Origin of the sequence: Butyricimonas synergistica DSM 23225, from assembly GCF_000379665.1 — a bacterium.
In the GTDB taxonomy this organism is placed as follows: Bacteria; Bacteroidota; Bacteroidia; order Bacteroidales; family Marinifilaceae; genus Butyricimonas; species Butyricimonas synergistica.
The window spans coordinates 1-57,671 of record NZ_KB903359.1; the positions used below are offsets into that span (position 1 = coordinate 1).

Sequence of the window (57,671 nt, forward strand, 5' to 3'; positions counted from 1 at the left end):
AATAAACGATCGTTTATTTATACAAAAATTTCACCAGCATAAAAAAACACTATTTCATTAATCTTGAGCATATTATAGAAGGACGCCTCCTTCCCGGATGGGAAGGAGGCGCCTGTATCAATCACTTACCGGATAGATACACTTTGAATTGGAAGCACGCCTATTGTCGTGAAACACCGCAAAAATATAAATGTAAATATTAGCGATAACCATCGCCTTGAAATCGTATTCCCGAACCGACTTGCCGTCCTCCCCGGCAACAGCCTTGCACAGGGTGCGTGCGTTGAGCTGCACAAACCGGTTCCCGGCGAATTTCCCGCGGGCACGCTCTACTAACCCGACAAGAATGGCGTCGAGCACGACCGGCGCCATATGCCCGCATCCCCCGAAACCTTTAATACGCACATCGCATGCCTCCCGATCCTCGTCATTCCTGAACGTGGGTTTCGCCCCCCCTTCTTGGAACTGATAATTTTTCCGGAAAGACTCATGTGATACTTTTTGTCCCCGATACTCCTACGTATCTCGAACAGGAAATCTGACTTAACTTCTGCCATAACTCATTTTTTAGTTAATAATAATTCTATTCCTCCGTGTTAGCTTCGGATGCAAACAATCAAAAAAGGCTTCCATAGGAACATTGCGAATGACGGCCCCTTTATTATATAAAAAAAGCAAAAATTCCCCCCTCAACCCCACAAAATCGTTCCCGTTTTATACTTCATTTACAATTGACCGTTTTTTTGAATTTTAATCGATTTTTTTCAGATATCGGCTTTCCCCTTGCCACACGCGGGATACAGCACTACTACGCTTTGCGTTAACCTGCTCTTGAATTGCCCGTGAATTGGTCTTAACCCGGCAGGGCTGTTTAACGACACGACAACGATACCTGACGCCTTTTTGACAATAACCGCAACGCTTTCACCTCCCCCCGGACTATCGCCGTCAAAACCGTGAAAAACGGGGGCATAAACGACAGAATTACTTGTCTTTTTGTTTTTTTACCCTGCCAAGAGGGGAATTTTTCACAAAAAAATCTATTATACAATAAAAGAGCATTCTATGATACGAACAGATTTGGACTTGATAAACGTGAAAAACGGGTAAGAATAGGAGGAGCCGAAAACATTCAAAAAAGTAATATCCTAAAAAAGTAATTAAAAAAGGGCTCCTCCTACCAATTTTTCCAGAATCATCTCCTGTCGCAAGTTATGAATATCGCCCGCGTAATAATCCACCAGACCCGTACAGTACAATTTTCGGGCACCGGCGAGCGCTTCTTTCCCGTAATACCCCGCAAACGAGAGCAGGTTGACTTGAATGCGGCATCCCAACACCTTCAGGCGTTCGCAATGCTTCACCAGGTCGGCTGCATAAAAAGCGTAGCGTTCCGGGTGAGCCATCACGGGCACGTATCCTCGACCAAGCAACCCGAAGATGATCTCATCCGCGTGGATCGAGGGAGCCACGAAACTATGCTCGACAAGTACTTCCCGCCCGGGAGAAGCGATAATCTCGTCCTGCAACAACAATCCCAACATGAACTCGCCCATGCGGTACTCTGCCCCCGCATCCACGGCGAGGCTTATCCCCTCTTGCGCCAATCGTGCCTTCAGCAACATCAGCATACTCTCTATATCCCGACGCCCGTTCATCAACGCCGGATAAGCCACGTGGGGCGTGCAGGTCAGATGCTGCAATCCCAACGCCACCAGCCGCCGGATGACCTGCACGGATTCGTCCATCGACCGCACCCCGTCGTCCAGCCTGGGCAAAAGGTGGGAATGAATATCCCGCCGGTAATCGAATATAAATTTCTCGTGGCGCTTAAAAAATAACATACCTTATTTATTATCATGTTCCCGGTAATACCCGTAACCGTATCCATAACTGTAATAACCATAGCCTCCACCGCATTCGGCACGCACGCCGTTCAGCAATATTCCCATCACGGGCAAACGTCCTTCCCCGTTTATCGCCGCAACAATCCTCAACGCATCCTTCCTCAACACGTTCGCCCGTACCACATACACGCAAGCATCCGACAACTTGCCCAAGGCGAATCCCTCGGCAAGAATCCCTACCGGGGGCGTGTCCAAGATGATACACGAATAACGTTGCTTCATCGCTTCCAGCAACTCGCTCACGCAGGAATCAGCGAGCAATTGCACCGGATTGGGTGGCACCACACCACCGAACAGGACGTCCAAATGGTCATCCACCGGACAAATCAACCCCGCCACATCGTCCACAAGCCCTGCCAGGTAAGCGGACAAACCTTTATCGCGATTCTGCCCGACGAAATTATGCAGGCTAGGATTCCGCAGATCGCAACCAATCAACAAAACCTTCTTCCCTGTCTTAGCGTACGCATTCGCCAAATGCGTGGCGATTAATGATTTCCCCTCGCCAGGAATAGTCGACGTAACCATAATCACGGGACAAGCTTGTTGCTTCAACATATAATTCAACTTTTCACGTATCAGGTGCATGGATTCCGACTGCACGAAATCTTCCCGTGTAATCAACTTCTCTCCAACCACTTCGGGGAACGTCCCGAGCTGGGGAACCCCAATTCCCCTCTCGATATCCTCAACATTCCTCACTTTATTATCCAGCATATCTCTAGCCAACACGCCCCCGACCGGTAACATGATACCCAACACCATCCCTACTAGCAACAGCATGGCTTTACGAGGCGACACGGGAGCATCCCCGGTATCCGGATCCTCGATGATTTTCGCTGTCGGCACGTACACCAGCTTCGCAATCTCCGCTTCCTCCCGCTTCTGCATCAGGAAAAGAAAAAGGTTCTCCTTCAATTCTTGTTGGCGGGCGATAGCACGGTATTGCTTTTCCTGGGCGGGCACGGACGTCAAACGTTTATCCACGGAAATATTCTCCAGTTCCATCGTATTTATTTTGATCTCCAACCTTTTTTCCACGTTGGCAACAGCCTCGCGGATACTCATTCTCATCTCCCGCAACTGCGCATCCAAGCCCGTCACGATAGGATTGTCCTCCCGGGCACTCAGCAAAAGTTTATTTCTCCGCAACACCATCTCGTTATAGCGGGATATACCGCCGTTCACTCCCTCGTCAGAAATACCCAAATTCTCCGGCAGCAAGCCGAAACTCGCATCCTCCCACTTTTCCAATAACACCCGGATACTACGTACCACGTCAAATTCGGTCTGCAATTTCAATAATTCCGTACCCGCCAATTTCTTACGTTCCATCACGAACTCGGCATCGGCAACGATGTTCGTCAACTTGTTCGTCCGCTTGAAACGCTCGGCATCATCCTCTATCGTACCCAACTCCCGGTTAATCACTTCCAGGCGGGCATTGATAAACTCCACGGTCTTGGCGGAAACCACCTGCTTGTCTGCCACCCCATTCTCGTTATAACGATCAACCAACGCACGAATCAAGTCGTTTCCCCGCCTCGGCACGGCATCCTTTACCGCCAAGCGAAGCGCATTCGTGTTTTTATCGAGAGGAGCCACTTCCAGTTTCTTGTAAAAATCCTTCGTTGCCGAGGCGTAAGAATATAAATACACACGAACCACGCCTGACGGACACTCCCCGTTCCTCTCCACCGAAATCGCATACCCATCCACCGGGATTCGTTCCGAAAAGCACCCCGCGTGAATGATCTCCCCGGACGGGGCTGTCACGACCGCCGTATCGCCCGAGAACGCCACCGTGAAGCAAGTATCCCTTATTGCCCCGGGGTTGTCTACAAGCACCTTAATAGGAGAGTCCTTGTACAATTCCGTAAACCTCAACATCCCCTCCTCGAAATAGCGGACGTTCAATTCCAGATCACTCACGGTTTCCCGCATCAGGTTTTTGGATTGCAACTCAACCAGTTCGTTTTCCACGTACTTGTCCCCCTGAAAGAACCCCATCTCTTTCATCATCACGCTTGTACCTAATTCCCCTTTCTTCGAATCACTAATCATGACCTTGCTCGAGACATTGTAAATAGGCTCCCGTGTTACACAATAAAACAACATCGCACCCACGCACAAGGGAATGGACACGAGAAACCACCTCCATCGTGCCATAATCTTGTAAAACAACACCCTCAAATCAATCGTTTCTTCCTGCTCGGACACAGGAATCTCATTACCATTCACGTTCATACACGCTTGTTTCATTAAAATTAAAAAATGCAACCAACCCGGAGAACCGCCGCAACCTACCTCAGAATCAGAGCTAACACCGCCACGAATGTCGACACGCTGGATAGCACGTAAGGCAAAAAAGTTCCCGCATTCCCTCCCACAATGCGTCCCCTGCTGGGCTCCACGTACACCACGTCATTCTGCTGAAGGTAAAAAAACGGGGAATAAACCAGATTGCCGGAGGTTAAATCCAAACGGGCAAAAGTCTTCTCTTTCCCGTTCTCGCGCATGACCAGCACGTTCCGCCTTTTGGCATTAATCTGTAAATCCCCCGCCATGCCCAGCGCATCGAATATGGACACTCGCTCACTGGTCACCTTGTAACTGCCCGGATTCCGGACTTCTCCCAAGACAGTCACCTTGAAATTCTGAAATTGTATCGTCACGATTGGATTTTTCAAGTACACCGCAAGTTTCTCCTTTAGCATTTCCGACAACTCAACTCGAGAGATCCCGTCCACACGCAACTTTCCCAACACGGGGAAATCGATGTACCCTTCTTTATCCACGAGATAGCCCGGAGGGGATTGCTGTCCCGTCGAGGCAACCTCTCTTCCCAAACCAATCATCGGAGTATTGAAAGGCAAAGCCGCCTCCGGGTCGTCACATGAAACCACGATAGATAGTAAGTCATCAATATGGATAACCGTTTTATACTCGAACTCCGATTCTAGCCGTCCATTCTCCTTCACGTCCTGCAAGTAAACAATATCTTTACTAGAAGCACACGAGAAAAAAACGATCCCACACGCTATCGACACAATCCACTTGTTTACAGACATATAACTCCTTCTTTTATGTAACATTACGCTATCATTAAACCAACGTTTTTTGATTGTTAAATAAATGAGGATTTACACGGCAAGAAAAGATCGGAATATTATTTATAATTAAATGATTATTATAGAATTAACCACTTACCAGGAATAGCTTGTTGTGGTCGATTTTACGATATTTATAATTGTTCATTTATTGAGCTACAAATATATATATTTTTCAATACAGTTTGAATTATATTCCATATTTTATATATACACATTTTACATCCAAGAGAAGGAAATACGATACAGAAAAGCCATGAAAGCCTTTGCACGAAAAGACAAAACAACAAAACAGGTTTTTGTTTCTAAAAAATCGAATGTATTTCTTTAACAATATTTACGACAGTATACCCGTTTCCCGAACAGAAGGCATAAAAATAACCGCTTTCACCCGGCTATCAACTTCACCCCGAATGAAAACGGCTCTTGTAATACTTTTCCCCCGCAACGACTTTTCAGGCATCAAATCCCGGTCTTTTGAAAGAACGGGCATTCGGGAAGAAAGCGTCAATATCTTCTTCCAATTGTTCCAACACCACGATTGCTCGGGATGCCTCTAGCCCGAAGCCGGGTACATGATCTCGTATCACTGCCCATGCCACACGAGAAATCTCAACAGCAAGCAACATCACCTTTGCCGACCCGTTGTAATCCTCCTCCTCCTGCGTGGCATTCAACTTGTCCGCATAAAGAAAGTACCCGCAAAGGGCACGCTTCATCTTGGAGCGAATCAAATCCATGTACCAGTTCACTTCCAACAAGGCATCCTCCACCTCCCGTGTCCGGGGCGACTTCCCCTGTGGTATTTCAACAGAATCGAACCACTGGTAAATATCTTCCTGGCATTTGTCCGCCAGTGCGTGATAAATACGTTCACATTTCATCATATCCTCGCTCTCGACTTGTCTTGCCACTTCCTCGTCCTGATCCTCCAAATCCTCGTAGTCTTCTCCCCAGAAGCCCTTGTCCACTTTTTCCGCCGAATAAATCTCCTCGATCCCCATTCCCCGCTCGTCTGCCAATTCGCGCAACACATCAAAAGTCGAGTCAAATATATTCTTCAGACGGGCTAACGCCGACTCGTCATCGTCAGGCATATCCTCCCCCAGATTCACCCTCGTTCTTTCCTTCAATTTCTTCCCCATCATGTAACTCATACAGCGAATCTGGAGTTTACACCGTTCACACCATCTGTCGCAATAATTGTAGATACCCGGCACAAAGCCGTTATCTACAATTTTCTTTTCTTTCTTCTTAGACACGTTCTTTTCTCTTATCCGATTAATTTTTTATACCGTATACGCTTCGGGGTCACGTTCCCCAACCGCTTCCGTTTGTTTTCCTCGTACTCGGAGTAACTTCCCTCGAAATAAACCACCTTGGAATCACCCTCGAATGCTAGAATATGCGTGGCGATACGATCCAGGAACCAACGATCATGCGATACGACCACGGCACACCCAGCAAAGTTCTCCAAACCTTCTTCCAGAGCCCGCAATGTGTTCACGTCAATATCATTCGTCGGCTCGTCGAGCAGCAACACATTGGCATCCTCCTTCAAAGCCATGGCAAGATGCAAGCGATTCCTCTCCCCGCCGGACAATATCCCGCACTTCTTCTCCTGGTCGGTTCCGGAAAAATTAAACTTGGAAACGTAAGCACGGGCATTCACCTCCCGTCCGCCAAGATTAATCATATCGCTTCCCCCGGATATCACCTGATAAACCGTCTTTTCCGGATCGATAGCCTTATGCTGTTGATCCACGTAAGCAATTTTCACCGTGGGACCGACCTCGAAAGTACCCTTATCCGGAGTTTCGGAACCCATAATCAAACGGAACAAAGTAGTCTTCCCCGCCCCGTTCGATCCGATCACCCCGACAATACCCGCCGGTGGCAACTGGAATTCCAAGTCATCAAACAACACCTTGTCGCCGTAAGCCTTCGCCACGTGCCCCGCCTCGATCACCTTGTTACCCAAGCGCGGACCATTCGGTATATATATTTCAAGTTTTTCCTCTTTCTCCTTCACATCCTCGTCCATCATCCTATCGTACGCCTTCAAACGGGCTTTACTCTTAGCCTGACGGGCTTTCGGCGCCATCCGCACCCATTCCAGCTCCCGCTCCAACGTCTTTCTTCGCTTGCTCGCCTGCTTCTCCTCCTGTTCCAGACGATTGGCTTTCTGCTCCAACCAGGACGAATAGTTGCCTTCCCATGGAATACCCTCTCCCCGATCGAGTTCCAAAATCCATCCTGCCACGTTATCAAGGAAATAACGGTCGTGCGTGACACAGATCACCGTACCCTCGTACTGGTGCAAATGCTGTTCCAACCACTCCACCGACTCCGCATCCAAGTGGTTCGTCGGCTCGTCGAGCAACAGGATATCCGGTTCCTGCAACAACAAACGGCACAAAGCCACCCGCCGCCGTTCACCTCCCGACAAGTTTTTCACCGGGGCATCTGGCTCCGGACAACGCAAGGCATCCATCGCCCGTTCCAACTTCTGGTCAATCTCCCAACCTCCATAATGCTCAATCAACTCGGTCAACTCTCCCTGCCGGGTCATCAACTTGTCCATCTCGTCGTCACTCATCGGCTCGGCAAATTTCATGTTCACCTCCTCGTATTCCTTCAACAAATCCATCACTTGTTGAACACCCTCTTGCACGACTTCCTTGACGGTCTTCGTGTCATCAAGCTGGGGTTCCTGAGGCAAATAACCGATGGAATGCTCCTTCGACCAAATCACTTTACCCTCGTAATTCGGGTCCAACCCAGCGATAATCTTCAACAAGGTGGACTTACCCGAACCGTTCAAACCGATTACCCCAATCTTCGCCCCGTAAAAAAAGGACAAATAAATATCCTTAATAATCTTTCTTTGTGGCGGTATCGTCTTACTCACGCCCATCATGGAAAAAATAATTTTTTTCTCGTCTGCCATACCAATAATTTACGCTATATTATGTTTCACATCTATCACACAACTAATTATTCTTAAAATGGATACAAAGATACATCATATCTTCAAATTTAAAAATACGCTTGAATTGTTATACGAAACCAAAATAAAAATCGTTACAATATCACCCCGATTTTTTTATTTTCTTGCAAAACAGTAACAGCTCGAAGCTCAAACAACTGTCTATTAAAAACATAAAAAAAAAAAAAAATCCAAATCAACTTCCCGAATTCAAAAACATTCCGCATCACAATTTATAATACATATAATTAACAATAATTTAGATAAAATCAACACGACATTCAAAAAATAGGCTACACAGCCATATTGCGGCCAACAAAAAAGGAGGTGTGTCAGAACACACCTCCCTATCACACTTATTCACACAGATTAATCAAACAGATAATTCAATTTCAACACCAATAAACGATAATGTTCACGAATCTTATCGTTCCCGGCATTCGACCTTGCTTTGGCCATTTGGTACACCTTGCGCAAATACTTCATCACCACCGGACGCTTTGCCGTTTTATCTATTCTAGGCGACATCACGATCTCCGCCAAAATCTGCTCTCCCTCGTAATCAAGACTTCGTTCGCATCCATGCTTATGGCAACTGCAAGTAGACTCACGCGACAACGCTTGCAACATATTCCCTTTCCCGCTGGCGAACTCCCCTTTCTCCACGAAATTTGCCAATCCCTCCACGAAAGAATTCTGGTAAGCCATATCCATCATTTTCAAGTTACCCGTCTTCTTCACGAACATCTCGTCAAAAATCATCGCCATATACTCGTCCAGCGTGAACACGTTCTTCCCTTCCACCTCGCTGATCAGCAAGCGTCCCACGGTTTCCCGCTCCAGCAAACTGGCGAACATCTGTGTCGCGGCACGGTAATGCAATGCCGTGGGACCGACTATCGCAGTCACCTTCTCGTTCACCAGCCAATCCTCCACGCCATTCAAATTGCTCAACACGAACTTCAGCGCGGCTTTCTGCTTCTCCCGCGGCACGAACTCGTACAACTTCACCGGATCGCCCAGGTATTTCGGGTTCAGATACATCCCCCCCACGCTCACCATCGCGTGACTCATGAACCGCATGAACTGCTCCACGATCTCCTTGTACATCGACTCCACCGCCGCGTACCCCTCGTCGTCCACCGCCAGCCAATCCGTGAAATTCGCCATCACGTACTTCAGATTCTCCATCCCGTACGTGTTCGCCTTCACCACGTCATCTCCCAGATCCTCCGCCTGCGAACGCGGGTCAAAACGGAAACGGAACACCTGTTTCCCGTAAAAACACATCTTATCCCCGACCTTCTCTCTCACCCATCCCCGCAAAGTTTCCTTCTCGTCATCCGGGCTCTTCACGTCCGGCAACACCTGGTACCCGTACTTGATGGCAAACATATCATACACCCCCACCAGCGGCGGCGTCAATTTCACCCCCTTTTCCACGTCGCCCGGTTGCGCCACGTAATTAAACCGGGCGTAATCCATGATCGACGGCGTAGTCCCGTACACCCGCGTAAACTCCGGATCCCGCAATTTCTCCACGGGATAAGCGGCAGACGCCCCGAAATTATGCATCAACCCCAGCGTGTGCCCGATCTCGTGAGCCGCCACGTAACGCATCGCCTCACCCATCTTCTCCTCCGTCATCACCGGGCGGCGCACCTCGGCGTCCACCGCCCCTGTCTGAATCAACATCCACTTGTTCAACAGGCTGGTCACCCCCGACCACGAAATCACATCCGCACACAAGATCTCCCCCGACCGCGGGTCTATCCACGACGGTCCCATCGAATTCTCCTTGGCCGAAGTCACGAAACGGTAACAATTGTAATGAATATCATCCGGGTCGAAATTCGGGTCATCCGTCGGGTAATCCTTCACGACAATCGCATTCTTGAACCCGATCGCCTCGAAAGCGATATTCCAGTCGGCAATCCCCAGCTTCACGTACTTCCTCCACTTCTCCGGGATTGCCGGATCCACGTACCACACGATCGGCTTCACCGGCTCCACCAATTCTCCCGCCAAATACCTCTGCATATCCTTCGGTTGCAAATTCCAGCGATGAATAATACTATAATACTGCAACTGGTCGTAACGCTCGTCAAACACCTTTCGCATTTCCCAGAAATACCCCACCCGCTCGTCAGCATAACGGGGCATCATCGGCTTCTCGGGCAAAATAATGATATTCCGCGCCTCTATCGTCGTCAACGGTCCCTCGGCATCCGTCGTGTAAGTCATCATGCTCTTCACGATAACATTATCCTCGAAAGCCTTGCACTCCTCGATTCTCGAACGGTCACTCTGGAAATTTCCACCGAACGGGACGATCATCCGTGCCTCGGCAGGCAAATTCGGAAATGGCGAAAACTCCGCTATCGACGACAAGAACAACGGCGTAGCATCAATCACGCAACTCGTGGAATCCTCCGGCTGCACCTCTATCTTGAACGCCTTCCAGATCGGCGGGTTACTATGCCGCTTGTACGCCTCGTACATCTCCGACCCCTCCTTGCACTCGTAATCCAGATGCGGAAAATGCATGTACACCTTATTCTCGTCACACGAAAACGTAATCAACACCGGGTCCCGATTTATCGTCCCTGGGTCTATCTGCCACGTCCGGCTCGTGGAGGACACTCTCGAACTGATCAAAAACTCCCGGCTCATCAACGCCTTCGGGATCTCCAGGTAAACCTTGTCCTTCTTCTTGATCACGTTAAACATCCCCCGCTTCACCTCCGCATCCTTGACAAACTTCTCGTAAGCACTCTCCGCCTTCACCCTCGTCGTGTCCGACGCCTCCACCGCCTGCTGCTTCTTTTTCTTTCTCTTCCCGAACAACTCCGTGGCAGAAACATCCGTGCACAACACGCCAGTACATAATAACAATACAATACCTAATCCTTTCATAAATACCTATCTTATATTTACTTATACCCAATATTACGATAATCTATTCCCAAATACTCCTTCAATGACTGATCCAACACATCATGAGCTTTTTTAAATTTCTCATGCTGAACTGCCCTCGCCACGGTTTCTGCATCCGTAGAAAACAAAAAATTTATAAACTGCGACAAATATGATTCTTTAGATGAAGCAAACTGGTAACCAACTTTATGCATTCCCCATTTGCCATCTACTTGAGTATACAATTCATAAATACTACCCCTCGGGTAACCTAATTCCCAAAAATTATCCTCACTCCACTCTTCATTGGTACGATAACTGAAATTTGCACGAAATTCGTCATCCGTCGAATAAAGATAAAACTCTTCAAGCACTACCCAACCCGACTTCTTCGTCAAATACTCGCTTAAAAAATTAGCATTCCAAATTGTTGACAATTCCACCTTTTTCTCTTCGGACAAACTCATTTTATTCTCGCTCACGGAAAAAGCCACATAATAATCCGATATATATATATCCCTTGGCTCTCCTTCCGGTTTCGAGGCATCCAGAGAACCAGTGTACACGATTGAATCAGCCAATAATATTTCAAGAGGGAAATATTTCTTACGGAATTCATCCGTGTAACCATTCAAAAACATCTCTTCAAAAAATTGAATTCTCCTTAACAACCCCTCTTGAGTTTGAACTGGTTTCGTAATCCTCAAAGCGTATTTTATGTCAAAATTATACAAGTAATCCGAACTATCCGGATCCGTGATCAACAACTTTCCGCAATCGAAATAATACCGTGAAACATATTTCCACACGGGATCGCTCGAGGTTGTATCATAGACGCGTTTATAATGTTGATCTCCAACATTAATATCATCCTCTTTAAAACAACCGGTCAACAATACGCCCCAAAACGCTACAAACAATAAAGCATATTTTCTTCTCATAACAAATTCCACGTTAATCATTTTACAATAGATTCCACTCGCTCATTCCGTTCTATCGTTGCGTTTTGACGCACAACATCCAACGGAAGAGGTAAAACATAATTGGGGCTCTCTGCTTCCAAAACATAAGTAACAGAACTATTCCTATCATTATAATCTTGATAAACATGTTCGATAGATAATCCCCAACGCCGGATATCAAACCAACGTATATCCTCGAAACAGAACTCCTTACGTTTTTCATTTCTAAAAATTTCCCATGCCTCATCATCATTATTTGCCGTCAACTTCGGATCTTCCTCATACATAATCCGCTCCCGGTAGACCTTGCTCAAATCTGCCATTGCCAAATCCCGTTTTCCTGTGCTCAAGTAAGCCTCTGCACGGTTAAAATAAACTTCTTCCAAACGATAATTCATCCCATAACATTTTGAATAACCGAACCCTTCGAAATCATACTTATATATTTTCTTTCCATCGTAATTCCAACAAGTATAAGATTTTCCCCTAACGTCATTCGAATTCTCTTTGACTAATGCCATCAACTCCTGGGAAACAGTATATCTGCCATACCCCCAATCCACGCTGAATGTCGGTAAAACATCGCGATTCCACCAAGTAAACAACAAACTTCCGGCATCCCGTGCCACCATCGGGTGTTCTCCCGTCCAACTATCTTGATTCATAGACATCCACGTCAGAGGTACCACTATACTTTGGGTTTCCCGCAAAAGATCGCCGCAAACCGTGATCACATCGTTATAACGTCTTTGTTCCAAATAAATTCTCGATAAAAACAAACGCACAACATCTAAATTAGGACGGAATGCCGTGTTTTTCCTCTCTCCTTTTCCCAAATTCTCCAACGCACTCTTCAAATCAATTTCCATTAACTCGTAATTCCGTGCCAATGTTTCCCGGGCATAAGTCTTATCTTTAATACCGGTTTCCATATTTACCGGCACACCCATGGCTGTTGCGGCTTGTTCCTCGCTTCTCCAAGGCTCCCCGTACATGTTCACCAGATACCAATATGACATCGCCCGTATTGCCTGCACTTCTCCAAGAATACGATATTTCACCCCTTCTCGATCATCTTCAAAAGCCATAACGTCATGTTCGATAACATTACACATCAATATTTTATGGTACAGAAATTCCCAAGCAGGGTCTATTTTTTCCGCCCCATCCGGGGTATACTGCGGTTCTTTCGCCCAAGTGAACCAATTCGAATACTCCCACCTGTAATCCCCTTTCTCTCCCTCGACCAAACTACCGATATCATCACTCATCCACAAAATATTATAACAAGACGATCCTGCGGAAGCATGTATCAACTCGCCATATATCAATTCGCTATACTCATCTAATTTAGACGGTATCACCTTATCTTTGTCCTTGTAATCCAAAAAATCATCACAAGCGACCAACAACGTTGTCAACAAGGGCAATATATACTTATTCATTTTCATACTCTACCCGTTTAAAAAGTTACATTTAACATCAAAGAATAATTCTGTTGCGGAGGCAACGCACCGGAACCTAAAGTCACCTGCTCAGGATCTCGTCCTTTCAAGGCTTTTGATTTAATCACAAAAGGATTCGTTACTCCAAGGCTAAAAGAAGCTCCTGCGATATGCAATTTTTTAGCAATCTCTCTTGATAAAGAATAATTCAAAGAGATATTCGTACACCGCACGAAATTCCCGGAAACCACCCGCAAATCACTATCATTATACATTTGCCAATAATTAGCGGCAACCTCATTATTATTTCTTATTATACTAGCAAGCTCCGGATTCATACTGGCTATAGTAACCGACTGATCCGACAACACGGGAATATTCGTATTGTCCCCGGGTGCCTGCCAACGTCCCACAAACTCGGAAGACATGTTTTGAGCGGGATAAGGTAACCTGAAAAAATCCGAATCGTACAAATCATTCAAACGAATCTTGTTTCCGAAAGACAAGGCAAACCTCGTATTCAACGACAAATTCTTGTAACTAAACGACATAGACAAACCTCCAGAAAGATCTGGCTCACGCTTGCCACTATACTTTAACACGGATCTCAACGCTTGTTCGCGAGTCGTGATCACATTCCCATCCTCATCATAATCGCTCAAACCTTTAAACCTCGGGAAACCGTTTTCATCCAAACCATCAAACTGATAAGAATAAAAAGAATTCAACGCATAACCATTCTTGACCACCGTTCCATTCAAATAATCCGAATAAGTTACAGTACGATCTGCCGCATTAGACACTTCATTATACACTTTCGAAGTGTTAAACGTCAAACGCCATTCAAAATTTTTTGTCTTAATAGGAGTTGTTACCAAAGAAAGATCCCATCCCTTATTCGTTAAATCACCACCATTTATCGTCACAATCTTCCCTCCATTCGTTGATTCCACCTCTACACTCATCAATTGATCTTTACTCTTCTTGTAATAAAAATCAAAACTTCCGGAAAGCTTACCCTTGAAAAAATCAAAATCAACACCAAGATTAAAACTATTCGTCTTCTCCCATTCCAAATCCGGATTCGGTAACTGCAACAACGAGGCAGAATACTCTTCCGAATTACTATACAACTTCCCTAAAGAAATAATCATATTGGGATTATGCGCATCCGTCACGTTAGCTTGAATCCCGTAAGAAGCCCGAATATCCATGTTCGACAACACGTTAAGCGCAGCGTCCATCCAAGGCTCTTCCGTCAAATTCCAACGTCCCGAGAATGACCATATCGGCAAGAAACGGGCACTCTCGCCCAATTTATTGGAACCATCCCCTCTAAGATTAGCCGAAATCACATATTTAGCTCTAAAACTATAAGAAACCAACCCGTAATAAGATATTGTATTCGATGTATTGTCAGAAATAACAGGTTTCATCGTTTGCATCGCCAAAGATGCTGCTGGCCAATCGGTCAAATTCTCCAAGGCTACAAAATTCTTGCCTCGTTCCGGTAAATACCCCCACTCTTCTTTATCATACCCCTTATATTTGGAACTTGACATTTCCAACCCTGCGGAAAAAGATACGCTATGCACCTCTCTAAACAATTTATTCGCATTAAACGAAAATCGCAGGGAATAAGAATCATTGGAACTCTCGCCCGACTTCAAAATCCCACCATAGGGCAATTTCGAATACTTGTGATAATTCGCATTCAATTCACTATCCCAATGATTCCTGTCATACCCGTAAGGTAACAAACGATATTGTGACACGTAATGAGTACGCTCGTCATAATAAGTTTCCGAACGATAAGCACTCGTGTTATAAGACAAAAGCGCACTGGCACGTAACCAAGGAGTAATCTTATAATTCAAATCCAAACGAGAATTTATGCTTCGCATTGTTTGGGAAACTCCCGAGTTATCCAACTCGTTAAAAACATTGTAATTCAAATTCACATTATCATTCATCAGTACTAATACATCACTAACACTGTAAAAATGATATGAACCATCTTCATTATAAGCGGGAATCGCACGTGAAGTATTATAAGCGTAATCATACAAATCCACTGTCGGGCGATCCGTCGAGTACACGCTGGAACTCAAATTAATACCGATATCCAACTTCTCGGACAATTTTAAATCAAGATTCGACATGAAACTAAAACGCTCTCCTTGCTCCTGCAACGGGGAGCCCTGTTGATTGGAATAACCGGCAGAGAAATAATACGTTGCCCTTTCCGTTCCTCCGGAAACCGATAAAGAATGAGAATGGCTAAAAGAATTACGGAACAACAAATCATACCAGTCCGTATTCATCTCTTTCATTTTTTTCACCTCTGAATAAAATTGATCCATACTAATATTGCCACTCCACAAACGACGCAAAGCACCCTCGTATCCCACATCATCCGGGGCAAAACCTGAAAATTCCAACCCTCTCGCATGAATCTCCTCCGACACTTCAATACGCTCCTTTGAATTCATTCGATCCAACCCCTTGTAGCTCGGGCGCTCCATAAAACTCATCGACGTGCTGTAACGCACGGACGGTGTTCCCACCCTTCCCCGCTTGGTGGTGATCACGATCACCCCGTTTGCCGCTTTAGAACCGTAAAGGGCAGTAGCGGAAGCATCTTTCAAAACATCAATACGGTCGATATCTTCCGGGTTCAAACCGGAAATAGCGTTACCGATCAAGTTCACCCGGTCCATACTATTCAACTCCGTCGCGTCCAATTTCACCGGATCGGTCAAAACCACACCATCCAACACCCACACCGGTTCCCGGTTGCCGATTACCGTCGAAGAACCCCGAATACGAATTTTAGGGGCAGCACCCACCGTCGAGGTCATCTGCATCACGGACATCCCCGGCACCTTCCCTTGCAACATCTGGTCCAAAGAACTACCCACCGGCTCGATAATATCCTCTGCCTTCAACGTCGAAATGGAAGATGTCAACTCCCGCTTGTTGATCACTTGGTAACCGGTGATCAACACCTCGTCCATCTCGTTCACCACCTCTTTCATCACCACCGTCACCGGCTTGTCCGAATCCACCAGCACCGATTTCGTCTCCATCCCGACAAACGAGAAAAGCAACACGCTATTCTCAGGAACTTTAATTTGGAAATTACCATTTGCATCAGTAGCGGTACCTGTTGTAGTCCCCTTGATAATCACGGAAACACCCGGCACGGGTTCCCCTTTTTCATCCTTCACCACACCCTTTGCCACGATAGATTTATCTTTCTGCACCACCTTGATCGTGATCAAATTGTTGTCCACTTTATATACCAAATCGGTTTCCTTGAAAGCCTCATCAAGCACTTGCGCAACCGTGGCTTTTTTCAAGTTCATCGTGACTTTTTTCTTACAGGCGTCGATCACCGCCGTGGAGTACACCAAGCGATAATCATGCTTCTTGATAATCTCCAAGACCTCCTTCATGGTTGCATCCTTCACGTTAATATCGATAGCCTTGCCCGCTTGTTGTGCGTAACCGGAAAAGCTAAAACACAAGATCAAAAGGCATAACAATCCTTGGAGGGGAATTTTTTTGCCATAACTTCCCCAGGAATCAATCATTTTTTTCATACATTTGCAAATTAGAATTTAACATTAATGCCTACCTAGGCATTAGTACCGAGCGAGTGTTGGTAGCACTCGCTTTTCCTATTTATATACACTTACCGTTTTTCCGTTAATTTTAAATTTGACATTACTAACATCCGAAATAACTTCCAAAATTTTATTTACCTCGGCATATTTATCAATTCGCACGAAATACTTCTCCGCCTTGGCTTCCGGGTTCTCGTAGAACACGGAGAAACCGTACCAGTCTGCCAATTTATCAAGTATGGTTTCCAACGCTTCGTCTTTGAAAAAGAAGATATTATCTTTCCAACTCACGAACTCCTCGACATCCACGTTTTCCACGCATATCGGAGCCGTAGTTTTAGCCACGAAAGCCTGTTGATTCGGAAGAAGTATTGCTTCTGCCTTGTCCCGGCTCACACGCACTTTACCCTCGACCAAAGTAGTGATGACGGAATGATCCGGATTCGATTTCACGTTAAACTCCGTCCCCAACACATGCACATCCCCATTCACCGTGTGCACGATAAACGGATGCTCCTCATCCCGCTCCACGTCCAGGTAAATTTCCCCGCTTTCAAGATAAATATCCCTAGTCGTCCCGGCAAAAGCTACCGGAAATCTTAACCGGGTTTCCTCGTTAAACCACACCTTTGTCCCGTCGGCAAGAGAAACATGATACTCGCCACCCTTGGGAACTTCTACCGTATTGTACTTGATGACTTTCACGGTATCAGCAATTTTATTTTTCTCGTACTCCAATTCATTTCCCCGGTTCACGGCGTGAAGCGTGATCTGTTCGTCCTTAACCTCTCGTCCCAGATTCACCACTTTTCCGTCATCCAAGATCAGGCGAGGTTGCTTCCGTACCGGGGCAGACAAAATACTTTCTTGCTGGACCTGTGCAGTAACTATTGTCTTTGGTTGGGATTCTTGATTCAACCAAAAATAAACGGCTACAGCTAACGGCAATGCCAAGATGGCTGCATAACGAGCCACGATCATCACACGACGGGGATGCTTGCGTGTGTTCACAATCTGCTCGTGCAATTCACGGCTTGTCACCCTTGCCTTCATCTCCCGGTAATCCTCGTCGCTGATATTCAATCTTGCCCGTATCTCTTCCAACTGCCGGGCATCCTCCTCCGACAAGCAATCGAAAATATCTTTTGTTATTAATTTCCTCAGTTCTTTCATCATCTATTTCGTCTTTCTAACCATGATACACGCCAGAAAGAAAAATGTATGAAAAGAAATATCACTTTTAATATTAATTAACAAAATCACCAAATACCTCTAGTAAAAACTTATTTCACCACGTGTGAGGCTTATCCAGAATATCGATGCCGGCATACCCGTATACCCCGTCCCGGGAGATCATCGGAACCACCATCAAAGACTGAACACCTTGGGCGGTAAGGCGTGCCCTCTCGACGAAAGCCTCCGCCGGCAATTCGTCCAAACTTGCCAAAATAATGGGAGAAGCCTTCGTTGCCAACTGTTCCGTCCACCAGGGAATCTCCTTCATCGGGAAATTCTCCATGTAATCCTTTTTCTTGAAAGATTTATAACTCCCCGCCTCGTAGCAACAAGTTTGAGTTCCTTTCTCCCAGTCATACTCTATAATATAGGTGCACCCTTCCGGGTAATATTGCATAATATCCCCCAGTATCTTATTCACGACACCACTCATGTCGTCCGAACGCAATAAAGACAATAAAGAACGGGATATGCTATTTTGTTGAACGAATAAATTATTTACCCTTTGTATAGCGGAGGTACTGGTATCCATACTCTCCGGAATATCCAGGCACTCCATGAAACCGCACGTTCTCAAAAATCCTTCCTCGTCCACTTCCTTCGAACACAATTTCACGCGTATCCAGATAATCTCGCCATGAACCTCTACCGGATACACCTGATCGTAAACGTTCTGCGTCTTCCCGAAAACAAATTCATTCACCGTGCGCAGGCGATAATCCTTCCGGATGAAGGAATGAAAATCCTTGAAACTGACAATACCATCCTCTCCCAGATCAAGTAAATCACGAATAAATTCGGAACACACGTAATATTCTCCGGAAGACGGGCATCACTTAACCGATCCTTGCTATCCACTTTATATTTTTTTTTAATTTCTAAAAACAAACACCTAACGTCACAGAAATAGAAAAATATCAAGTAGTTGCACCTTTGGAGACAAAAATAATATTAAATTTCATTTTTCAACGCTTGCCGAATCTTCGTGTAGGCTTCTTTCTTGTAATGCCGTACCGTGTTGTATTCCATTTCAATTTGCTCGGCTATTTCCTTCGTGGAATACCCTTGCAAGGCAAGTTCAAGAATCACTCGTTCCCGCCGAGGCAAACGGTCTATCAGCTCGTGCATATAATCGTGCGTATCGACAACAACGAACTCTGTCATCAACTCCGGCGGAGTTTCCGTGTACACTGGACGAGCGTTGCGAAGGAAATTAAGACATAGGTTTTTCACCGTGGAATAAAGATAAGAGCGTTGTTCCGATTCGTTCCGTTCAGCCAAAATACGCTCGTAACCGTTCACGAAAGCCTGATGAACGATATCCTCCGCCTCCTCGGGACAGAATCGTGCCGCATAAACACGTAACTCGTGTTTCAACTTGCAATACAAATGCGCTATTATTTTCTCTTTATCCTCTATCATATTCTACCGATCCCCCGTGAAACACAAGACTTCTCCCCTCCAACGCCAGGATAGAAATAAACCTTCGTTTCGTGATTTCAAAAATAACAATAATACCACACAAATACCAAAATTAGTGTTTTTTTTATTCCACGCTTAGTATCATGCACATACGAGAATGTGAGATCAATATCCACTCGTGATTTATTTTCTTTAATCCACTATTATTAAACGAACCATTAATGATATTTTTCAAATTATACCTACTTTTGTTTTTCAACGAAGTAATTACATTTAAAATGAAAATTGCCAAGCAATTCCTTCACCCGACTCTAACGATCATCCTTTCCTGTATCATGTTCTGTTCCTGCCGGAATCATGATTCGAGATTGGAATACGCCCTGCAAGCCAGTGAAAACAACCGAGATGAACTCGAAAAAGTACTGACACATTATTCCCGTGACCCGAAAGACAGTTTGAAACGGCAGGCAGCCCTATTCCTGATAAAAAATATGCCAGAACACTTCTCTTACAACGGGCAATACCTTCAAAACTTTAAGCAAGCCGTGGACACGAGCGTACAAGACTACTTGTTGAAAAAAGTAATCCTCATGCAACCCGCGCGTTACACCCGTTCCCGGCAACAATTACAAATCGAAGCGGACATCAAACACGTGAAAGCCGATTATCTCATTCATAACATCGAAAAGGCGTTTCAACAATGGACTACCCGTCCGTGGTTGGAAGGATTATCCTTCAACGATTTCCTGGAATACCTCCTGCCTTATCGCATCGGCAACGAAACGCTGGACTATTGGCGGGATTCACTCGCCCCGGAACAGGAAAAACGTATCCAAGAAGCGATACAGTATTTCGACGACCGAAAATACTCCGTTTATAACATCAGCCAGCAAATCAGCGACCATGCCCAAGCTTATCAAACAAACGTGAGTTTCGTGGTCGACATCCCGTTCAACACATCCGAATGCGTATTTATCAGTCGCTTGCAATTACTGGTATACCGCATGGCAGGAATTCCCGCCGCAACTGACCACGTCCCTTGCTGGGCGGACATGAATGGATTCCACGAGTGGACGGTCGTCATCGACCCCAAGAAACAAGACATCCTCCACGGGCAACTGGAAGCCAAAAACGCCCCGAAAGTATTCCGCCGTACTTATGCCGTGAACAAAATCCCCATTCCCCGGGACAACGAATACGTCCCGCCTTTCTTCCGGGATCCTTTTAACCGGGATGTAACGAGCAAATACCAAGCGACGTCGAACATCACCGTGAAAACAGACATTCCCCGCGGCAGTTTCCCGGTCTATCACGCGTACCTCGCCATTTTCAATGACAGCCGGCTACGCATCGTGGATTGGAGCGAAATACGACACGGGGAAGCCACGTTTCGCGATCTCGGGCGGGGTATTATCTATTTCCCCGTTTATTTCGAAGAGGACAATCAAAAAAACTTCTCTTATCCCTTTATCCTCCATGCCAATGGAACGACCACGTCCCTGAGACCGGATAAAACACACCTGCAAACCGTGAAACTTACCCGAAAATACCCGTTACATAGTAATAAAGTATATCACGGGAACGCGCTTGTCGGGGCAAATTTCAGATGTACCAACGATCCCACGTTCAAGACTTCCCGACTCGTGCACCACGTAGACAAGAATCCCAATATGTACCCGGTAATCGTTCCCGTCGACACGACATTTGAATGCCGCTACTGGCTATTCGACCACACGAAAATGGCAGAACTCTCTGAATGGGTATTTAAAGACAACCGGGGAAACATCATCCGGGGAAAAGGCATCGATCCCATCGGCGAAAGCGCACGTACCGAGAATATCTTTGACGGGAACGCCCTCAGCTACGGGCGACTCTCCCGACAATTCATCGTTGATTTCGGGCACCCCGCCAGCATCTCGGAAATGCATTACCTGCCCCGCAACGATGCCAACGGCATCTACCCAGGCAACGAATACGAACTCTTCTATTTCGATCGTGACGGCTGGCAATCGCTCGGTTGCAAAATTGCCACGGGATACGAGATCCAATTTGACTCCGTTCCCGCCCATGCCGTCTATTGGCTTCAAAACCACACCACCGGAAAAGAAGAAAGAATATTTACTATACAGGACGGCAAACAACGATTCTGGTAACAGCCCCTAACAATCCGGAATCCCCCCGGGAGAAATCCAAGATTTAGCCTCTTGACCGGGTTGACTAACACTTTTGTCGGGCTATTGGCTGACTATTGGGCGACTATTAGGCGTCTTAGCCTACTACTCACCTACTCTTAGCCCACACTTAGCCCACGTTTTAACGGAAAATATGCTTTTTTAATGTACACGGAAAATAAATCCCACGAGAGAACGGGACGACCGATCCTCGACAAGATTTATTCGGCGATTAAGGTCATCCCCGGCATATTCCCTAGTCAAGTCCATGGTAAGCGCAAATTCACGGAAGAAACAAGGAATCCATTAATTCCTTCTCTTTCAGAATCTATCGAACAAAAGAACGATTCCCCCGTAAATTTTATAACCATTTCTCCTTTGAATATCGGGAAAAATGGCTAATTTTAGGCTAGTCATTAAATTGAAAGGTTATGTTGGACACGATAAAAAAGTTCCTGAAGGAACATAATATTGATCAAAAGGCGGGATTTATCATCGCCGTTAGTGGCGGAGCAGACTCCATCACCCTGCTTCACGCGTTCAAGTATTTGAATTTAAACATCTTTGCCTTGCATTGCAATTTCAATCTCCGGGGCAAAGAATCCAACATGGATGAACAATTCGTGAAACGTTTCTGCGAAACTTACGGCATCCCCATGAGCGTGAAACGTTTCGACACGCAGGAGTATGCCAAGAAAAACGGCATCAGTATCGAAATGGCGGCACGAGAATTACGCTATGCGTGGTTCGAGGAAATGCGCCAAAAGAAAAAAATGGACTATATTGTCGTGGGACACCATGCCGACGACCTAGCGGAAACACTCTTTATTAATATATGCCGCGGAACCGGAATAAGAGGACTAACGGGAATCCGCCCGGTCAAAGATAAAATATTGCGCCCGCTTCTGTCCCGTTCACGGGATGAAATCATCGCGTATATCGAGCAAAACCAACTCGGTTACCGTACCGATTCGACCAACAATTCACTCGATTACGTGCGGAATAAGATCCGCCATCTCATCATACCCGTTTGTAAAGAGATTAATCCCTCTTTCCTCCACACCACGCGGGAAAACTGCGACACGATGAAGGAAGTGGAACAAATCTACCAGTACGGCATCTCCTGCTTGAAAGCAGACATCGTCAGCGAGGAAAACGGCGAGATACTCATTGACATCAAAAAAACGATAGCATCCCCCGCACCTTATACCTTCCTGTTTGAATTTTTAAAACCTTACGGGTTCAACTCCACGCAGATTGAAGACATTCTGAACAGTAACGAAGCCATACCCGGCAAACAATTCGAAGCGGGAGAATACCTGCTCACGAAAGGTCGGGTGTACTGGCGACTTTTCAATATTCTCGAGAAGGAAGAAGAACGCCAACTTCTAGCCGACAGCGGGGAATATCACTTGGACGATTTCACGTTCACCCTCGATGAACAAGAGATAGACGACTCGTTCACGGTTCCGCAGGACGCGGAACTCGGGTGCTTCGATCTGGATAAAATCACCTATCCTCTCGTCCTGCGCCACTGGTCTACGGGGGACTGGTTCTGTCCTCTCGGCATGAAACGGAGTAAAAAGAAACTGAGTGACTTTTTCACCGACTTGAAATTCAGTGCCAAACAAAAGAAAGAGTGCCTCATTCTTCAATCGGGCAAAGACATTATCTGGGTCGTGGGACATCGCATCGACGACCGCTATAAGGTTTCTCCCACGACGAAAAGGATATTAACAGTGAAAAGGAAAACAAAATAAAAAAGAGGCATAAGCCTCTTTTTAACACACTAACAATAAATTTACTACACTTATAAAAGCAAAAAACATTTCCTTTCATTACGGGGACAAAGATAATTATTTAAAACGTTTGCGCAAACTTTTTTCACAAAAAAAACGTTCGCGTATAACTAATCTAAAAGTTCTTTGTTTTTCATTTTTTTATCCATACTTTTGTGTGAGTTTACGACATTAAACGAGAGAGTTAACACCTTTATTAACCAAATAATAAAAGAAAAAATGGCAAAGATTAAAGTGGGTATCAACGGATTCGGACGTATCGGTCGTCTGGTTTTCCGCGCTGCAATGACGAGAAACGATATCGAGATCGTGGGAATTAACGACCTGATCGACGTCGATTACATGGTTTATATGTTGAAATATGACACCATGCACGGTCGTTTCAACGGAACTGTTGAAGCTAAAGATGGCAAACTCGTTGTGAACGGACACGCTATTCGTGTTACGGCAGAAAGAAACCCGGAAGATTTGAAATGGAATGAAGTAGGCGCTGAATACGTGGTTGAGTCTACCGGACTTTTCTTGACAAAAGAAAAAGCAGAAGCACACTTGAAAGCCGGCGCTAAACGTGTGGTTATGTCTGCACCGTCAAAAGACGACACCCCCATGTTCGTGATGGGTGTAAACCATAAAACTTATGCCGGACAAGCTATCGTGTCTAACGCTTCTTGTACCACGAACTGCTTGGCTCCGTTAGCTAAAGTAATGCATGACAAATTCGGTATCGTTGAAGGTTTGATGACTACCGTTCACGCTACAACCGCTACTCAAAAAACGGTTGACGGTCCTTCCATGAAAGACTGGAGAGGCGGACGTGCAGCAGCAGGAAACATCATCCCGTCTTCTACCGGAGCAGCCAAGGCTGTTGGTAAAGTTATCCCGGAATTAAACGGTAAATTAACCGGTATGTCTTTCCGCGTTCCGACGTTGGACGTATCCGTGGTTGATTTGACCTGCCGTCTGGAAAAAGCTGCTACTTACGATGAAATCAAGGCAGCTATGAAAGAAGCTTCAGAAAATGAATTGAAGGGGATTTTGGGTTACACCGAAGAAGAAGTTGTATCATCAGATTTCTTGGGAGATGCACGTACTTCTATTTTCGACGCGAAAGCAGGTATCGCTTTGAACTCTAATTTCGTGAAACTCGTATCCTGGTATGACAACGAGTGGGGATACTCGAACAAAGTTCTCGAGTTAATCGCTCACATGGCTACTGTAAAATAAAAAAAGGGGCAATCGCCCCTTTTTTAGTTCATAAAGTCTATAAAGTTCATAAGGTTTATAAAGTTTCAAACCTTGCTACTTTATGAACGTTATAAACTTCACAGACTTTATAAACTTCATAAATTATATGACAGATAATCAGCAAAAACGACCATACCGACTAGGTTTGGCATTAAGTGGAGGGGGAGCCAGAGGATTCGCTCATTTGGGAGTATACAAGGCTATGCAGGAGTTAGGAATCAAACCGGACATCATATCAGGAACCAGCGCGGGAGCGATAGCCGGGGTTATGTTTGCAGCAGGGCGCACTGCAGAAGAGAGCGTGACTTTTTTTAAAGGAAGAAAACTTCTTGACTTTGCCCGTCCCCTCGTTTCTACAACCGGAATCATGCACATGAGCGGAATGGGAAAACGATTATCCGAATTTATCGGGGTTAAAACATTTGAAGAACTGCAAATCCCGCTGGTTGTCACAGCCACTAACATGAACTTGGGAATACCCACGCACTTCAATAGCGGTGAAGTCATTCCCCGCGTGTTGGCATCTTGTGCCATTCCCATTGTATTTACACCCGTGGTCATTGACAATCACCAGTATTCCGACGGGGGCGTGTTCATGAACTTTCCCGTGCGCCCGATACGTGACCTTTGCGACGTGGTTATCGGGGTGCATATCGACCCGCTGGAACCCAGCAATCATATCAAGAGCATCGTTCATCTAGCCGAACGCTCTTTCCACATGGGCATTCTTTCCAACATGAGCATAGACACCCGGCTTTGTGATGTCGTCATCGTACCGAAACACATTAGCCGTTACAGTATGTTCGACCTCAACAATGTCGAAAAGATCATGGAAGAGGGCTACAACCAAGCCAAGATAGTATTCTCCCGCCCGAGAATCATCAAGAAATTGAAAATGGAAAATTAAAAGTTGAAAATGGATATTCGGGACTCCTTAAAAAATATTGGTATCACCTCACTGAACGAGATGCAGGAAGCTTCTCTCGAGGCTCATCGGAAAACGGATCATATCGTGCTTCTCTCGCCGACGGGATCGGGCAAAACGTTAGCCTTTCTCCTGCCCTTGCTGGAAACACTGGACGCGGAGAATCCCGGCATACAGGCGTTAATCCTTACCCCGGCACGAGAATTGGCTATGCAGATTGAAAACGTCTTTCGTTCATTAAGAAGCGGTTTACGAGTAGTCTGTTGTTACGGGGGACACGACATCAACGTGGAAACCAGAAGCCTTGCGCACGCTCCGGCACTACTTATCGGGACACCGGGACGCATACTCGATCATATCGAACATGAAACAGTAGATATTAGCACTACGGCTACAGTTATCTTGGATGAATTCGATAAATCGTTGGAATTCGGTTTTCTAGGCGAGATGGAACGCATATTTTCCTACCTCCCGAATTTACACAAGCGGGTTCTGACCTCTGCCACGAATGTGGTTGAAATACCCGCTTTTACAGGGGTCAACTCTCCTTGTATTCTGGATTTTCAACATACAAAATCTCCTGATATCGCAATAAAATCGGTCTACACGGGAGGCGAAAACAAACTCGAAACTCTGTATAAATTACTTTGTGAACTGGACGAAGCTCCCGTGCTCATATTTTGTAACTTCCGGGAACGAGCCGAAGAAGTCAGCAATTATCTTTGGGATCGGGGTGTCGACAACGAGTTCTTTCACGGCGGCATGGAACAGGACGAACGGGAACGGGCTCTATGCAAATTCCGCAACGGAAGTACCAATATTTTTATATCCACCGACTTGGCTTCCCGTGGACTGGACATCCCGGAAATAAAATATATCATCCACTACCATCTGCCGCCAAAAGAAGATGCCTTTATCCATCGCAACGGGAGAACCGCCCGGATGAACGCTTCCGGCACCGCATTCCTTTTGTTTGACGACGAAGAAAACCTGCCGGAATACCTGACAGAAGCCCCGGAAACTTTCACGCTGACAGGCAAAAGAACCTCTCCCGCCGTTCCCCGCTGGACAACCTTGTATATCGGGAAAGGCAAAAAGGACAAAGTGAATAAAATGGACATCGTGGGTTTCCTCTGCCAAAAAGGGCAACTCAAGAAAGACGACATCGGTAAAATCGAAGTTAAAGATTACCATGCTTTTGTTGCTGTCCGACGAGGAAACATCCGTCAGTTACTCTCCCGTATTAACGGGGAGAAGATCAAAAATACGCGGGCTAAAATTGATATAGCGCGATAAAAATGCCCCGTTGACTTCATGTAACGGACAAAGCCATATCCGATTCTTGTGCCGAATCGCGATATGGCTTTGTTCGTTTTATAGTTATAACCGGGAAACTCGTTTTATTTTTGAAGTATCTGTTCAAAAATAGCCTGAATAGCCGGATCGGAAGGGCGAGGGGCGTTGGCATCGTACACTCGGCCTTCTTTGTCTAAAAGGATGAAACGAGGAATACCTTTGATGATGAAATATTCCGAAATCTCGGAACCGGTCGGGCATTTCTCGATGAGTTGCACGCCTTTCAACTGTTCTTCTTTTACGGTTTTAGCCCATTTCTTTTGATCGTTGTCGCTTGAAATGCTCACGAACTCGATTCCCTTGCCGGCGTATTTTTTTTCCAGTTCTTTCAAGTACGGGATTTGGGCACGACAGGGACCGCACCACGTTGCCCAGCAATCGATATACACGTATTTCCCTTTGAAAGAGGAGAGGGCAATTTCTTTGCTGTCGATATCCAAGAAGGTAAATTCGGGTATGGCTTTACCTTTCAGTACCCGGCTCCACTCCTCGTAGTCTTTCTTGATTTTATCCTGAAGTTCCGTGGAGGATACGCGACGGTTAAAAATATCCATTAACGGGTCGATCTGTTCCGCACCCCGCCATTGCATATAATTGGTCAAAACGGATTCCATCAATAAATCCGTGATTCGTGGGTTTTGGAAATGCTTGTCAATGTAGTTCATCTGGCTTTGGGCAACATGGAACAGGTCATCTTTCCCGGCTTCGTGCCATGCCACGAAATAAAGGGCGTTGGTCATGAAATTCCGGTAATCCTCAGTGGGCAGGAGGGCTGTTTGTTCCAGCATCTTCTCTTTCAAGAAGGGCACCAGTTCCTTACTCCATTGGCGGTAAGCAAAGATACGGCAAAGTCCTTGGTATTGCAACCGTTCCCGTTCGATGGTTTTAAACTCGGGCGAGAGGGTGGTTGCTTCCAGTATATCACAAGTACGGGCAATGCTGTCTTGTATGGTTTGCAACACCTCTTTTTCTCCCATGCCTTGCGAGAAAGGAATGTTAGAACGCTGGTGTGCATCGAGGAAATTATTTTCTTCGGCTCCTTTACCCGTGAATTTGTAACGGGAACTTCCCCCGGGGCGTTGGTATTGGATAGTCAGGTCATTTCCCGGTTGCAGAAAGACCATCTTATTCACGCTTCCCATGCGGAAAAACGCATAGCCGGGCGTCAACTCTTTGATGGTAAACACGGCACCTCGCACGCTATCGTAGGGAACGGTCAAGGTATGTCCGTCTATTTCCAATTGAGCCTCTTGGGAGTTATTAACATAACTCTTGAAGGTCAAGACGGTCTGTCGGGGTTGACACCCCGACAGGATTCCCGTCATCACTACAAAAAAAATAATTCGTATCGTTAAATTTCTCATGACTTATTCATTTTTGTAATCGTCTATGTCCGTGTAATAATCTGCACGGTTATCGTTTAGAAGATATTTGGCAAAATAGTACCAGATTTTGTATCGCCAGAAAAGATCTTTCTTCCCCTTGTACAAGTGTGCCTGACCGGGTAACACATACATCTCGAAGTTCTTGCCGGCATCGATGAGCGCACTGACAAGACGAAGGGATTGTCCCGGGTGCACGTTATTGTCCTCGTCCCCGGTGATGACTAAAAGATGCCCCTTGAGTCGCGGTGCCAATTCCCCGGTGGTGGGTATTTTACACGAGAAGATCGTGTCTTTACCTTTGACCGTTTGGGTCACCCCGTGATGCGTTTCTCCCCATGCCTGGTTGTAGATGTTGTTATCATGGTTTCCCGAGGAAGCCACAGCTGCTTTGTAAAAATCAGGATACGTGCAAATGGCTGCTGCCGACATGAATCCGCCTCCCGAGTGACCGAATATGCCTACACGATTGATATCGATAAACGGATATCGGTCGGCCAATTGTTCGATACCGCTCTTGTCGTCGGCTAACGGGTAATCCCTGAGATTGCCGTACCCGTACGTGCGGTAAGCCTTGCTACGCAAGGGGGTTCCCCCCCGGTGTCCGAAGTTCACAACGATAAAACCGACTTGTGCCAAGGCAGCGTTATGATTGCCGGTAGCGGTGAAGTTCAAGTCCAGCGCATCCATCTGGGGACCGGGGTAGACGTAAGAAATGATGGGGTATTGTCTGGTGGAATCGAAATCGAACGGTTTCCACATCACGCCGTACAAGTCGGTTACCCCGTCGGCGGCTTTTACCGTGAAACGTTCGGGCATTTTCCAACCCGACGCAAACAGAGCGGACAAGTCTGCTTCTGCCAACTGGCAGATTAATTTCCCGTTTTTATCACGCAGCACGGAACGAGGAGCCAAATCCACCCGGGAGAAGTTGTCCGTGAAGTAATTCCCGGAAGGGCTGAACGTCACGTCGTGATTGGCATCCTCGGGCGTGAGCAGTTTTATATCGTTCTTCCCGTCGAGGTGCACTTTATACAGGCAGGCGTAATAGGGATGCATCTCTTTTTCCCGCCCGTGACCGATGACGTACGCTTCCCGCCGGTTCGTGTCGATGCGTACAATTTTTTCCGCCATCCAATCTCCCGCCGTGAGGGCTCTTTTCAATTTCCCGTCAGCGGAGTAAAGATAATAATGTCCCCATCCGCTGCGTTCCGACCACCAGATAAATTCGTTGTCATCATTGATAAAGGAAATGGATAGGTTTCGGTCATTGAAATTCGGTTTGCATACCTCATTCAACACGACAGTCACTTCGCCCGTTTTCGTGTCTACCCGACAAATATCCAATTCATCCCGCGTGCGTCTCATGCGTTGCACGTAGAGGTAGGCGCCGTCTTTGGTGGCGTACAGGAAATTGAGGTACTGGTCTTGCCACTTCTCGATGGCAACCTTCGTGATTTTCCCGGATTCCGCATCAATTAAAGAGAGTTCATAGTGGGGCACTTTTTTGTCACCCGGCATGGTGTATTTTTGGTTCCCGGTCATGAACGTGACCATGCGGGGACGCCCCGCGGCAGAGGCACTTACCAATAGTAATGTTTCAAGTCCGCGGATGTCTTCCCGGATGACAAACATCCGGTGAGTGCCTTTTATCCATCTGGCTCGGGTGGTGAATATCCTTTTCCCATCCCCCGAGGCGTCATCCGAGTACGAGAACTCTTGCACCCCGTCCGTGGTGATTTGGCGGGCGAGAGAATCAGGTGCGCTCTCCTCGCGCAGCCAGAGGTTATGCTCTTTGGCGTAAGCGACATACGCCCTGTCTGAAGAATAGGAGTAGAGAATGGAAAGCGGATTATGCGGTTTCTGCTGTTGGGTTCCCGGCTTTTGGCGGGGCACCTCCGTGCATTTGCCGGTCTTCATGTCATAACTCAATTGCACCTGATTCGCCCAAAAGGTAAATACGTTTTTGTCTTTACCAAAAGACGGGGTGATACTCAAGTCCCGGGCGTTGCACGGCTTGTGGGTCAACTCGCTGATCTGTGCCGCCATCTTCTCGCGGTCGAACAAGTGCACGGGTTTTCCCTTCCGCGGATCCACGTGGTAAAATTTCCCCCCCCGGCTGGTTTTGTAGGAAAACCAAAAACAGTCGCTATCGGGTATATAGTTGGCTTTTACCGCCCGGGAGTAAAGCAGACTCCCCGCGTTCGCCACGGAATATTTATCCGCCAATTTATAGTTGGCTTTTTGTTGCCCGTCAACCGCAACAGGCAATAAAAAGAACAAACTCATCCATATACTATACCATCTCAACATATCTTTGTTATTTAATATTAAACCTTAAGAATCCACGTCCAGGAATACTTTGCCTTGCTTTTTTAGAAACTACCGGTCCTTCGGCTGTTTCCAAGTCATGCAACACATTCTCACATTCCTCTTTAATTTTATCATTATGAGGCAATTCCAATGCTCTTTTTATCCATTCTGTCATTTTTAAACGAACCTCTTTATTCCCACGTACCATACGTTCTCCCAGAGCTGCCCAATTACTTAATTCCCGGGCATCCGCTTTTTTCAAACATTGTTCTCCCCAAGCATACGCTTCTTCATATTTGCGAGCCCGAAGTAAAGTTATAAATTCGATCTCTTGCTGCATTTTCTTATAATTCGGCAATTTACGATCTTTCAACAAATCAAAATACGTTTGTTTTTTCTCTTCATTGATAACTTCCTTTTTCCCATCGGTATCGTATAACGCCAATGTTTTACTTATACTGGCATACAAATTACGCATCGTCTGGTTCACTACATATTCCCCGTGAATCTTGCATAACTTTTTATACTCTTTCCCGACAGCAATAACCAAAGGTGTATTAATATCCTGCGCGCAACCATCAAATGCCGCCCACAAATATTTATCATTCAATATACCTGTTCCTTGCTCCTCGTAAAGTTGATTCAACACGCTTTCTACAGCATCAGCTTGATAACACGAAAGTAATTCCTTTACATACTCCTTCACGAAAGTTTCATCCCGTTCCCCTTTCACAAAACGAGCCTCTTTACCATTATTTCCGATGGCAACTGCTTTTTCCGCCAAAGCAATGAAAGGCTTAGTTTCCTTATAACCAGACCCTCTTAAAGCAACGAAACCATCATTTGAAATAAACAAATAAGTAGGCAAAGCAACTACCTTAAACTTTTCTTTGAAAGCTTTCCCCTCCTCACCTTTTCTTGTATTACATTTCAAATTAATGAAATGGCGATTGAAAAAATCTCCTACCTCTTTCAACGGGAATATCTTTTTTACCATAGCAGCACATGGTCCACACCAATCCGAATAACAATCCACGAAGATCATTTTTCCCTCTTTCTTTGCCTGTTGCAAAGCCTCTTCCCAAGTACCTTCAAAAAAACGAATACCTTCATTTTCCTGAGCATACGCACCGCACGTGCAATAGGTAAATAATAACAATATATAGATGATCTTATACATATTCCTTCGATTTATATCGAGCTTGTAATTTCTATTTCAAATACCCTCTGATAGGGATCGTGACGCGAGAACCGCCTTTCTGGTACGCGGGAGTTGCAGAAGTCGTCAAATCCTTCAGCACGCTTTGGGCCTCTTCTTGCAGGCTCGCGTCCACGCCGGCCGCGATGGCACGTTTCATCCATTCCGCCATTTGGGTCCGCACGACTTGATTCTGGCGCACCATGCGCTCACCCAAAGTTGCCCAGTTACCTAACACGCGGGCATCGGCGTTTGCCAAGAACTTCTCTCCCAAGGCGTATGCCGCCTCGTACTTACCGCTCCGGAGCAGGTAGATGAACTCAATCTCCTGTTGCAGCGCCTCGCGATTCGGCACTTTCCGTTCTTCCATCACCTGGAAATACGCCTGCTTTTTCTCCTCGCTGAACACCTCCTTGCGGCCTTTCCGGTCGTACAAATCGATGACTTTGGAAATGCTCGCGTACAGGTTGCGTACTTTTTGATCCACGGCAAATGCCCCGTGTATCTTGCACAATTTCTTGTAATCTTTCAGGAAAACCAAGGAAAGCGGGGAGTCGATATTTTCCGCGCAACAGTCGAAAGCCGTCCAGTAATCCTTATCGCGCAGGATTTTGTGTCCCAGCTCCTTGTACAGTTGTCCTAACGTGGCTTCCGCCTGATCCGCCAGATGAAGGGTAAGCATCTCCTCGAAGTACTCTTTCAAGAAAGCCTCGTTTCTCTCGCCTTTGGCAAAACGTTCCTCGTGCCCGTTATGTCCTATTTTCAAGGCTTCTTTTCCCAAGGCGATGAAAGCATCCGCCTGCATCCCCCCCATACTGCGATGGGCGACGTAGCCTTCCGGTGTGACAAAAAGGAAAGTGGGATAGGCAACCACGTTATAGCGTTTTGCCAATTCTTTTCCCTCTTTTTCCATGTCTATTTTCATGCAGATGAAGTTCTTATTATAGAAATCACCTACCTCTTTTAGCGGGAACACGTTTTTCATCATGTAGGCGCAAGGACCGCACCAAACCGTGTAGCCGTCCACGAAAACCAGTTTATTCTCCTGCCTGGCTTTTTGCACCCCCTCTTCCCATGTCCCGTGGAAGAATTGGATACCCTCGTTTTCTTGAGCCACTGCGGGAAGCGACAGGCTGAAAAACAAGATGAAGTGAAGGAATAATTTGTACATGACGTTTAATTTTTAGCGTTTAATAACTCGTGAAATTTCTCAGCCGTGGCTTTGTCTGACGGACGGGACATATTGGCATCTATAATCTTCCCTTCCCGATCCAACAATACAAAACGGGGTACGGACATCGAGGCAGGCATAAAATTCTTCAACCACGCCCAATTCTCGCCCAAGTGCAACTGGATGCCGCCCAAGCCCATCTTCTCGATCGTCTGCTTCCACAACTCGATATCTTTATTCTTATCCACGGAAAGGCTCACGAACAAAATATCCTTTCCCTCGAAACGCTTTTCCAGATCCAACAGGCTGGGCATTTCTCCCTTGCAAGGACCGCACCAGGTCGCCCACATGTCTATATACACGAACTTGCCTTTCAAGTCCGCCAAGGTCACCGTTTCCCCTTTGTTGTCCTGGAAACTGAAATCCGGACAGGGCTGTCCCGGGGCGATCTTCTCCGCTTGCTTGCAAGCCTTGGCAAACAAAGCCAACCTTTCGGGATCTTGCACGTACTGGCGATACAAGTTATTATATCTTTCGATACCGTCCGCCCCGAAATGGAAAAGAGTGATATCCACCAGATAGGACAACACGGCGGGATCTTTCATGTTTTCAAAAATAGATTCCAATCTCCGGTCTGCCAGTTCCGTTCCCTCCAACAACCGCTTCGTATCATTTTTCATCCGCACCAACAACCGGATATACTGGTCCAAAAATTCGCGATAGGCAGGAATCACCATAAACGTGGAATCATCAATCACCCGTTCACGCACCGTTTGCAAATACAGTGCCGTATCCCTCGTGAACACGCGCAACAATTGCAATAATGAATTTGTCTGCAAACGTTTGTGCTCCAATTGCTTGAAATCCTTTGAAAAGGAGGTTCCCTCCAATTTTTGCCGATTAACCATCAAAATAGAATCGGATGTATTGACGTATGCCTGTATTCCTCCAGTAGCGACCTGAACCCCTCCCCGACTGTAAAAATTTATCTGGTTCAAGAACTCCGTTTCTTTCGCTAACGACCCGCTATACCTGATTTCCTTCTCCCCCGGTTTCATGCTATAAGAGAGTTTCAAATCCTTGCCGGGTTCCAAATAAACCAATTTCGACTCAAATTTCCGCGCATTCACGGTAGCGTAAACCGGAGATTGGATATCCAACTCGATACTTCCCTGACCGGTCACGGAATCTATCGCCACCGGCCGATCCGCCACACCGATTTTCACGCGAGGCGCCGTACCGTTATAATCCCGAATGTCAAAAGACAACGTGGCAGTTTGCTTTCCCTTGCACCCGTAGAGTGCAAGAGAGAAGCAAAAAATCCATAATATGTATTTCAATGGTTTCATTTTCATTATCCTATTTCTTTACCGCGTTTTTAGCAGCATTTTCAACCGTATTCCATTTCACTTTCATGATCACGCCCATCTCTTTGTAGTATTGACGGCTTCTCAAATCCGAGTGCGTGCGTCCCAACTCCTCGAACTTTTTGGTCATGAACGCCGCACGGTCCTGCAAATAGAAGCAAAGCTGGTCCACCCTTCCGGTCACGTTCAATTTCAAACAGGCCGTCAAGAACTCTTTCACGAAATTGTGTTGCAAACGGGCACGATACAAGTCTACAGGTTTTGACGCGCTGTAATTCAAGAATACCCCGTTATCAATCAACGCGAACAAGTCATCCAGCGTGTACGCCCGATCGCCCGCTTTTTCCTGAGCCTCCATCAGACGCATCAGACGGGTGTATTCCAACATATTCTTGGCTACAGGCATGATCAACAGGTTCATCCCCATGGCAACATTCGCCCCATGCACGCTCTCCACGTCCGGCGTATCCAACCAAGCCGGCATGCCCGAGAAAATATACTTGTTCACAAACTGCTCCATCTCTTTCTTTTGGCTCTTGGGCAGATAGTGCACACGCTCGTCGTTAAACCCGGCAAGCACCGGTTCGTACCAACTGTTTTCAAGATAATCCAACGCCACTTTCACGTATTCCCCGTAGCACGCTCTAAATACACCGACCAATTCCGTGTAACGCATCCAATCATCTTTCTTGTCCAATTGATCGGCAATCTCTTCAATACGGGAAGAAAGGCGTTTCAAGTTTTCAAGCCCTAACAGGGCCGTCTGCAATTTATTTTGTCCCAAGTCGTTCGGGTTCACCCGATAACCGAAACTCTTTGCCGGAGCGTAATACAATGCCGGATTATTCTTTGCCTTTGCCGCGATAGCCTTCAAAGCCGAGTGCTCGGCGGTAGCGTCCATCCCGGGAAACTGGCGGTATCCCCACTCGATAGCCCAACGGTCGTAATCCGAAGCCTTGGAGAAGAGTTCCCGCAAGGTCATCCCGTCACCGGGTTGCGCGGCGAAATTGAAAATACATCCATCCGTCACGGATGCTGAAATCCCATGCTCGCGCACCCAGGCAGCATCCCGCAACTGTTGTGTCGTGTAAGCCATGCTTCCGGCAAAATTGGGAAGCAATCCCAATACCTGTCCCAGCGTGTTGGACGTGCGATAACGGAAATATTCGGTAAACACCACGGGCAACGAATCGGTAAATACTTTCGGTTCGTATCCGCCCAATTGCATGGTGTAGTTATCCATATTGTCATTCCAATTCTGGCAAGATAAACCGACACACGCACTCAAGATCTCTCCGGTTCTCGCGTCGCTGACGATCGTCTGTTGCGGGGCACCCAATACATACGAGTAAACAATCTGGTGGTAAGCGATTCTCACCTCCGGCTCCCCGTCCTGTACCTGCAACACGTTCTTGAATCCGGCTGCCTCAAAGCAACGATTCCACTCCTCGACTCCCCGGAGCACTTGGCTACGCAAAGCCGGACTGAACGTCTTGTCGAAATAGACCCGAATCGGAAGCACCGGTTCCACCAGCTCTCCCCGTTTGTATTTCTCCATATCCTCGGGGGTCACTTGCAAATTCCAACGTTTCACGATCGTTTCTTTCTTCACGCCATTCGGATTTTTGTCGTAATCATTATAAGAGATCACGTCATACCCGATCCGGGGATCCGCATGACGCTCGGCAATCGTGCGGTCCGGCAACTGCTGCAAGCTCCATTCCACCCATGCCGCATTATGCGTATCCCTTCCGGGCATCCCGAATATCCCGGGCGTAAAGGTAGACTGGGCACGCAATGACATAAACTTCACCCCGTCATTGATCACCAACACCGTATCCAGGAAAGAACGGTCCGCGGCAGGTGTATTTATGACCGACTGGTTCGGGAATGAAAACAATTTCCCGGAAGCGTTCACGTCCGACGTGATGTCGATGATATATCCTTGTTTGTCTTTCCCGTAAGCAACGATAGGGTAAGAGAACAACACCGGCTTCAACGAAGCGGCAGCCACGGCTCCCGCCATGTCCCCGCTGGCACGGTCGGAACAAATCTGCTGTTTCACTTCCAGCTGGTCCCCTTTCGGACCCACGTTGAACACCAGCACGCTGGTGATGGAAGAAACCACGCCCGCGTTCTGCCCTTTCGTCAAGGCACCACTCACCAACAAATCTTTACCGATAGAAGCCGCCGGTATTTCCACGTAACATTTTTGGGCATCCCGGTACACGGGAAAAGTTCCCTCCAGCTTCTTTATATCTTTCTTGAAAAACGCCTCGTAGCTCTTCGGGGCCTTTTTCATCGCTCCCGGCTTTTTCTCTTGTGCCACAGAGAAAAACGGCATGCAAACCGCCAGAAGTACGATTATATAACTACATCTCTTCATGATTTTCATTTCTTAACTTTCACGATATTACTTACTCACTTTAGCGTAATTCTCACCACTTAAAACCTCTTCGATTTTACGGGCCACACCCAACAAGTGAGTTTTGGTCAACGGGTCGGTCACAGCAGCTGCCTTTCTCTTGGCACGAGCGGCAATTTTCTCCAACTGAGAAGCATACATCACTCCCATTTCCGGCACCACGTCCATCGGGCCGTCCTCCACGATCACCGAAGCCACGAATAAATACGCGTTTTGCACCATCCGCTCGTGAGCCGACAATTTCGTCTTGTTGTCCATGCAACTCCAAACCCCGTCGTACAAATCATCCATGAAATTCTGGATCGTGTAAGCTTTCTTGCCGTTATACTCCTCGTCTTTCAGCATATTTGTCATCTCGGTCATCACCTTCGGCATCAACTTGCTGGTCACCCGTCCGATATAGGCATCCATATTGCTGCTTACAAGTTGGGAAGTACGACAGTTGTACAACCAAGGCAACTCCTGGAAGAAATACTTCTTCAGGAACATCATCGCCTGATGCTGTTTCTCCTTCTCCACGGGAACAAACTTGGGCATCCCCTCCGAACGCAATGCCGCGTTCGTGTAGCGTCCCCCCACGTATTTCATCGCGTGCATCACGTAACGCATATACTGGCTCAACACGGCATTGTACAAACTCTTCATCAACGTGTAGTTCTCGTCGTCCACGCCGGCAGTCCAGGCCTCCAGGTTCTCCATGATCACCTTCAGGTTTTTCATTCCCAACTCGTTGGCAGCAAGCGCATCAGCACTCAAATCCTCCGATTGGAAACGCGGATCCCATTTGTCGGTTTCCGTACCGAAGAACACTCTCGGGTTGGCTTTCCGTTGCGCGGTCACCCACTCTCTCAAATATTTCGTCTCTTCCTCGATGCTTTTCGTATCACCGAAGTAACGGTACCCCCAGTCGATAGCGAAGTTGTCGTACTCCCCGATACGCGGGATCATGTAATCCAAATCCAGGTTATCTTCCGGTTGGGCGGCATAATTGAAACGAGCGTAATCCATGATGGACGGGCAATGTCCGTGTTTCTTCACGAACTCGCGGTCGCGGATTTCAGACAACGAGCATGTCCAGCTACTGGCAAAGTTGTGGCGCAATCCCAAGGTGTGTCCCACCTCGTGGGCTACGATGTATTTAATCAACTCCCCGGTCAATTTCTGGTCATACGGGAATTTACGGGCAATCGGGTTAATCACGGCTGTCTGGGCGAAATACCAGGATTGCACCAGACTCAACACGTTGTGGAACAATCCCACGTGTGAACAAATGATCTCGCCGGAACGGGGGTCTGCCACGTGAGGCCCGTAAGCATTCGGCATCGGCGAAGCCTTATAGGAAATCACGGAATAACGGGCATCCTCGATCGAGAATTCCGGGTCTTCTTCTGGGGTAGGCACCAATTTGGCCTGAATGGCATGCTTGAATCCCACCTGCTCGAAAGAGGGTTGCCAACTCTCGACAGCGGCTATCACGTAAGGTTGCAAGTATTCCGGGGTATTCCGGTCCACGTAGAACACGATCGGTTTCGCCGGTTCCACCAACTCGCCTCTCTTGAATTTTTCCATATCTTCCGGTTTCGGCTCCAAGCGCCAACGGCTCACGACATTCACTTTCTCCGGTTGCGTGGAATTATCCTTGTACTCGGTTCTGCCATACGCGAAGTATCCCACCCGGTCATCATAATAACGGGGACGCATCGGTTTTTCCGGCAACAAGTACCAGGAAGCGGCAACCTCCCAAGTCGTGGGATTCAATTTGGCCTTGGGATTGTTCTTGGGTGCTTTCCCTTGCGCGTAACTCCGCACGGAACGGAAGATCACGTTGTTCTTGAATGAACTGATGGTCGTGGGATAAGACTTATCAGCCTGGTAAGCTCCTAAATTCAACATCTCAGTCACCCCTTTCAACGAGAAATAGGCGTGATCCGATTTATACATATCCGTGATGTCCACCAGCACGGAGTGATCCGTCTTTGCCTTCACGTCGAAACCCGCCACCAGCGGCATCATGCTGGACGCCTCCACGGCTCCCCGCATATCCGACTTTTCGTCCGGCATGCCTGTCGTGAAAATCGGCTCTTCCAAGAATAATTTATTTTTCGGCCCCTTGTCGAAACGAATAACCTTATTAAATAGGGCATCCCCCCCGAATCCGAACATATCGTTGCTTCCTCTTGCCACTTGGGCGGAACCTTTCACCAAAGAAACGAACACCAATATATCTCTTCCCAGCAGTTCATCCGGCACCTCCATGAAATAACGGTCATCTTGCTCGTAAATATTAAACATCCCCATGTGCTTCACGGCAGAAGGCTTGATAAAGCTCTCCACCGCGGGAATCCCTTTGGGAGCTATCTTCGAACTATCAACGACAACAGCAGGTTGTTGGCCTTTCTTCTTGTCATTCTTTTTCTTCCGGTCGGCAGCTTCTGCATACTGTCCCACCACAAGGAAACAAAGCAATAATGTTAAAAATTTCATGCTAAAATTAACTCTTTTCATACACTGATTTATAATAAACATCTGTAATATCTTGGCGTGAAGAGGGAATGCCCAGTGGGTATCCGCTACCCACAGGCATCGCCTGCTTCACTATAATTTACTGATTACTTGAAGATAAAACCGTATTCTTGCAATTTTGCCTTTATGGCTTTATATTTTGCGATGACCACGGGGAAATCCACGTAACGGTCTTTACTTGGATTTACTTCTTCAGGAGTATAATTCGGCCACATACCACCTCTCTCGTCATATCCCCAAATTTTTATATTCGTTGCATAACGCTCCATAAACTCCTCTTCGGTAAAGGCCAAAACCGCTTGACAATATAACTGCAAATCCTGCTCTTTGGTAGGCACATACCACATTTCCGGGTGATAAGGATCGTGTGGTAGTGAGAGTTGTGAACTGCTAACCTTAGAAGCCGGACTAAAGGGACCGATCATGCCCAAAGATCCCAAATGCCGAACTTCTACATTTGATCCGCAAGCTTGAGAAACCATATATTTGTATCTACTATCTTGCGAATAGATTCTCTCACTAGACGGATTCACAGCGTATGACAGAGCGTAAAAATTCTCATCCAACCATTCCGCCTCATCCAATGCCAACTTGCTAGTAATGGCAGAAGATAAAAATGCCCCTTTCATCAGACTTTTGGCAGCATCATCCATTTCATGGAAATGATGTACTTGTGCCAACACCGTTGTGTTCAATCCTTTGTAAACGGTAGTATCTCCGGATGGAGTAATCAATGAATCCACCAGTAAGATACTGGGCAAATAAGTGCCCTCCGGAATTTCCGGAATGATCTCATCGCGCACGAATTCCAAAACTTCTCTCACGTTCTTTCTTTCCGAGGAAACCAAAGAATAGCATGCGGTATTCCGAGCCGGGGTTTGGCTACCCGGGGAATAGAACACCTGCAACACTTCGTGGTAGGTGTACTCCCCGATTCCTGGGGAATAACGCGTTTCCGAACCTATCGTGTCGTTGTAATAAATCGGGAATCCCGTATCCTTGTATATTTTGTAACGTAAATTATCAATGGGATCTTCGGAATCTTCCAAAACGAACCAATTTTTTTCCAATCCGGAAGGAGATAAATTTCCTTCGTCATCCCCACAATTCCATAAAAGCAAAGCCAACAGGCATAAAAGAAAACTGTATTTCATTGTACCTTAGTTATTTAATGGTTGTAATGTTCTTTCCGGGCGTACTTCATTGCTTAAGTTACCCTTGTTAAAATCGATGGCATCATCCGGAATCGGCAACACGTAAGCAGCCTTGTCTTGAGAATAAGGCTTCAACACGTACTCCCCTTCCGTGGTAATGGTTTTATTCGAGTAGAGAACACTCTTGTGATAAATTTCTTTCTCGAAAGGACGAACCCCGTTCACGGCATAACGGCGGAGGTCAAACCAGCGATGCCCCTCGAAACACAATTCCAACCGACGTTCATCCCGGATAGCGTCAATCAATTCGTTACCGCTCTTATCCATGGGTTTAAAGTCGGCGGCTTCAAAACGGAAAGCTCGTAACTCGTCAATCGTCGTGCGCGCTTCCTCGTCTCGGTGCAGGCAAGCCAAAGCCTCCGCCTTGTTCAGGTACACTTCCGGCAAACGGATGGCAAATTTGTCCGATACTTCGTTTGCCCAGTCCGCTGATTTCACGCAGCGGTAAGTACCTTTTGCCTGTGTTCGCTCAGTAAAAAAGGTTTTCAAACGGATGTCGTGTTCATCGTATGAATCAAGTAAATCCACCGAACTGGTATACCCGGAACAATATACCCCATACCCCATTCCCGATACACTTCCCTTAAGAGCATCAGTATGCAAGAAGTGCATCAGATAAAGACCATGCGTGAAGAGGGTTTCCGTCGATTTCAATTCTACCACTTTATCCCCCTCTTGAAGACCTCGCATATCTTCCAATTCATAACCGAGTGCCAAAACACTATCGGCAGCCGCAACGGCAGCCTCGTAATTTTCCATATATAAATGTATCCGACTCAACAGGGTAAAGGCAGCCGCTTGGTTCGTGCGGTATTTCGTGACTTGGCTGACACCCCGCAGGCACTCGGCGGCACGGGTCAGATCCTCCACCATTTGCCCGTACACTTTCTCTGCAGTCGCCCGGGAGAAATAGATATCCTCTATATCTTCCGAAGTTTTCAAAGGAATACAAGGATCCGTGGCGGCAGTTGCTTTGCAATAGGGTTGCCCGTAAATGTTTGCCATCCAGAAATAGAACTGAGCACGCAAGAAGCGGGCTTCTCCTTCCACCCGCAAGGCAGTTGCCTCCTCGTCCTTGTCAATGTCGATTTGGGTCAACTGGTAGATGATGGAGTTCATCGCAGCTATACGCGACCACATTTTAGTCCAGTTTTTATCCACAAACTCGTTGTTTTCTACATTGCGGAAAGGATCCGGTTGCCAACGGTAAATATTATAAGCATTCAAGCGAATATAATTGGAAGTTTCTGCGGGAATCCCATTCACGAATTCCTCCACGTCATCGTCCATCAGGTGAATGTAAGGGAAGTACCAGGGATCGGTATTGCTTAGATTCGTCCAAAAACCACTTGACTGGTCATCTTTAAAATACGAACTTGTAAGACCTCCTCTAAAATATCCCTCTCCAATCAACAATTCATCCAAGTTGGTCACATTCTCCACGTAAGCCTGGTTTTGGGAGTATTCCTTCAAAAAATCCCCGCAAGCTGCCGAGGTAAACAGCAACCCGCAAAGTAGAGCTATTTGATATATATGCTTCAGTTTCATAGATTATTTTTTAGAATGTCACGTTTACAGTAAAAGAATAATTGGGACGCACGGACATATTCACCGTGGGGGTGATACCGGACTGGGTAACGTCCTGTCCTTTCAACTTTTTGCTGGCAATGGTAAAGAGATTGGTTCCCGTGATGCTCAAGTAAGCCGCTTGGATGCCGATCTGCTTGCAGAATTTGTCATGCACGTTGTAACGGAAAGAAAGGGATTGCAATTTCAAATAATCGCCTTTTACCACCCGCAAACTGGAATTGTCATACATCTGGTAGACATCAGACGGGGCAAAAGTCGGCATCAAGCCGCTGGATGTATACTCGTGCGATGCCCACCACGGGGTAACGGTCTTGGTCCTCAGGGCAGGAATATTGGTTTTCGTTTCATCCCCGGGAGTTCTCCAGCGACGAACAAATTCGCGACGCATGTTCTTTTCCCCGTACGGCGGGAAATCACTCGTGTTCCCGAACAACTTCAACAAACGGATCTTGTTCCCGAAACTATACGTGAAGTTGAAAGAAAGACCGAACTGGCGATAGCCCAAATAACTGGAGATACCACCCTGCAACGTCGGCACGCGGGTACCGGACTCTTCCATGACGATTTCAAAAACATCCTCATCCTCCATTTGAGAGTATTTAGCGTATAATTCATCCGCGAGTTCCTCCTCCAAGTTGCCATAAATGGGACTTCCGTCCTTGGAACTTAACCCCTTGAAGCGGTAAGAGAAAAAGGTATTCAACGGTCTGTCAAGCAATTGCGCCGTACCGTTCAAGTAATCGGTATATTTAATCTCGTCGCGCAAAACATTGTTGCGGTTGTCAATGGCTTTTGAAATCAGGTTGTTCACCACCTGCCCGATCTGCGGGTCGATTCTCCACACGAAACCGCGCCTGCCGCTGGCATCCACCTTCTGGTTAATCGGCACGATATTCAAGGTCACCTCTACTCCTTGGTTGGTCAACTCTCCCTGGTTCACGGTATAGGATGTACGACCGTTGATGTCGGAGATCGATTTGGTCAGGAAGGCGTCTTTCGTGCGTTTGTAATAGTAGGACACCGAACCGCCGAGTTTGTTTTTCCACAACATGAAGTTGATTTCCGCGTTGTAGGAATGGGTCGTTTCCCATTTCAAGTTGGGATTGGGATAATAGGCTATTGAAGAAGAAAATTCATTGTACCAGCTATCCAACCCGCCTTGATTAATGATCATTTTAGAAGTCTGGTTGTCCAACATGTTTCCCTGGATACCGTAGGACAATTTCAACGCCAAGTCATTCACGAAGGCAGTGTTCGCAAACAGGTCTTTCTTCACGTCCCAACGACCGGAAACCGACCAGATGGGCAACAACTTCTCGTTGGAACGACTGCCGAATTGGTTGCTGGCATCCATACGGGTGTTGAAGTTCAAGGTATAGCGGTCGTTATAGGTGTAAGTCACGGCAAAATAAGCGGATGCCAAATTGGTCTTGGTATCGCCGATAACCGGTTTATTCAAGGCAAGCCATGTTGCATAACCGGTGTACTTGTTTAATAAGTCCTTGTAGGCAATCGTTCCGAAAGATTTCCCTCGATTGGGATAATAACCGCGGGTGATGTTCCGATAGGAGTGATATTCGGAAGAGGAAACCTCACCTCCCAAGGCAACGTTCACCAAATGCAAGTCATTGAACATCTGATTGTAATTCAATTGCAAACGCAACACGTAATTGTTCCGACGCGTGTCATTCAACGTCAACTCCCCTCCCTGCGGGCATTTGTTCCCCGAGTGCTTCACATCATCTCCCTCACCGAGAACATAAAGGTCATTCTGGCGTAACGCATGGATATAATAGGAACCCTCTTCAAACACGGTTTCATCATTCGTGGAACCGATCGTGTAGGAAGCGGTACCCTCCACGTTCAACACGGGCAAAATCCGGTACTTCAAGGTTCCCGTCAACGTGGCGGAATAGGTGTTGATTTTATGGTAGGTCTTGTCCATCTCGTTTTCCACGTTAAAAGGATAGGAATATGCTTTTATAGTCCCTTGCTGGTAGAAATAACGGCTGCCGTCCTCGTTATAGGCGGGAATGGCACGGCTCATCTTGTAAGCGTAATCCGTCAATCCCATGGTTCCCCCGTTCTCGAATTTGATGTTGGGCGTGTACCGACGTTTGTTGTTATTCAATTGGATTCCGAATTGGAAATCCACTTTCGAGAAATTCCCGTTCAACTTCAAGTTGGCGGTATAGTTGCGGTTGTACTCTTTCTTGATCACCCCTTTCTCGTCGGCATAACCGATGGAAGCGTAATACTTAATGGTTTCGGATCCCCCGGAAATACTCAAACTGTGCTTGTTGGAGAGGGAGTTTTGGCAAATGATGTCGAACCAGTCCGTGTTGATCGTCTCGTAACGATTGGTCAACCGGTTAAACTCGTCAAAACTGATACGGCCGTTCTTGTAGTCCACGTAGGCAGCCTCGTAACCAAGCCAGTTGCTGGACTCCTTGAATTCCATTCCGCGGGCAAACAACTCGCGGGATACGTCCACGCGTTCCTTGGAATTCATTAAATAGATTTCACGGTCGCTATAATACGGACGACGATTGACGGTTCCGGACAACGAATAAGTCACGTGCGGCTTCCCGGTCTTTCCTTTTTTCGTGGTGATCACAATGACACCGTTGGCAGCACGGGTACCGTAGATTGCCGTGGCGGCAGCATCTTTCAACACATCGATCTGCTCGATGTCGTCGGGGTTCAAACCGGAAATGGCGTTACCTAACAGGTTCACGAAGTCCAAGCTGTTCAACTCGGATGGGTCAACATTCACGGGGTCCGTCTGCACGATACCGTCTACCACCCACAAGGGCTCCTGGTTACCCAACACGGTGGAAGTACCGCGGATACGAATCTTGGGTGCCGCTCCCGCCTGACCTGAGTTTTGCATGAAAATCATGCCCGGAATATGTCCTTCCAACATCTTGTCCACGGAGGAAAGACCTGCCACGTTTACGTCTTCCATTTTCAGTGATGTGATTGCCGAAGTATTCCGACGACGGTCGATGTCCTGGTAACCGGTTGAAATCACAGTCACCTCGTTAAGCGTTTCCACTTCGTCCTCAAGGACGATTTCATATTCTTTATTATCGGATTTTTTCACGACAACTTCCTTGGTTTTCATACCGATAAAAGAGAGCACCAACGTATCGGTGGCATGAGGCACATTCAAAGAGAAAGCTCCATTGCCATTCGAGACCGTACCGACAGTTGTACCCTTAATGCGGATGGTGACTCCCGGAAGAGGTTCTTTTTGCGAATCAATCACCTTACCGATGACCACCCATTTATTATCGGGCGCCGGTGCCGTGTAAGGCAAACGCTTGATCACCACAACGTCATTTACATACTCGTGTGTCAACTTCAAAGGTGTCAACACCTTATCCAGTACGACCTTCAGGTCTTCATTCGTCACATTCACCGTGATCAATTCTTTCATTTGTAGCAAAGAAGAATTAACCAAGAACTGGTTCTCCGTCTGCTCTTTCATCGCGGCGATAAACTCTTCTAACGTCGCATTCTTCAAATCCACAGATACTTTACTCTGTGAAAAAACCAGAGCAGAAACACTCAGATTAAATACCACAATTAAAATACAAGTCAATTTCATAATCAACCATGTCTTTTTTTTACACATAATAAAGTCCCAGAACTTTAATAGTTCACTTTTTTCCATAACTTTGTAAAGTATTTAAATGATAATACATGAAGCACGGACTCCAGACCTAGGAAATTTGTTGTCCGTGTTTCTTTTTATTGATATAAGATCACCACATTCCCATCTATTTTATATTTTACCTCTTCCGAAGCGGCAAGAACTTCCAAGAAAGTTCGGATAGAATCATACCGTTTCAAATAACCCGTAAACTGTATTTCTTTTACTTTCGGATTCTGGTAGAAAACGGACACATCATACCATCTTGCCAAAGTATGCATCACTTCTTCAAGACGCTTTTCTTTAAATATATACCAACCGTCTTTCCATCCGACATACTCTTCCACTCTCACCTCCCGCATCGTCAATTCACCCGTCAATGATGCCACAGCCTGCTCACCCGGTGATAAAGTGACTCTCTCACCCTTCTTACCCGTGAACATCACTTTTCCGGAAACCAACGTGGTCAACACAGATTCCCTCTCGTAAGCTCTCACGCCAAACGAAGTCCCCAACACGTTTACCTTTCCCAAATCCGTTTCGACAACAAAAGGACGACCGTCTTTCGTTACGTCAAAATAAACTTCTCCTTTCACCGCAACTACCCGTTCTTTCTTCGAGAAACGTACCGGATATTTTATTCTACTCCCGGCATTTACCCACACCCGAGTACCATCGTCCAAGACCACGTAACACTCACCACCAAGAGGCACGATCAACTCATTGTACACGAGTTCGGATTCCCGGACAGAATCTTGTTTATACAAGAGTTGCCCATTCTCCATTCGAATAGTTGAACCTCCCTGTTCTTTAATTTCATTTCCTTGGAGAATATCTACTACCCGTCCGTCCGACAATTTCAACTGTACGCTTTCTTTCTTTGCCAATACTACCGGACTCTCCTGTTTCTCTTCTTGCATCATCATCCACACGCCAAGTCCCAATAATGGCAAAATGAAACAAGCCGCAACAGCCACTCGCCGTAGAACAAACCGTTTCTTATCTCTCCGCCGATTTCTCTCGAAAATCTCGTACGCTTTCTCGGGAGAATACTTCTCGTACCGGGCAAAATGCTTTTCCAGATAAGCATCATCCCCGACTTCCGAATAGACATCCCGTAAATGCTTATCCTTCAGCAATTGCTCGAACTTCTTCTGTTCCTCGCCTTGCAACACTTCAGAATACGCTTTACGCATTAATGCTACTATTTTACCTAAATCTCTCTTCATATCCATGTTCATTACATCTCTAAAATGCACGACATTTCATTTAGGGTGACAGAAAAAGAAATTATTTTTCAAAAAAACTTTTCCTTAATGGAAAAACACGGCAAACCAGAATAAATAAGCAGAATCCTTCATTTTTTCCCGCAAGTACTTGAAGCCTCTACTCTTTTGTGTTTTTACCGTATTAATGGAAATACCCAATTCCTCGGCAATCTTGTTATCCGAACATCCTTTCATTCTCAATAACAGAATTTTACGCCTTTCTTCTGGAAGATCATCTATCAGAAAATACAATTGACGCACCAATTCCTCCCTCACCGTATCGGCAAACTCTTCATCCGAATATTCATTTTCCTCTCGTAACACCTGCTGCACGTAACGTTCCTGAAACTTCTCCCGGCGCAAATGCATCATGGCTTGATTATAAGTCGACCGATATAAATAATAGGTCAGATCATCAATTGTAGGAAATTTCCGATCACTCTTCCAAATATTCATCAACACCTCCTGCACCAAATCTTCCGCCACAACCGTATTCTGAATAATCCGATCCGCATAGGAACACAATGCGGCATAATAATACGTGAAAACACTTTTCCATGCTTTCTCGTCCTTATCATTTACCCCACGTAAAATTTGTGTCACATCTATACCCATAACAAAGAATACTCCATTGTTACAAAGGTATATAATAAAAAGAATATTTTTATCTCCCCGAGAGAAAATTAATAATCCATAACATCGTCCCCCTATAAAACAATAAAAGGGGCTTTCGCCCCTTTATCTGATATACTCTTTGATTCTTTGTAATAACTGCGGATTTGCCGTCATGATCGCTATCCCCCGGTCATACCGGAAATGCTCTATCGTTCCTCCGGCTTCCTGTACAATCAAAACTCCCGCACATACATCCCAAAGTTTTAACCCTAATTCCCAATAACCATCCAGGAATCCGGCAGCCACACAACAAAGGTCATAAGCCGCAGACCCCATACGTCGTATACCCCGCAAATGCGACAATATGCGACTCAGATTATCTATATTATTAATAGGATTTATCCCTTTATCGTATGGAAATCCGGTTGCTAACACGCTTTGATCCAAATCTGTCTTAGCCGCTACACGAATCGGCTTACCATTCAGGAAAGCACCTTTCCCGCGAATAGCCGTGTACAACTCGTCCATATAGGGAGCGTACACGACACCCAACACCGTTTCGCCCCGGTATTGCAAACCGATAGAAACCGTGTACACGGGTAATCCTTGGCTATAATTATTCGTCCCATCCAAAGGATCGATCACCCAAAGGTAATCACTATGCAAATCATGCTCTCCACTCTCCTCTCCTAACACGCTATGATCGGGAAAATGTTTCCCGATACGCTCAAGCAACATGGATTCACTTAATTTATCCACCTTTGTCACCACGTCGTGCACGGTCGATTTGGTTTCAATATCCAAATGCCCGCCTCTGAAATAAGATCGTTGTACCTCTCCCACTTCTTTCGCCCAAACAATGGCTAATTCCAAGGTGCTTTCTAGACAAATATTCATAGATTACTTACTATTTGTCATTTGCTTTTTTGGACTTAATTTCTATTTCATATGCAAGTGTGGCATAAGGAGGAAAAACATATTGATAATAATAGTTCAAAATTCCTTTCCCATATCCTCGCCCGGAAGGAATAAGAATACAAGCCTTCTCCCCCACTTTCATTTTAAGCAAAGCATCTTTCATCCCTTGTATCAAACCAGACACTTTCCAAGTAGCCTCTTCATCTTCAAAAAGTTTACGATTGGTAAGATTTTCTTTATCCATTATTTCATCCAGAATATAACCACTACCATACACTGTAACACTATCCGAAACTAAAATTTCATCACCACTCGGCTTCTCTATTAATTTTACAATTTGAGTAATAGTATCATTCTCCTCTATCGCGGGAATTTGAATTAACTTCTTCTTATCAAAACCTTTTTTCTCCAAGTATTTGTCAATCAATTCATATTCATAATCTAACAAACTCCCTTCAATAACCTTCTCCACCTTATATTCTCGATACAAATAAGTAGTACTGAAATTAAGTACACTTGGCAAAATAATTGATCCAGAGGTTCCTTCTGAAAAATATTTAAAAAAAATAGAGAATATATCCTTGTCATCTATAATTTCCTCATAAACGGGACCTCCCATAGGGTATTTAGGTAATTCTATTTTTTCTCCTCCAATAACCGACGATCTTGTATCATCTAAAATACTTCCACCTAAATTCCTATCCGTGTAATTCACCAATATAAATTGCCCGTCTTTCGGTTTTTTCTTATTAGCATCCTCACTGTAATTAAATACATAAGCTACAGGATTAATCTTAACTCCATTAATTGATGTGCCAAGAATAATAGAATCTTTTGGACTTTTATCCTTCATAAAATCCTTTATAGCCGCTTGCTCTTTATCGTAAAGCTCCTTCCAAGTCGGACCGTTATCATCGTCCGAGCATCCTGCAAAACTGCCTGCTAACAGGCAAAGACACATTAATAAATAATTCTTTTTCATTTTCCGTTTTATTTAGCTGTTATAAAAATTACTCTTCTTCATTATTTGGAGCCACAATCTTCATTATTTTCACCCAATACCCAAACGTACAATAAGGAGGTTCATTATAATACGTGCCTCCTCCTTTTATACTCTGCACATTACCCTTTGCCCCATATCCCATTCCGTAAGGAATAACAATATGGGCGGAATCACCTTCCTGCAATTGTTGCAACCCCTTAACAAATCCGGCAGGAAAGTCCCGTTGCCACCGCTCGTTAAACAGTATCTTGGTTGTATCAAGGGCATTCATAAACTTCAATCGTATTCCTCCCCCCATATCATCCAATATCATCAAATGCTTACTCATAAGCACAGAATCTCCCACCTGCAATTTCCGCGTTCCTTCACCTTTCGTCATCAGAAGCGTATACGTAATGGTATCAGACTCTGCCTCACCGGGATAATCTTTAAAAGTTTCTGCCGCGGGGAACGTATTCAAATAACCTTGAATCATCTCTTTCTCGTGCTCCGCCACATCTTCAAATATCGTGCGGGAAACCAACTTGTAATGCAATGGTTTTCCATCCACAGCACCCAAAACCGATGGAATAATCACTTCACCGCCACTTTCTCCAACTCCGATATGCCGGAATGCTTCCGCCAGAAAATTATACCTCGCCGTATCCACCCGAAACAAGACAGGTCCGCCATAAGCATATCCCGGCATATACGTTGAATCCCATTTCCCCAGATCAGAAGAATCCAATATCTTACCACTCAAATCGGACATATCATAATCCATCATCACCCATCCGGAATCTTTAGCCACCTCTCCGTTAGTATTGTGATTGAAAATAAAAATGGAATCTATCAACAATCCTTTACGGCTGTAATAGGGGATAGCGACAACCTCCCCCGTCGCATATTGATTCAGGTAATCATGTATCGCCTGTTTCTCGTACGCGAGCACGTCAATTAAATCATCCTCCTTTTCCCCGGAACAACTACTCAACGCAAAGGCTAAAAAACAACCTAAAATGACCAGATATTTATTCATCTTTCAGTTTCTAACTTTAGTTTCTATTTCCCCGACAGGGGTACTTCTTCCCACACACCGCGATGCAGACGCATGGTACTCTTTATTCCGGCTTCCCGCAACCAACGGAATGCCAAATCCCGGTTATCGTTCACCAACTGGGGTAAATGAGCATCCGAATTTACCATCACGGGAATATTCAATTCTTTCAACCATTTAAAATACTTCACGTTCGGAAACATCAATCCTTTCTTCGTGTATGCTTTCGTGTTCACTTCCATCATCATGCCTTTCTCGGCAATCAGTTGGAAGTACTCCCGCAACAATCCGTTATACCACTCCTGCTCGATAAGAGAGGAATCCACCAACGAACCATTCATCGAAATCTTGTCCGGGTGAGCCACGAAATCAAAACCGCCCAACTCCACCATCCGGGCGGAAGAACGAAAATAATCCCGCACCAGATGTTTCAGATCATCCCGGTACACCTTTCGGAAGTTCTCCCGGAAATCATCAAAATTACCATCCATATCCATCATCTCACCCGTCTCCCCGTTCGTCACCAGATGCACGGAACCGATACGGTAATCCAACGGCATTTGCTGGAAATAATCACTAGACGGTCCCCAATCATCATTCAGATAATCGATCTCCAACCCCACGTACAACTCGATTTGCCCGGCATACAACTTTTTCAACCGTTCGATCTCCTGCAAATATGCCTCCAGATTCGCCTTGCTCAACGACCAGCGAGTTTCAAACGGAAGCGGCGAATGCGAAGATATTCCATAACTATGGAAACCGGCACTGATAGCCGCCTTCACGAATTCCTCCGCCGGAGCTTTACCGTCACAAAAAGTGCAATGACTATGATACGTACACAAATCCATCCGTTACTTCTTCACCCAAGCATTAACAATTTCAGCCACGTACATCTTGTGGAAATCTTTCTGCCCGTATTGGGCATCCACAATCTTCGTATCCGCGAAAGCCTCTTCCTTCAAGAAATCGGCATACAACTTCCGGCATTCCAGCACGAGAGAAGCCTCCTCGAACGCGGGATTCCCCGCCTCCGTGAAATAAGGCGTCAACCCGCTCTCTTTCACCTTATCCGTATCCCTTCCGGAAACAGAACCACACACGCTCAATGCCTTGCGATAGGACTCGCCAAAGAACGATAACGTGAATGAATCCCCTTTCTCCGTGAACTCGAACGTGTACCGTTGCGGACGTACAAACACCATCACCACCGGCTTGTTCCAAAGAAAGCCCATACTTCCCCAACTTGCCGTCATCATATTGAACTTCTCCCAGTCACCCGCCGCCACCAACATCCACTCGTCACCGATCAACCGGATCACGTTCTCGTCTATCTCTCTCGGATTAATCTTCCTCATATCCATAAATCACTTAATCATAAATAACTTAATCGCAAATCACCCAATCACTTAATCGGTCTACATTCTCTCCGGCATCTCAATCCCCAACATTCCCATCGCGTTACGGATAGCCACGCTACATTGTTGAGCCAACAACAAACGCAAATTCCGAACCTGTGCGTTCTCCTCTTTCAAGATCGAATAATCATGGTAGAACTGGTTGAATTCCTTCGCCAGATCGTAAGCGTAATTCCCGATCAATGCCGGACTATAATTATCCCCTGCCTCTTTCACCACGGCAGGCAACTTGGCGATCAACTTAATCAAGTTCTGTTCCTTCTCCGTCAATCCGGTATGTATATCACCCAACACGATCTGTATTCCGGCTTCTTCCGCCTTACGCAATACCGACCGGATACGCGTGTAAGTATATTGGATAAAAGGACCCGTGTTTCCATTAAAATCAATCGATTCCTTCGGGTTAAACATCATGGTCTTTTTCGGGTCTACCTTCAAGATAAAATACTTCAATGCCCCGAGAGCCACCTTGCGGTACACGTCTTCCGCTTCCTCGACAGAATAACCGTCCAGTTTTCCCAACTCCTCGGAAGTCGTCCGTGCCGTGTGGATCATCTCCTCGATCAAATCGTCGGCGTCCACCACCGTTCCCTCGCGGGACTTCATCTTACCTTCCGGCAACTCCACCATCCCGTAAGACAAATGCTTTATTTTATCCGCCCAATCGAATCCCAATTTTTTGCAAACCAGCGATAATACCTGGAAGTGATAGTTCTGCTCGTTCCCCACCACGTAAATCTCCTGATCCATATTAAATTCATTGAAACGATCGTACGCCGTACCGATATCCTGGGTCATGTACACGGAAGTCCCGTCATCCCGCAACAACAACTTATGATCCAAACCGTCACCTGTCAAATCCGCCCACACGCTACCCGTGTCTTTCCGGTAAAGCACACCGTCGGCAAGTCCTTTCAACACAATATCGCGCCCTTTCTTGTAAGTTTCCGACTCGAAATATACCTTGTCGAACGCGATACCCATCATCTTATAAGTTTCATCGAACCCCTTCAACACCCAATCATTCATCTTCCGCCACAAGGCAACCGTCTTCTCGTCCCCGGCTTCCCATTGGCGCAACATCTCCTGTGCCTCCAGCAATATCGGGGCTTGCTTCTTGGCTTCCTCCTCGGCTACACCCTTATCCATCAATTCCTTGATCTGGGCTTTATACTCTTTATCAAAACGCACGTAATAATCTCCCACGAAATGGTCTCCCTTTGTCCCCGTACTCTCCGGAGTGGCACCATTAGCAAACTTCTCCCAGGCGATCATACTCTTGCAAATATGGATTCCCCGGTCATTCACCAGGTTTGCCATAATCACCTGATGACCATTCGCCTTCTGTATTTCAGACACAGACCATCCCAAGAAATTATTACGGATATGCCCGAGATGCAACGGCTTATTCGTGTTCGGGGACGAATACTCGATCATGTACGTCTTCCCGCTCGGTTCCTTCGCGTACCCGTACTTCTCTTCCCGCGCCACCTCGTTCAACACCTCAATCCAGTAAGCGGCAGAAATCACCACGTTCAAGAATCCCTTGATCACGTTGTAAGTCTCCACTTCCTCAATATTTTGCTTCAAATACTCACCCAACTCCTTTGCCGTTTCTTCCGGTGACTTTCTGGAATATCGGGTAAACGGAAAAACAACAACGGTCAAATCCCCGGCAAACTCTTTGCGGGTTTCCTGCAATTGCACATCTTTCTCGGTCAATTCCACTCCATAACAAGCCTTCACGGCTTCCAGCACTTGCTGGGTCAGCATTTTCTCTATCGTCATATCCTCTAATCTTTTTAAATACTAATATCCATTAGTCTGCAAAAATACAATTTATTAGAAGAAATACCCGTAAAACACTAAAAATTTACCTGATTATAATCTAAAATCCCTACCTTCCTCCCAATATCTTCACGTACTCCGCGTAAGCCACCTTATACTGGTAATTAGCAGACACCACGCTCGTGTATGCCTGCAACCACGTGGCTTGCGATGAAAGCACATCCAGAATAGGCAATTTCCCTTCATTATAACTGAACGTGTTCAACTTCAAATTTTCCTTGGCTATATCCAACGTGGAATTGGCAATCTCCACTCTTTTCCACGTCTCGTTAAGTTTCACCCACGCGTTAGCCAATTCCTGCTTCACCTGATCTTTCATTTTACTCATCTCCAACTCCCTGCTCATCTCCATTGCCTTATTCTGGCGGACATACTGGCGTTTCTCGCCCCAATTGAAAACAGGCATGCTGAACTTGGCAAAAGCCGTCGTGGCAAATTTCTCTTTCCCATCCACGTTAATCAATGGAGTTCCCCACGATTCCTTCATTCCGACAGCGAATTGCGGCAAATATTTAGAACGGATAATCTTCGTCTGTTGCTTTGCCAGATTGAGATTTTGCGCCGCAATCTGGTAATCCGCCCTACGTTGCAAGGCTACCTCCAAAGGTTGCAAAGCAGGCACCACCACGGGTTGCTGGATAGAATCCACGAGTACCACGTTTTCATCCAACGGTGCCCCCATCATAATCTTCAGCGACTGCATAGCCATCCGGTAATTCATTGTTGCCGTGGACAATTGCAATTCCGCTTCCTTCAACCGGGTTTGCACCATCAACAAATCGGTCTTACTAATCGCCCCTTCATCAAAACGCTTCTGCACAATACTGCCCAACTCGTTCACAATCATCACGAACTCCCGGGCAATAAAAAACTGGCTCTCGTTCGCCGCCACCGTCCAATAATTCACGTCGGCAGCGTAAACAATATTATCCGTCGTCAATTCTTCACCCAAACGGGCTATTGCCTCCTGCAACACGGCTGCATCCTTTTGCTTCCGCACGACACTTCCGGCATAAACATTCTGTGACAACGTCACCTCCGCCGCGTAATTATCGTGCTTCATATCCACTCCCTGCATAAACTCCACGTCCTCGATCTGGTAAGAATAATTTCCCCCGACCTGCAACTTCGGAAAGAAACCCGTCTTAATTCCCTTCAAAGCATACATGGCAGCATTCACCGCCTCCTTTGCCTGCTTTATATCCTGGTTATACTCCAACACCTTCGCCCGGTACTGCTCCACGGTCAACGTCTGTCCCGTCACCGCACCCGCCAATACCAACAAAACCCCTATCGTAACAAAAACTCTCTTCATAACTTAACTAGCTTTTATCCTAAATATCAAACAATACGTCACCGGAAGAACGACAATCGTCAACAAACTCGCCACAAGCAAGCCGCCCATGATACAAGCCGCCATCCCCCCGAACATCGCATCAAACAACAAAGGCAACATACCCAGAATCGTCGTGCCCGAAGCCATCGCCACCGGAACAATTCTCGACTTCGTGGCTTGCAGCACGGCATCCAGCGGAGCCAATCCGTTTTCCTGTTCTATACCGATCTGATCGACCAGCACAATCGCGTTCTTGATATTCATCCCGACCAGTCCCAACACTCCCAACAAAGCGAAAAAGTCGAACATCTTACCCATCACCAAAAGCCCGAACACGACACCGATAAAAATCAAAGGCACCATCAGCAAAATAATCGTCGGCTTCCGGTAAGTCCTGAAAAGCAACAGCAACACGATAAACATCAGGATAAACGTCAACGGCATATTGGCAGCCAAAGCCTCGTTGGACTCCGCCTGGCTCTCGTCCTCCCCGAAAATCTTCATCGTGTACCCCTCCGGCAAATCCATCTGTTTCACCTTACTCCACACTTGCGAGAATGCCGCTTTCGTGTTAGCTCCCCGTTTGGGGTCACATTGCGCCATCATCACCCGGTCACGGTTATAGCGTTTAATCACGTTATAATTGTAATTGTAGGCAAAACTATCCACCACTTGTGCCAGCGGCACCGTGAATCCCCGTGTAGCGAACACGGGCAAAGTCTTCATATTATCCAGATTCTTGGCATCGAACCCGTCCTCTTTCAGCAGCATAGGCATAAACAAATCCTTCTCCCGGAAATCCCCGATTGCCAACCCGTTCGTGGCAATCTTCAAAGCATAAGCCACAGACTGCCGGGTAATTCCCAAACGTTGTCCCCTCTCCTGCGAATAAGCGGGTTCCCACACGGGCACCTTATTTCCCCAACTTCCCCGCACGTCGGTCACCATATCACACTCCCGCATCAACCCCATCGCCCGCTCCGTCAGTGCCGACAACGTATCTATCTCTTCACCGATAAACCCGATCTCGATAGCCGCCTCCACTGCCGGCGACATTTTAAACAAAGAAGACCGGATCAACATATCCGGGTAATTCTCCCGCACGTAAGTATTCAGACGGTCTTCAACAACCGGCGATTGCTCTTTCTTCTGCACCTCGATCAACAAATTCCCGAAATTCGCTTTCGGACCGAAAGAAGTACTTGCCAGATAATACCGTAACGGCGAACCGCCAATCGTCACGGACACGTTCGTCACCTCCTCCTGCTTCATCAAATAGGACTCGATATCCGCCATCATCTTCTCGGACTCCCGTATACTGAAACCTTCCGGCAGAAAACAATCCGCCCGGAAATAAGGTTTATCCATACTTGGGAAAAAATTCTGCGGCATCACCCCCATGATATACATGGAAGCCAGGAACAGACACACGACCGACACGATAGTCACCACCTTGTAGCGAATCAATCCCCGCAACATACCGACAAATTTATTATAGAACTTCGTATCGTAAGGATCTTTTGTCGCGTCACCGGAACTCTCCTTCAATATAAAATTACCGAACACGGTGGTCTGCGTCAATGCCAGAATCCAACTCAACGCCAGCGACACCGCCAACACGATAAACAAAGGCTTCACCATCTCCGCCACGGAAGAAGGAGCCAAATACAAAGGCAAGAAAGAAAATATGGCAATCAACGTGGCTCCCAGCAATCCCCATTGCGGTACGGTCGCCCCCTTTATCAAGGCATCCCGCCGCCGCATTCCTTTCTTGATCAATATCTGGGCATTATCCGTCACCACGATAGCGTTATCCACCAACATACCCATCGCGATAATAAATGCCGCCAACGAAGTACGGTTCAACCCGACTCCCATAAACTGCATGATCAGCATGGTCCCCCCGATAGAGAAAATCAACGAAGAGCCGATCAACAACCCCGCACGGGCACCCATCACCAGCAGGATAATAAAAATCACGATCAGCACCGACTCCACCAAGTTCAACAAGAACCCGTTATTCGCCTCCCGCGCGATCTCGTTCTCCGGGTAAAGCGTCACCAGTTCAATTCCCACCGGCATCAACTTCTCCAACTGGCTCAACCGTTCCTTCACCAGATCACCCGTTTTCACCACGTCACGTTCCGGGTCTGTCGAAACGCCGATCCCGATCGCACGTTTACCATTTACCCGCATCAAATTGCCGGGTGGATCGAGGTATCCTTTCTCTATCGTGGTAATATCTCCCAAACGCACCTGCTGTCCCGCTTGCGTAA

The 57,671-nt window shown here is 46.4% G+C and carries 40 protein-coding genes (1 of these 40 running past the window's edge); 6 read left to right on the forward strand and 34 right to left on the reverse strand.

All coding sequences use genetic code 11. The features are described from left to right. Nucleotides 1-117: 117 nt before the first annotated feature. From A3CY_RS0100005 to A3CY_RS0100080, 14 genes are all read right to left on the reverse strand, one after another. Complete coding sequence (locus tag A3CY_RS0100005; protein WP_026207131.1) at nt 118-405, reverse strand: hypothetical protein; 288 nt, start codon at nt 403-405, stop codon at nt 118-120. Nucleotides 406-1,160: 755 nt separating this feature from the next. Beyond that, entirely contained in the window at nt 1,161-1,844 is a 684-nt protein-coding gene (locus A3CY_RS19870; RefSeq protein WP_018335820.1) for a tyrosine-protein phosphatase, read from the reverse strand. A 3-nt stretch (nt 1,845-1,847) separates the two neighbouring features. After that, nucleotides 1,848-4,169, reverse strand: a complete 2,322-nt coding sequence (locus A3CY_RS0100020) for a GumC family protein (RefSeq protein ID WP_240388103.1) — start codon at nt 4,167-4,169, stop codon at nt 1,848-1,850. 41 nt (nt 4,170-4,210) lie between these two features. Continuing rightward, entirely contained in the window at nt 4,211-4,978 is a 768-nt protein-coding gene (locus tag A3CY_RS0100025) for a polysaccharide biosynthesis/export family protein (protein ID WP_018335822.1), read from the reverse strand. 376 nt (nt 4,979-5,354) lie between these two features. Further along, entirely contained in the window at nt 5,355-5,483 is a 129-nt protein-coding gene (locus A3CY_RS23405) for a hypothetical protein (protein WP_255366265.1), read from the reverse strand. Next, nucleotides 5,473-6,279, reverse strand: coding sequence for a hypothetical protein (locus A3CY_RS0100035; protein ID WP_018335824.1), 807 nt, complete (start codon nt 6,277-6,279; stop codon nt 5,473-5,475). The genes A3CY_RS23405 and A3CY_RS0100035 overlap by 11 nt, the downstream gene beginning before the upstream one ends. Before the next feature lie 11 nt (nt 6,280-6,290). Continuing rightward, nucleotides 6,291-7,967: an energy-dependent translational throttle protein EttA gene (ettA, locus tag A3CY_RS0100040; protein WP_018335825.1), complete on the reverse strand. Its 1,677-nt coding sequence runs from the start codon at nt 7,965-7,967 to the stop codon at nt 6,291-6,293. Nucleotides 7,968-8,375: 408 nt separating this feature from the next. Then, nucleotides 8,376-10,922: a zinc-dependent metalloprotease gene (locus tag A3CY_RS0100050; RefSeq protein WP_026207133.1), complete on the reverse strand. Its 2,547-nt coding sequence runs from the start codon at nt 10,920-10,922 to the stop codon at nt 8,376-8,378. 17 nt (nt 10,923-10,939) lie between these two features. Then, nucleotides 10,940-11,863 carry a hypothetical protein gene (locus A3CY_RS0100055; RefSeq protein WP_155828137.1) on the reverse strand — a complete coding sequence of 308 codons (924 nt, stop codon included), beginning with the start codon at nt 11,861-11,863 and terminating at the stop codon, nt 10,940-10,942. Nucleotides 11,864-11,880: 17 nt separating this feature from the next. Further along, nucleotides 11,881-13,335 carry a RagB/SusD family nutrient uptake outer membrane protein gene (locus tag A3CY_RS0100060; RefSeq protein WP_026207134.1) on the reverse strand — a complete coding sequence of 485 codons (1,455 nt, stop codon included), beginning with the start codon at nt 13,333-13,335 and terminating at the stop codon, nt 11,881-11,883. 11 nt (nt 13,336-13,346) lie between these two features. Next, complete coding sequence (locus tag A3CY_RS0100065; protein ID WP_051082657.1) at nt 13,347-16,934, reverse strand: SusC/RagA family TonB-linked outer membrane protein; 3,588 nt, start codon at nt 16,932-16,934, stop codon at nt 13,347-13,349. Between the two features lie 78 nt (nt 16,935-17,012). Continuing rightward, entirely contained in the window at nt 17,013-18,134 is a 1,122-nt protein-coding gene (locus A3CY_RS0100070; protein ID WP_018335831.1) for a FecR family protein, read from the reverse strand. 112 nt (nt 18,135-18,246) lie between these two features. Continuing rightward, the gene (locus A3CY_RS0100075; protein ID WP_018335832.1) at nt 18,247-19,002 is read right to left on the reverse strand and encodes a GAF domain-containing protein; all 756 of its coding nucleotides are present in this window, start codon (nt 19,000-19,002) and stop codon (nt 18,247-18,249) included. Nucleotides 19,003-19,145: 143 nt separating this feature from the next. Then, complete coding sequence (locus tag A3CY_RS0100080; protein ID WP_018335833.1) at nt 19,146-19,616, reverse strand: RNA polymerase sigma factor; 471 nt, start codon at nt 19,614-19,616, stop codon at nt 19,146-19,148. Between the two features lie 278 nt (nt 19,617-19,894). Here A3CY_RS0100080 and A3CY_RS0100085 point away from each other — a divergent pair, with 278 nt between their 5' ends. From A3CY_RS0100085 to A3CY_RS0100110, 6 genes are all read left to right on the forward strand, one after another. Next, nucleotides 19,895-21,769, forward strand: a complete 1,875-nt coding sequence (locus tag A3CY_RS0100085; RefSeq protein ID WP_155828138.1) for a hypothetical protein — start codon at nt 19,895-19,897, stop codon at nt 21,767-21,769. A gap of 183 nt (nt 21,770-21,952) precedes the next feature. Next, nucleotides 21,953-22,189 carry a hypothetical protein gene (locus A3CY_RS0100090; protein ID WP_018335835.1) on the forward strand — a complete coding sequence of 79 codons (237 nt, stop codon included), beginning with the start codon at nt 21,953-21,955 and terminating at the stop codon, nt 22,187-22,189. A gap of 29 nt (nt 22,190-22,218) precedes the next feature. Beyond that, the gene (gene tilS / locus A3CY_RS0100095; RefSeq protein ID WP_018335836.1) at nt 22,219-23,547 is read left to right on the forward strand and encodes a tRNA lysidine(34) synthetase TilS; all 1,329 of its coding nucleotides are present in this window, start codon (nt 22,219-22,221) and stop codon (nt 23,545-23,547) included. Nucleotides 23,548-23,805: 258 nt separating this feature from the next. Further along, nucleotides 23,806-24,810, forward strand: coding sequence for a type I glyceraldehyde-3-phosphate dehydrogenase (gene gap, locus A3CY_RS0100100; protein ID WP_018335837.1), 1,005 nt, complete (start codon nt 23,806-23,808; stop codon nt 24,808-24,810). A 127-nt stretch (nt 24,811-24,937) separates the two neighbouring features. Further along, on the forward strand, nt 24,938-25,738 hold the full coding sequence (locus A3CY_RS0100105; protein ID WP_040371332.1) for a patatin-like phospholipase family protein: 801 nt from the start codon (nt 24,938-24,940) through the stop codon (nt 25,736-25,738). 9 nt (nt 25,739-25,747) lie between these two features. Next, entirely contained in the window at nt 25,748-27,052 is a 1,305-nt protein-coding gene (locus tag A3CY_RS0100110; RefSeq protein ID WP_018335839.1) for a DEAD/DEAH box helicase, read from the forward strand. A 104-nt stretch (nt 27,053-27,156) separates the two neighbouring features. On the opposite strand, the gene A3CY_RS0100115 is transcribed toward A3CY_RS0100110, so the two are convergent. The 20 genes from A3CY_RS0100115 to A3CY_RS0100210 form a co-directional block, all read right to left on the reverse strand. Further along, the gene (locus A3CY_RS0100115) at nt 27,157-28,476 is read right to left on the reverse strand and encodes a TlpA family protein disulfide reductase (RefSeq protein WP_026207135.1); all 1,320 of its coding nucleotides are present in this window, start codon (nt 28,474-28,476) and stop codon (nt 27,157-27,159) included. A 3-nt stretch (nt 28,477-28,479) separates the two neighbouring features. After that, nucleotides 28,480-30,807 carry a S9 family peptidase gene (locus A3CY_RS0100120; protein ID WP_051082658.1) on the reverse strand — a complete coding sequence of 776 codons (2,328 nt, stop codon included), beginning with the start codon at nt 30,805-30,807 and terminating at the stop codon, nt 28,480-28,482. 7 nt (nt 30,808-30,814) lie between these two features. Beyond that, nucleotides 30,815-31,987 carry a thioredoxin family protein gene (locus tag A3CY_RS21745; RefSeq protein ID WP_018335842.1) on the reverse strand — a complete coding sequence of 391 codons (1,173 nt, stop codon included), beginning with the start codon at nt 31,985-31,987 and terminating at the stop codon, nt 30,815-30,817. A gap of 31 nt (nt 31,988-32,018) precedes the next feature. Then, entirely contained in the window at nt 32,019-33,176 is a 1,158-nt protein-coding gene (locus A3CY_RS21750) for a thioredoxin family protein (RefSeq protein ID WP_018335843.1), read from the reverse strand. A gap of 5 nt (nt 33,177-33,181) precedes the next feature. After that, nucleotides 33,182-34,531 carry a TlpA family protein disulfide reductase gene (locus A3CY_RS21755; protein WP_018335844.1) on the reverse strand — a complete coding sequence of 450 codons (1,350 nt, stop codon included), beginning with the start codon at nt 34,529-34,531 and terminating at the stop codon, nt 33,182-33,184. Nucleotides 34,532-34,535: 4 nt separating this feature from the next. Beyond that, complete coding sequence (locus tag A3CY_RS0100140) at nt 34,536-36,929, reverse strand: DUF5117 and DUF5118 domain-containing protein (protein ID WP_040371201.1); 2,394 nt, start codon at nt 36,927-36,929, stop codon at nt 34,536-34,538. Nucleotides 36,930-36,956: 27 nt separating this feature from the next. Continuing rightward, nucleotides 36,957-39,473, reverse strand: a complete 2,517-nt coding sequence (locus A3CY_RS19890; RefSeq protein WP_169503540.1) for a zinc-dependent metalloprotease — start codon at nt 39,471-39,473, stop codon at nt 36,957-36,959. 104 nt (nt 39,474-39,577) lie between these two features. Beyond that, nucleotides 39,578-40,645 carry a hypothetical protein gene (locus A3CY_RS0100150; protein WP_026207136.1) on the reverse strand — a complete coding sequence of 356 codons (1,068 nt, stop codon included), beginning with the start codon at nt 40,643-40,645 and terminating at the stop codon, nt 39,578-39,580. A gap of 6 nt (nt 40,646-40,651) precedes the next feature. Next, the gene (locus A3CY_RS0100155; RefSeq protein ID WP_018335848.1) at nt 40,652-42,253 is read right to left on the reverse strand and encodes a RagB/SusD family nutrient uptake outer membrane protein; all 1,602 of its coding nucleotides are present in this window, start codon (nt 42,251-42,253) and stop codon (nt 40,652-40,654) included. A 10-nt stretch (nt 42,254-42,263) separates the two neighbouring features. Then, nucleotides 42,264-45,974, reverse strand: a complete 3,711-nt coding sequence (locus A3CY_RS0100160) for a SusC/RagA family TonB-linked outer membrane protein (protein WP_240388104.1) — start codon at nt 45,972-45,974, stop codon at nt 42,264-42,266. Between the two features lie 77 nt (nt 45,975-46,051). Further along, nucleotides 46,052-47,182, reverse strand: coding sequence for a FecR family protein (locus A3CY_RS0100165; RefSeq protein WP_169503542.1), 1,131 nt, complete (start codon nt 47,180-47,182; stop codon nt 46,052-46,054). 84 nt (nt 47,183-47,266) lie between these two features. Continuing rightward, nucleotides 47,267-47,824, reverse strand: a complete 558-nt coding sequence (locus A3CY_RS0100170) for an RNA polymerase sigma factor (RefSeq protein WP_231932434.1) — start codon at nt 47,822-47,824, stop codon at nt 47,267-47,269. A 135-nt stretch (nt 47,825-47,959) separates the two neighbouring features. Beyond that, nucleotides 47,960-48,733 (reverse strand): inositol monophosphatase family protein, encoded by a 774-nt coding sequence (locus tag A3CY_RS0100175; protein WP_018335852.1) that lies wholly within the window; start codon nt 48,731-48,733, stop codon nt 47,960-47,962. A gap of 10 nt (nt 48,734-48,743) precedes the next feature. Beyond that, nucleotides 48,744-49,736: an FKBP-type peptidyl-prolyl cis-trans isomerase gene (locus tag A3CY_RS0100180; RefSeq protein ID WP_018335853.1), complete on the reverse strand. Its 993-nt coding sequence runs from the start codon at nt 49,734-49,736 to the stop codon at nt 48,744-48,746. A 28-nt stretch (nt 49,737-49,764) separates the two neighbouring features. Next, the gene (locus A3CY_RS0100185; RefSeq protein ID WP_018335854.1) at nt 49,765-50,775 is read right to left on the reverse strand and encodes an FKBP-type peptidyl-prolyl cis-trans isomerase; all 1,011 of its coding nucleotides are present in this window, start codon (nt 50,773-50,775) and stop codon (nt 49,765-49,767) included. A 23-nt stretch (nt 50,776-50,798) separates the two neighbouring features. Further along, nucleotides 50,799-51,644: a histidinol-phosphatase gene (locus A3CY_RS0100190; protein WP_018335855.1), complete on the reverse strand. Its 846-nt coding sequence runs from the start codon at nt 51,642-51,644 to the stop codon at nt 50,799-50,801. A gap of 3 nt (nt 51,645-51,647) precedes the next feature. Further along, entirely contained in the window at nt 51,648-52,151 is a 504-nt protein-coding gene (locus tag A3CY_RS0100195; protein ID WP_026207139.1) for a flavin reductase family protein, read from the reverse strand. A gap of 60 nt (nt 52,152-52,211) precedes the next feature. Further along, nucleotides 52,212-53,999: an arginine--tRNA ligase gene (argS, locus tag A3CY_RS0100200; RefSeq protein WP_018335857.1), complete on the reverse strand. Its 1,788-nt coding sequence runs from the start codon at nt 53,997-53,999 to the stop codon at nt 52,212-52,214. 109 nt (nt 54,000-54,108) lie between these two features. Next, nucleotides 54,109-55,374, reverse strand: coding sequence for a TolC family protein (locus A3CY_RS0100205; RefSeq protein ID WP_018335858.1), 1,266 nt, complete (start codon nt 55,372-55,374; stop codon nt 54,109-54,111). A 3-nt stretch (nt 55,375-55,377) separates the two neighbouring features. Then, on the reverse strand, nt 55,378-57,671 hold the 3' portion of the coding sequence (locus tag A3CY_RS0100210) for an efflux RND transporter permease subunit (RefSeq protein WP_018335859.1). 742 nt of this gene lie beyond the right edge of the window; the window shows 2,294 of its 3,036 coding nt (coding positions 743-3,036); its start codon lies beyond the right edge, outside the window; it ends in the stop codon at nt 55,378-55,380.

Bases quoted from the DNA above. Each gene is read 5' to 3' on its own strand.
- A3CY_RS0100105 (WP_040371332.1), top strand. From the start codon at position 24,938: ATGACAGATAATCAGCAAAAACGACCATACCGACTAGGTTTGGCATTA.
- A3CY_RS0100205 (WP_018335858.1), bottom strand. From the start codon at position 55,374: ATGAAGAGAGTTTTTGTTACGATAGGGGTTTTGTTGGTATTGGCGGGT.
- A3CY_RS0100115 (WP_026207135.1), bottom strand. From the start codon at position 28,476: ATGAGAAATTTAACGATACGAATTATTTTTTTTGTAGTGATGACGGGA.
- A3CY_RS0100080 (WP_018335833.1), bottom strand. From the start codon at position 19,616: ATGATAGAGGATAAAGAGAAAATAATAGCGCATTTGTATTGCAAGTTG.
- A3CY_RS0100155 (WP_018335848.1), bottom strand. From the start codon at position 42,253: ATGAAACTGAAGCATATATATCAAATAGCTCTACTTTGCGGGTTGCTG.
- A3CY_RS0100120 (WP_051082658.1), bottom strand. From the start codon at position 30,807: ATGTTGAGATGGTATAGTATATGGATGAGTTTGTTCTTTTTATTGCCT.
- A3CY_RS0100190 (WP_018335855.1), bottom strand. From the start codon at position 51,644: ATGGATTTGTGTACGTATCATAGTCATTGCACTTTTTGTGACGGTAAA.
- A3CY_RS0100150 (WP_026207136.1), bottom strand. From the start codon at position 40,645: ATGAAATACAGTTTTCTTTTATGCCTGTTGGCTTTGCTTTTATGGAAT.
- A3CY_RS0100025 (WP_018335822.1), bottom strand. From the start codon at position 4,978: ATGTCTGTAAACAAGTGGATTGTGTCGATAGCGTGTGGGATCGTTTTT.
- A3CY_RS0100175 (WP_018335852.1), bottom strand. From the start codon at position 48,733: ATGAATATTTGTCTAGAAAGCACCTTGGAATTAGCCATTGTTTGGGCG.
- A3CY_RS0100140 (WP_040371201.1), bottom strand. From the start codon at position 36,929: ATGAAGAGATGTAGTTATATAATCGTACTTCTGGCGGTTTGCATGCCG.
- A3CY_RS0100180 (WP_018335853.1), bottom strand. From the start codon at position 49,736: ATGAAAAAGAATTATTTATTAATGTGTCTTTGCCTGTTAGCAGGCAGT.
- argS (WP_018335857.1), bottom strand. From the start codon at position 53,999: ATGACGATAGAGAAAATGCTGACCCAGCAAGTGCTGGAAGCCGTGAAG.
- A3CY_RS21755 (WP_018335844.1), bottom strand. From the start codon at position 34,531: ATGAAAATGAAACCATTGAAATACATATTATGGATTTTTTGCTTCTCT.
- gap (WP_018335837.1), top strand. From the start codon at position 23,806: ATGGCAAAGATTAAAGTGGGTATCAACGGATTCGGACGTATCGGTCGT.
- A3CY_RS0100020 (WP_240388103.1), bottom strand. From the start codon at position 4,169: ATGAAACAAGCGTGTATGAACGTGAATGGTAATGAGATTCCTGTGTCC.
- A3CY_RS0100070 (WP_018335831.1), bottom strand. From the start codon at position 18,134: ATGATGAAAGAACTGAGGAAATTAATAACAAAAGATATTTTCGATTGC.
- A3CY_RS0100110 (WP_018335839.1), top strand. From the start codon at position 25,748: ATGGATATTCGGGACTCCTTAAAAAATATTGGTATCACCTCACTGAAC.
- A3CY_RS19870 (WP_018335820.1), bottom strand. From the start codon at position 1,844: ATGTTATTTTTTAAGCGCCACGAGAAATTTATATTCGATTACCGGCGG.
- tilS (WP_018335836.1), top strand. From the start codon at position 22,219: ATGTTGGACACGATAAAAAAGTTCCTGAAGGAACATAATATTGATCAA.
- A3CY_RS0100195 (WP_026207139.1), bottom strand. From the start codon at position 52,151: ATGAGGAAGATTAATCCGAGAGAGATAGACGAGAACGTGATCCGGTTG.
- A3CY_RS19890 (WP_169503540.1), bottom strand. From the start codon at position 39,473: ATGAAAAGAGTTAATTTTAGCATGAAATTTTTAACATTATTGCTTTGT.
- A3CY_RS0100090 (WP_018335835.1), top strand. From the start codon at position 21,953: ATGTACACGGAAAATAAATCCCACGAGAGAACGGGACGACCGATCCTC.
- A3CY_RS21745 (WP_018335842.1), bottom strand. From the start codon at position 31,987: ATGTATAAGATCATCTATATATTGTTATTATTTACCTATTGCACGTGC.
- ettA (WP_018335825.1), bottom strand. From the start codon at position 7,967: ATGGCAGACGAGAAAAAAATTATTTTTTCCATGATGGGCGTGAGTAAG.
- A3CY_RS0100085 (WP_155828138.1), top strand. From the start codon at position 19,895: ATGAAAATTGCCAAGCAATTCCTTCACCCGACTCTAACGATCATCCTT.
- A3CY_RS0100160 (WP_240388104.1), bottom strand. From the start codon at position 45,974: ATGGAAAAAAGTGAACTATTAAAGTTCTGGGACTTTATTATGTGTAAA.
- A3CY_RS0100165 (WP_169503542.1), bottom strand. From the start codon at position 47,182: ATGAAGAGAGATTTAGGTAAAATAGTAGCATTAATGCGTAAAGCGTAT.
- A3CY_RS0100060 (WP_026207134.1), bottom strand. From the start codon at position 13,335: ATGAAAATGAATAAGTATATATTGCCCTTGTTGACAACGTTGTTGGTC.
- A3CY_RS0100050 (WP_026207133.1), bottom strand. From the start codon at position 10,922: ATGAAAGGATTAGGTATTGTATTGTTATTATGTACTGGCGTGTTGTGC.
- A3CY_RS21750 (WP_018335843.1), bottom strand. From the start codon at position 33,176: ATGTACAAATTATTCCTTCACTTCATCTTGTTTTTCAGCCTGTCGCTT.
- A3CY_RS0100185 (WP_018335854.1), bottom strand. From the start codon at position 50,775: ATGAATAAATATCTGGTCATTTTAGGTTGTTTTTTAGCCTTTGCGTTG.
- A3CY_RS0100055 (WP_155828137.1), bottom strand. From the start codon at position 11,863: ATGAGAAGAAAATATGCTTTATTGTTTGTAGCGTTTTGGGGCGTATTG.
- A3CY_RS0100065 (WP_051082657.1), bottom strand. From the start codon at position 16,934: ATGAAAAAAATGATTGATTCCTGGGGAAGTTATGGCAAAAAAATTCCC.